We start from the raw sequence: 57,671 nt of genomic DNA on the forward strand, positions 1-57,671 counted from the left end.
TGGCTGACCCGCGGCCTGTCGATGCGCTACGAGACCCTGCTACGCGCCACCCGCGCCATCGTCGAGCGCCAGGCCGCCTTCCTGGCCCGCGGCGAGGAAGCCATGGCGCCGCTGACGCTGAAGGAAATCGCCGACGAGATCGGCATGCACGAGTCGACCATCTCGCGCATCACCACCGGCAAATACCTGCAGACCCCGCGCGGGACCCTCGAGCTCAAGCACTTCTTCGCCGTGCGCCTGGAAGGCGCCAGCGTGTCCGGCCAGGCCGTCAAGGCCATGGTTCGCCGCCTGATCGAGAACGAGCCCGCCGGTCGGCCGCTGGCAGACGAGGCCATCGCCGGGCTGCTGTCGCGCCAGGGCGTTAATATCGCGCGCCGGACCGTGGCCAAGTACCGCGAACAACTGGATATCGCCCCGGCTCGCGAGCGCCGACGCACCAACAAACCGCTGCTCGCACGGGCGGGATAAGGACTACTATGAGCAAACTCACTGTGCTGCTGGTCGACGACCACGAGGGCTTCATCAACGCTGCGATGCGTCATTTTCGCAAGGTCGACTGGCTGAACATCGTGGGCAGCGCCGCCAACGGCCTGGAAGCGATCGAACGCTCCGAAGCGCTGCGCCCGCGCGTTGTGCTGATGGACCTGGCCATGCCGGAAATGGGCGGGCTGCAAGCCACCCGTCTGATCAAGACGCAGGACGATCCGCCGTATATTGTGATTGCGAGCCACTTCGACGATGCCGAACATCGTGAACACGCTCTTCGCGCGGGTGCTGACAATTTTGTCAGCAAGCTGTCCTACATCCAGGAAGTCATGCCAATCCTGGAGGGCCTGACGGAGGGAGCCAGGAATGAGTGAGTCGCGCATTCTGCTGATCGACAGCGATGCGGTGCGTGCCGAACGCACGGTATCGTTGCTCGAATTCATGGACTTCAACCCTCGCTGGGTGACCGACGGTGCGGACATCAATCCGGGCCGGCATCGCCACGACGAGTGGATGGCGGTGATGGTGGGCTCGGCGCAGGACGCCGAGCAGGCCGATCGCTTCTTCGACTGGCTGGCCGACGCCAAGCTACCGCCGCCAGTGCTGCTGATGGAGGGCAGTCCCAGCGAATTCGCCCATGCCCACGGCCTGCATGAGGCCAACGTCTGGGCGCTGGACACTCCCCTTCGGCATGCGCAATTGGAGGCCCTGCTCCGCCGCGCCAGCCTCAAACGGCTGGACGCCGAGCATCAAGCCGGCGTGCAGCAGGACAGTGGCCCAACCGGCACCAGCGAGGCTGTCACCCGGCTGCGCCGGCTGATCGATCAGGTGGCCGCGTTCGATACCACCGTGCTGGTGCTGGGCGAATCCGGTACCGGCAAGGAGGTGGTGGCGCGCGCCATCCACCAACAGTCGCCACGCCGCGATGGGCCGTTCGTGGCGATCAACTGCGGCGCGATCCCGCCGGATCTGCTGGAAAGCGAGCTGTTCGGTCACGAAAAGGGCGCCTTTACGGGCGCCTTGAGTGCGCGCAAAGGCCGCTTCGAGATGGCCGAGGGCGGCACCCTGCTGCTGGACGAGATCGGCGACATGAGCCTGCCGATGCAGGTCAAGCTGCTGCGCGTGCTGCAGGAGCGCAGTTTCGAGCGGGTCGGTGGTGGGCAGACCATCCGCTGCAATGTCCGCGTGATCGCTGCGACCCACCGCAACCTGGAAGCGCGTATCAGCGACGGGCAGTTCCGCGAGGACCTGTTCTATCGCCTCAACGTCTTCCCGATCGAGATGCCAGCGCTGCGCGAGCGCGTGGACGATCTGCCCATGCTGGTGCAGACCATCGCCGGCCAATTGGCGCGCACCGGCCGTGGCGAAGTCCGCTTCGCCGAGGAGGCCCTGCAGGCGCTGCGCAGCTACGAATGGCCAGGCAATGTCCGCGAGCTGACCAACCTGGTCGAACGCCTGGCGGTGCTGCACCCCGGCGGCCTAGTGCGCGTGCAGGACCTGCCGGCGCGCTATCGCGGCGATTTTGCCAATGCGCTGGCCGCCGACTCACTGCCGCCGCCCAGCGCCGCCACGCCGCAAGCGGACGCGAGCGCACTGCCGACCAATGTGGTGCCGCTGCAACCCAGGCAAAGCGAGAGCGAACAAGCCGGTGCGTCCAGCTTGCCGGACGACGGCATCGACCTGCGCGGCCACATGGCCAACATCGAGCTGGCGCTGATCAACGAGGCGCTCGAACGCACCCAGGGCGTGGTTGCGCATGCGGCGCAACTGCTGGGCCTGCGTCGTACCACCCTGGTGGAGAAACTCCGCAAGTACGGCATCGATCGCGAGCAGACCGAGTTGGCCAACTGAGCGGGCGCGCGCTTGCGCTGCCCGCTGGCACACTGTTTGCTTCGGTACGAATGCACGTCCGCGCAGCCGTTGGGCGCGACGGAATTTCGACATCCACCAGCCGAGCGTGCTATGCATCTTGAAATGACAGGGCTTGGTCGTCAGCGGTCTGGAGCGGGAAAGCGAGCGAGCGGAGATCCGCAAGCGGCTGACGCGCGCGATGTCGACACCGGCGTGGCCGATGTCGCCGGCATCTCTCCATGCTTAGTCCGACAGTCCGCGCCATTCGCCGCATCGGCAATCCTTGCTTGCCCGGCGAACGACGCATGACCATTCCCGTCACCAGCCCCCTACTGCCGCCGCTCGAAGAATTCCTGCCTTACCTGGAGCAGATCTGGGCGAGCAAGATCGTCAGCAATGGCGGCCAGATGCATCAGGCGCTGGAGCGCGCGCTGTGCGACTATCTCGGCGTGCCGCACCTGGCGTTGTTGACCAACGGCACCACCGCCTTGGTCACCGCGTTGCAGGCGCTGCGCGTGACCGGTGAAGTGATCACTACCCCCTATTCGTTCGTCGCCACGGCCCATTCGCTATTGTGGAAGAGCATCACCCCGGTGTTCGTGGACATCGACCCGCTGACGCTCAACATGGATCCGTCCAAGATCGAGGCCGCCATCACCCCGCAGACCACCGCCATCATGCCGGTGCACTGCTATGGCACCGCCTGCGATATCGACGGCATCACCCGCATCGCCGACATCTACAACCTCAAGGTGATCTACGATGCTGCGCATGCCTTCGGCGTGCGCGATGGTGGCGGCTCGATCCTGCGCCATGGCGATCTGAGCGTACTGAGTTTCCATGCCACCAAGGTGTTCAACACCTTCGAGGGCGGCGCGATCGTCTGTCCGGACGAGAAGACCTATCAGCGCATCGGCCATCTGAAGAATTTCGGTTTCGTCGACGAAACCACGGTGGTGGCGCCCGGCATCAACGGCAAGATGAACGAGGTGAGCGCGGCCTTCGGCCTGTTGCAGCTCAAGCACATCGACCAGGCGATCGCCCAGCGTGCCGCGATCGACGCTCAGTACCGCGCCCGCTTGGCTGCGGTCGATGGCATCCACTGTGTCGCACGTGGCGCGCATTCCAGCCCCAATTACGCCTACTTTCCGATCCTCGTGCGCGAAGACTATCCGCTGTCGCGCGACGCACTCTACCAGCGCATGCGCGAGCATGACATCCTGGTGCGCCGGTACTTCTATCCGTTGATCAGCGATTTCCCGATGTATCGCGCCCTGCCCTCGGCCGCACCGGCCTGGTTGCCGGTGGCGCGTTCGGTGTCGGCGCAGGTGCTGTGCCTGCCGATCTTTCCCGGCCTCGGCAGCGACCAGGTCGACCGCATCGCCGAGCTGATCGCCAACCCACTTGCAGCCTGACTGCATCCCACCCGGCCGCAGGGCCGACCTTCTTCACTTTCCACCAGGCCAGACCGCATGACCCAGGCAACGTTCATCGAAAATTTCCTCGCCGCTACCGATTTTCAGGAGCCGGTCGAGGTCGACATGGAGACCGTCTTACGTGAGCTTCCCGAATGGGATTCGTTGGCGGCACTGGGCGTGATCGTGATGTTCGATATGGAATACGGCAAGACCATCACCGGCGAGGATCTTGCGACCGTGGTCACGCTGGGCGACCTCTACAAGCTGACCGAGGCATAAGATGCCGACTTCCACGCTGCATAACGTCCGCTTTGCCGGGATGGCGACCTGCGTGCCCAAGCGCGTGGTGTCCAATCTCACCGATTGCCGTCCGCAGATTCGCTCCGAGCGCGAGCGGCTGGTGCGCAACATCGGCATCGAGACGCGCCGCATGGCCAGCGAATGGCAATGCTTCTCGGACCTGGCGTTCGACGCCACCGAAGTGCTGCTGGAGCGTCTGCAATGGAAGCGCGAAGAGATCGACGCGCTGATCGTGGTGACGCAGTCGCCGGATTACCCGATCCCGGCCACCGCCATCATCCTGCAGGACAGGCTGGGACTGTCGCACGCCACCGTCGCCTTCGACGTCAATCTGGGCTGCTCCGCCTACCCCTTCGGCATCAACCTGCTCGGCTCGATGATCGCCGCCGGCGGCGTCAAGAAGGGCTTGCTGCTGGTCGGCGACCGCAGCGCGAACCTGGAGGATCCGATCTTTTCCGACTCCGGCACGGCCACGGCACTGGAATTCACCGCCGATGCGCCACCAATGCACTTCGACCTCAACAGTGATGGGAGTGGCTACAGGGCGATCATTCTGCCAGTCGGCGGCCAACGCGAGCCGGTTGCCGTGCAGCACCTGATTCCGTTCCGCGAGGAACCCAACGGCCCATGGCGACGCGGCGCGGATCTGATCCTGGACGGCGTAGCGGTATTGAGCTTCTCCACCCAGCGCATTCCGCCGGCGGTACAGAAACTGCTCGACTACACTGGTGTTTCCAAGGAGGAAATCGATTATTTCGTGTTCCACCAAGCCAATCGCATGATCAACGAGACCATTCGTAAGAAGCTCGGCCTACCGACGGAAAAAGTACCCTCCACGCTGCACGACTTCGGCAACTCTAGCGGTGCCTCGCTGCCAGTGACCATGACCGCGCGCATCAACAAGGAACTCGAAGCCGGGCCCAAGCGCGTGCTGCTGTGCGGGTTCGGCATCGGCTTGTCGTGGGGCAGCTGCCTGCTCGACATCGAAGGGGCTGTTTTTCCGGACCTTATCGAATCGTGAGCATTGCCCCCGACCCCTTCTCGCTAGCCGGCAAACGCATCCTCGTCACCGGCGCCTCCTCGGGTATTGGTCGCCAGATCGCCATTTCCTGCGCCGAGCTTGGTGCCCAACTTGCCATCAGCGGACGCGACCAAATGCGGCTGGCTTCGACCCTAGAGGCTTTGCAGGGCGCAGGACACTTGGCAATTGCGGCGGACCTTGACCGGCAGGAAGACATCGATCGCCTGGTCGCCGATGTCGGCGTGTTGGACGGGGTGGCGCACGCCGCCGGGATTTCTCGGCTCGTTCCGCTGCGCTTGATCAATCGGGCACATTTAGACGACATCTTCTCCAGTAACACATTCGCTCCGATGCTCCTGACTCGCGGCCTGTTAGCGAAGAAGCGCATCGCCGCGAACGGCTCGCTGGTCTTCGTCGCTTCAGTCGCCTCGCACATTGGGCCGATGGCGAGCAGCGCGTATGCGGCCAGCAAGAGCGCCCTGCTCGGCATGGTGAGATCGCTGGGGCAAGAAGTTGCAAAGAGTGGAATACGCGCCAATTGTATCGCCCCGGGTTACGTGCGAACGCCGCTGCTCGACGGCCTGCAGGGCAGCGGTGGAAATATGGAAGGGCTGTTCGAACTGACGCCGCTCGGCATGGGTGAGCCCGAGGACGTCGCCTACGCCGCTGCGTATCTGCTGGCAGACGCGAGTCGCTGGATCACGCGCAACTATTTTGTCGTGGACGGTGGGCTCACCGTGCCAATGGACATCTATGCATGAACACGCCGGCACGCAAAGCGTTTTCGCTCGACGGCAAGACAATCGTGGTGACGGGCGCGTCGTCGGGATTGGGGCGGCAGATCGCTATCGCCTGCGCGCAGCGAGGCGCCCGCATCGTTCTCGCCGGCCGCGACACAGACCGACTCGCGCAGACTAAGGCGCAGCTGCGGGGCACGGGCCATGTTGGCGTGCTCGGGGACCTGACCAGCGCCGCCGATCGTGAAGCACTGGCTGCTGCAGCTGGTACGACGGTACATGGTCTGGTGCACTCCGCTGGCATGCAGAAGCATTGCCCGATACGGCAGCTGACCGAGGCGGCGATGAACGAGATGTACACGATCAATTTTCTCGCTCCGGTGATGCTGACTCAGCGCCTGCTGCAGGCCAACGCCATCGCACCACAGGGCTCGATCGTATTCATGCTATCCACTGCTGCGCACCTCGGCACGCGCGGTGTAGGGCCGTATTCGGCGATGAAAGCCGGCCTTACCGGCGTCATCAAATGCCTGGCGCTCGAACAGGCCAAGCGCAGGATCCGAGTCAACGGCATTTCCCCCTCAGCCGTAGCCACCCCAATGTGGGCCGCGGACCAACTCGAGGCGCAGAAGGCACGTCATCCGCTAGGCCTGGGTGAACCGCACGACGTCGCCAACGCCGCAATCTACCTCCTTGCCGACGCCAGCCGCTGGGTCACTGGGACCAGCCTGGTGATGGACGGCGGCTCGATCCTATGACCCACCCTGTTTTGATTGTTGGCGCCGGCGGATGGGGACGCGAGGTCCTGGCGCAGATGCAGGGCGATCCGGCGTGCGGAACGAAGTGGCTTCCGGTGGGTTTCCTCGACACGCGCTCGCAGATACTTGACGGTCTGGGCTGCGACCTGACCATCGTCGGTAGCCCGCTCGCATACCAGCCGCAGGAAGAAGAACGCTTCGTCTGCGCGATCGGCGACCCGAATGCGCGTCAGGCCTATGCAAAGCCGCTTCTAGCGCGAGGCGCGCAGTTCATCCCCATTCTCACCGGCGCGTTCCTGAGCCCGCGGGTGCATATCGGCCAGGGCTGCCTGCTGTGCCATCGCGTGCAGCTCAGCCCCGATGTGTGGCTGGGCGACTTCGCCAACGTGCAAGCCAATTGCATGCTTGGGCACGACGTTCACGTCGGCGACTACGCGCAGATCGGGGCTATGACCTTCGTCGGCGGTGGCGCGCGGATCGGCGAGCGAGCCATCGTGCACCCCCACGCCACCATCCTGCCAGGAATCCACATCGGCGACGGCTCAGTGGTCGGCGCCGGCTCAGTCGTTGTGAAGAACGTGCCGGCCGGCGCGAGCGTCTTCGGCAACCCTGCCCGGGTCATTTACCACAAGGATTTCTGAGGAAGCCCGCCGATGCGATCGCGAATGCACCCCAACTACTATCTGTCGACGGACATCTTCGCACGTGAACAGCGCAAGATCTTTCGCAGGGTTTGGCTGTTCGCCGGCCTTAAGACGCTAGTGCCCGACAACAACTGCTTCATCACCCGTAGGCTTGCCGGCATTCCCGTGCTGATCCAAAACTTCCAGGGCCGCCTGCGCGCATTCGAAAACATCTGCCTGCACCGCAGCGCGCTGCTGCAGACCACTGAGGTGGGAAAGCGCCCGCTGGTCTGCCCATACCATGCATGGAAGTACGACGCCGACGGTCGGGTCGAGAACATCCCCGAATGCGATGCCCTGTATGGCTTTGGCGAGGAAGAAAGACGTGGCCTGAAATTGCGAGAGTTCGCCTTGCGTGAGTTGGGAAACCTTCTGTTCGTCAACCTCGATCCAGACCCAATGCCAATCGAGGATCAGTTTTCGGCAGACTTCATCGCCTTGCTGGAAAGTAGTTCCAACGCCTATGACACCGAGGTCATGGTGACCACGTGGCATGGTCGCTACAATTGGAAACTCGCTTACGAAAATCTTCGAGACGCCAATCACCCCCGCTTTGTCCACCCCAAGACCCTGGCGAAGAACGTCAGCTTCGTTCCCCAGATCAACGAGGAACAAGCCAAAGAGTCCTTGCGGGCATTGGAAGATAGCTCGCCCACTGCCCTGAGATACGAGATGCGCCGCTTCAGTTTCGGCGGCCCGGAAGCACCCATCCCCAATCTTCAGCATTTCGGCTGGCACGATAAAGTGGAACGCTGGGGCAATGAGGATGCCTATTTCAATTGGTTGGCCTTCCCGAACATGCATATCGCTAGTTCCAACGGTGGCTATTCTTTCACGTTGGAACACCACATTCCCATCGCTCCTGACCGGACCGATCTGGAAATCTATTGGTTTAGCGCACGCAAGAAACAACCTTACGGTTATTCCAGCCAAGTGCTGCTGGCTCAGATGCACGGCAGCAAGGTGGTGGTGGGCGAAGACGTGGACATCATGGAGCGGGTGCAGCAGGCGCTGCATCCAGACGCGCCTCTGCCCACCCAGGGTGCCTATGAATCCATGAATCGATTGGTCGAACGCTGGTACACGCTACTGATGGAGACCGACCATGAAATCTAGGTGGATCATCGGCGGCGGCGAATATCTCGACCTGGCCTTTCACGTCTGGAAGCAGGCGCGTGAGGACGAGATGGTCATCAGGATCGACGTACCACAAGATGCGGAACACGAATTCGATCTTGGCGTATTGGACGGACTGAATCCGAACGAAGGGGCCATGTTCGTAGCTTTCGACGAACGCTTCGGCAACTTCAAGCGCATGGAGCTGATGCAGCTGGCGATGGCGCGCGGTTTCAGCCTGGAGCCTTTCGTCAGCACTTCGGCCGTGATCGCTGACGATGCAGTGATCGGCCGCAACTGCTTCATCGGCGACGGCGCGGTGGTCGGCGCAGGCAGCCGTATCGACTACAACACCGTGCTGCATAGCGGAGTCAAGATCGGCGCTGGCGCACATCTGCGCCCCTCATGTTGGTGCGACATCGGCGTCATTATCGGCCAGAGCGCGGAGATCGGCGCGCACACCATCCTACGTATGGGAGGGGTGGTCGGCCCTGGCGTCCGGATCGGCCGCCACTGCGAACTGGGCTGGCCACAACGGTATGACCGGGATGTGCCCAGCCGCACGGTGTACGACATCCGCTATACCAAACCTATCCTGGTCTACGGACAGTAACGGAGGAACCGGGCCGCACGCCTGCCGCAAAATGAAAACCGACTATATATTCCTCTCCGGCATGGAGAAATGCGGGACCACGCCATTGGCCGGCTGGCTGACCGCAAACGGGATAGCACAGTATCTGGTCGAGGACATCAAGGAACCGCATGGGTACTTGATTCCCGGTCCGCAGCCGCAATTGCCCGCGCCTGCGCAGCTGCCGTGGCTGGATGCCAGCACCGGCTACTCCCTCAGCCCTTATGCGATCTCGCGGCTACCGGAACATGGCACCCGGATCGTGCTATGCCTGCGCAATCCCTTTGAGCGGACCTGGAGTGCCTACCGCATGAAGAAGATCAACGCCCTCCAGGACAGCGAGGCGCTGGCGCTTTCCAACAGATACCTAAAAACCTCTGGAACCACCACGGCCCGGGATGGGACACGACTGCCGAAGATCACCGCTTCCACTTCCTATCAGGAACAGAAGGACTTTCATGTACGCATGTTCCCTCGGGCTTCCTCTGGTTACGTCGAGCAGCATTTCGATGCAGAGAACGATAGACTCCGACAAGGAAACTTCGCAGCCCGGTTGGATTACGAAGCAGCATTCCTGATGACTCGCCGGAGCTTCCCCTTCATGTCGGTGCTGGCTGCGAGCTTCTACTACGCCGGCATCAGGAGCTTCCTCGATCGGTACCGCCCGGAAGACCTGATCTTGGTCTCACTCGACAAGCTAAAAGAAGATGCGAGCCGTGTGAAGTTCTTGTCGCGACTGATCGGAGAGGTACCTGAGACGGATGACCTAAAGTTTGGCTTCTCCAGCCGAGACTTGGCCTTCGATGAGCAGAAGCCCGACTTCGACGCACCGACGTTCGACTCGCTGCGAAATGCGTTGCTCTACGATTTAAAGCAGTACTCCGACCTAGTGACCGCGCGTGGTGTGGCCACCGACCTGTTGGACTGGGACGACCTCCGCCGGCACTTACGCTAGCCACTCGTACGTTCGGCAACGTCTTTTGACTGTACAACCATCATCTGGGCACGACCTGTTTGCACAGGCGTCAAGGTAGGACGAGGCTGACGACTTAGCTCGCCAAGTGCTACCCCGAGGACGCGACAGCCAACCTTATTTCGACTCCCGCTACGACACTCCCCTTTCATACCTACGGGACATGAAATTCATGAACTCAAGAAATGAGCAGCTTCGACAACAGATACTACGTATTGCGGAGCAGGAACGCCCTGCGCTTGAGGATCTCATTGCGCACCTACCCGCGATTGCCAATCGCCCTGTGTTTCTCGTCGCTCCCGAGTCCTATGTAGGCATGGCGCATGGCCCCAGAGTCGTTGCCGACCTGCGCAATGTGGTTGCCGCAATCGATGATCAAAGCATCCACCTGGAGCGCATACACGGCGCGCCGCGCTGGAGCAGTCAGGAGTTTCTTGCTAGGGCGGCGCAGTATGCCGATGCGATCGCTATCGATTTCTCTTGCAGCCAGCGTGGGAGGTCATTTGCAAATAACCTCTGCACCAGCGCAGGCATTGAGCAACTGAGTGTTGCGCCTTCCTTGGAACCACTGATCGCGCGTTTCGAGCAACGCCCCCTCTTTCTGCTCCAACCGCGTTCTGGCCTTGGTAACATCTACAGCCCACAGATCGTCCAACGCCACAGCCACGTCATTGCTGCCGTTGATGACCAGCCAAGCAACAGTGACATGATTCATGGGGTTCCGCGCTGGAGTTCTCGCCAGTTCGTCAAACAAGCGGGCCAGCATTCCGAGGCATTGGCGATTGATTTTTCTTACGGCCCAGGAGAATCGGGCTTGGCCCGCAAGCTGTGCGAGCGAGCAGGCATTGAAAGGGTAGATGCCTGCCTGGCCGTTGCGCACTGTGGGCTGCCTGCAGTATACGAGCCAGCCCAGGTCTACCGTCAGCGGACGCTTCTGCGCTTGGATGAATTTCTGCGTTTTGCGGATCGACTGGACGATGATTTAAGCGTTTTTACGCTCTACAGCAACCTGCTGTTCCGCCTGACGTACGACTCCAGCCTCCTGTTGGACTGCTGGGCCACTCCGATCAATGAGTACTTCTCGGAATATGCCGATAGCAGCACTTTCCAACTCGGCCAGCGTGAAAATTTCTGCGATGGTGGTGCCTTCCAGGGTCCCATTGTGCATAAGTTCCTAGAAGCATCCCGCCATCGCTACGAAAGCATTACCGCCTTTGAACCCGATAGCATCAACTTCCAGAAACTGGAGGGTATCGCAAGCGCCCTCCCCCTTCCGCCGCACAATTTCAAGGCCGTCAAAAAGGCCATCTCCAACGAACATACGACGCTGCGCTTCGAAGAGACAGGGACGGTTTCCAGCCATGTATCACCCAGTGGCGGAATCTCCGTAGTAACCACACGGCTGGACGATGAATTGGAAAAGCTGACGCTACTGAAGTTGGACATCGAAGGGTTTGAAGCCAGAGCACTCGAAGGTGCATCCAACCTCATCCGTAGCCAGCGCCCCCGCATGGCCATTTGTGTCTACCACTACGCCCAGGACCTTTTGGATATCGTGGAACAGCTGGACAAATTAGTGGAGGGCTATCACTTCCGTCTACGCCAGCACTCACCCGGCCACTACTACGACCTCGTTTTGTACGCATCGCCTGTCGCTGGAGCTGCGCCGCCGCCCTGGGCGGAGTAGGCCCAGAGAATTCACAACCTGATGCCGGACGCCCGCAAAATTTTAATTTTCGAACCGCCCCCGCCTGAATCCTAAACAATATTGGACCGCCTCAAGAGTACAGGGATGCGTGCATATTGCTTTGGTTTTCGGCCAGTTCGATACCTGCCGTCTATCGGCCTGACCAGAACACTTCGCGCCTGCACCGCGTCCAGCCTCGGATAAATCGTGAATGATCAACTCGGACAACCGCCAGTGAGCTCTTCCACCCTGGTCAGCATCGTCATGCCGACCTACAAGCCGCGCTACTTCGCGCAGGCGCTGGACAGCGTGCTGGCGCAGACCTATTCGGCACTGGAATTGGTGATCTGCGACGACAATGCCGATGGTGCCATCGAGGCTCTGCTGGCACCGCGTCTCGCTTCCGCCCCTTTCCCAATCCGTTATCAGCGTAATCCGACGCGGCTGGGCGAGCTCGGCAGCACCATTAGGGGCATCGCGCTGGCGCAAGGTGAGTACGTCAAATTCCTGCACGACGATGACGTGCTGGAGCCGGATTGCATCGCGCAGTTGGTCGCAGCGATCGAACGCACTCCGGGCACGGCGATGGCCTCTTCGCGCCGGCAGCGCATCGACGAGGCTGGGCAGCCGTTGCCGGACATTCTGGCTACCAGCTTTCCATTCGGCGAAGACGTGCTGATCGACGGTCCAGAGCTGGTGTCGTTCCTGTCCGACCACGCCATCAACTTTATCGGCGAGCCCAGCTGCGTGTTGTGCCGGCGCGCGGATCTGCTGGCGCTGGGCGACCGGTTGATGATGTTGAACGGCAAGCCAATCCATTGGGTCGGCGACCTGGCGATCTACGTGAAGCTGCTGCGGCACGGCAATCTGGCGTTTCTGGCCAGTCCGTTGACGCGCTTTCGCGTGTCCGATGCGCAGTTCAGTCAGACCGGTCGCGATCAGGTCGGGGTTGGCGACCAGGGGCATGAAGACCTGCGCCAGGGCATCCGCCAACTCGGCTGGCGACGCGAGACTGGCGACAATCGACAGGTGCGTGTGGCTCCGCTCAGTCTGCACAAGGCACGGGTGTTCAAGTCGGTGGATCTGGTCAACGCGCTGATGCGCAGCGCCGGCATGGCCGAGCAGGTCTCGCCGGCCACCTGGCTGGGCGTGCGTCATCCTTCGCCGACCCAGCGCGCGTTGATCGATGCGCGCCTGCAGGCGCATGCCGGCGGGCCACGGATTGCGGTGATGCTGATCGATCGCCACGGCGATGCCGCCGCGGTGGCCGCCAGCCAGGCCAGCCTGGCCGCCGTTGAGTGTTACCAACGTCAGCAGACCTGGGTCGTCAGCCGCTCGCCACAGCAGGCTGCCGCGCACGGCGCTTACGGCGCGCTGATCGACGCCCACGGGCTGGCGGCAACGCTCAATCGGGTGATCGCCGCACAAGATGCGGTGGACTGGATCATGCTGGCCGACGCCGGCAGCCGGTTCACTGCCAGCGGCCTGTTACTGCTGGCATTGGAGACGCTTTGCTTGCCGGACGAGTGCCAGGCCGTTTACGCCGACGAAGTGGTGGCGTTGGACAACGGCCAGCTGGGGCTGGCGATGCGGCCGGCGCTCTATCTGGACATGTTGCTGAGCGCGCCCTCCACGCTGTCGCGGCACTGGCTGTTCCGCCAGCGCACGCTGGTGGCCGATGGCGGCTTCCCGGTCGCATCGGGTCAGGCCTTCGAACTGGATTACCAGCTCGGCTTGGTCGAACGCTATGGCCTGGCCTGCATTCGCCATGTTGCCGAACCCGTGCTGATTGCGAGAGCCGACACGCAGCAGCGCGACGCGGACGAACGGCAGGCCATCGCACGTCATCTCGGCGCACGCGGGTATGCGGACGCGTTGGTCCATCACGCAGGCCCCGGCCGGCATGCGGTGGACTACCAACATCCGCAGCAGCCCCTGGTCAGTATCCTGGTGCTGGTCGATGGCCGACTGCCGCAGGTGCAGCGGTGTCTGGAATCCCTGCTGGCCAACACGGCCTACCCGCATTACGAAGTGCTGTTGCTGGATCGCTCCAGCCCGCAGCCAGCGCTGCGGGACTGGTTGGCCGGCATCGAGGCGCTGGGGATGCAACAGATCCGGGTCCTGCGCTTTTCCGCCGAGCCCTCGCGCGAAGCGGTCTGCAACGCGGCAGCCGAGCATGCGCGTGGAGACGTGGTGCTATGGCTGTCCGCAGGCGCAGCCGCGATCAAGGCCGATTGGCTTGCGCAGTTGCTCAACCACGCGCTGCGCCCAGAGGTCGGTGCGGTGGCCGGCAAGCTGCTGCGCAGCGATGGCACCGTGCACCACGCAGGTCTGCTGCTCGGGTTGGGGGCACCGGCGGCACGCGCTTTCGAAGGTGCCGCATTCGACGAGTCGGGTTATCTGCAGCGTCTGCAGCTGGATCAGAACTACAGCGCGTTGAGCGGCGAGTGCCTGATGCTGGCGCGGCAGCTGTTCTTGGACGCGGGTGGCTTCGTGGAAGAACCGGCATTGGCGCCGTGGAGCGATGTCGATCTGTGCCTGCGCTTGCAGCAGGCGGGCTTCCTCAATGTGTTTGCGGCGCGCGCGCAGTTGCTGATCGACCCTCCGGAGTCCACGCCGGCCAGCGCACTCGACGAAGAAGCGATGTACGCCCGCTGGCTACCGGTGATGGCCAACGACCCCGCCTATCACCCCGGTTTTTCGCTGGACCCGGGCGCCGGATTCACGCTGGCCGACCCGCGCGCCAGCTGGCGGCCGCTGCAGTCATGGCGGCCGCTGCCGCGTGCGCTCGCGCTGCCGGCCGATATCGAAGGCTGCGGCCACTATCGGGTGATCCAGCCGCTGCGCGCCTTGCGCGAGGCTGGTCTGGCCGAAGGCGTGCTGTTCAACGGCTATCTGGAAATCGCCGAGCTGACGCGCCAGGACCCGGACGTGGTGATCTTGCAGCGCCAGGTCGGCGAAGCACGCTTGGACGCGATGCGACGCATGAAGGCGTTGTCGCGCACGTTCAAGGTCTACGAGTTGGATGACTATCTGCCCAATCTGCCGCTAAAGAATGCCCACCGCGAGCACATGCCCAAGGACATTCTGAAGACGCTACGGCGCGGGCTGGGCATGGTGGATCGGTTCGTGGTGTCCACCCCTGCGCTGGCCGAGGCGTTCGCCGGACTGCACAGCGATATCCGGGTGGCCGAAAACCGCCTGCCGCCGCACTGGTGGGAACACCTGCCGACGCGCAGCGAACGCCGGGACGGCAAGCCCCGCATCGGCTGGGCCGGCGGCGCCAGCCATAGCGGCGACCTGGAACTGATCGCCGACGTGGTGCGCGAGCTGGCCGACGAGGTCGAATGGGTGTTCATGGGGATGTATCCGTTCGCGCTGCGCCAGCACATCCATCACTTCCAGCCGGGCGTGCCGATCGACCAGTACCCGGCCGCGCTGGCGGCCCTGGATCTGGATCTGGCCCTGGCCCCGGTGGAGCAGAACCTGTTCAACGAGTGCAAAAGCAACCTGCGCCTGCTCGAATACGGTGCCTGTGGGTATCCGGTGATCGCCAGCGACGTACGCTGCTACCAGGGCGACCTGCCGGTGACCTTGGTGAAGAACCGCTACCGCGACTGGATTGGCGCCATCCGCGAGCATCTGGCCGACCTGGACGCCGCGCGCGCGCGCGGGGCGGCCTTGCGCGAGGCGGTGCGGCGCGACTGGATGCTGAGCGGTAGCAACCTGGACCTCTGGCGTGCGGCCTGGTTGCCGGAGTAGCGCGCGACTCCGCTGCGTGTGACGGTGTGACCCTCATCCGGCGCTTCGCGCCACCTTCTCCCGCTTGCGGGAGAAGGGAAACCGGTCGCGCGTGGTCTGTCGGTTGCACTGCAACTGGTCGCCCACCGGCTCCCTTCCCCCGCTTGCGGGAGAAGGGAAATGGGTCGCGCGTGGTCCGTCGGTTGCATTGCAACTGGTCGCCCACCGGCTCCCTTCCCCCGCTGGCGGGGGAAGTGCCCGCAGGGAGGATGGGGGCGTGCGTTCGCCGGCAGCGGGCGTTGCCATGTCTGCTGCTGGGTGGCTATTGACGGGATTACCCTCATCCGGCGCTTCGCACCACCTTCTCCCGCTTGCGGGAGAAGGGAAATTGGGCGCGCGTGGTCCGTCGGTTGCACTGCAACTGGTCGCCCACCGGCTCCCTTCCCCCGCTGGCGGGGGAAGGTGCCCGCAGGGTGGATGGGGGCGTGCGTCCACACGCCGGCAGCGGGCGTTGCCATGTCTGCTGCTGGGTGGCTATTGACGGGATTGCCCTCATCCGGCGCTGCGCGCCACCTTCTCCCGCTTGCGGGATAAGGGAAATTGGGCGCGCGTGGTCTGTCGGTTGCACTGCAACTGGTCGCCTACCGGCTCCCTTCCCCCGCCCGCGGGGGAAGGTGCCCGCAGGGTGGATGGGGGAAATGACGCTATGACGCGACCACGGCAGGCGCGACAGGAACGGACCTGCGCCGGAATCTCGACACAATTTCGGCACGCCGCTTGCATCGCTGTGACTGCCTCCCTGGCAGACCGCAGACATGAGCGATTCCGTCACCTCCATCCTCTCGCAGATCCGCTCCTACCAGAGCCAGATGGGCCAAGGCTCGCTGAGCCAGGTGGGCGATGCTGCGCGCGGCAACCAGATCCAGGGGCTGGCCGGTACGCAGGGAACGCCGGCGACGCAGGCACCGAGCTTCAGCGAGACCCTGCGCGGTGCGCTGGGTGGCGTCAACGAGGCGCAGCAGAAGGCCGGCGAACTGGCCAAGGCCTTCGAAATGGGCGATCCCAGCGCCGACCTGGCGCGGGTGATGGTCGCCGCGCAACAGTCCCAGGTGGCGTTCCGCGCCACCGTGGAAGTCCGCAACCGTCTCGTCCAGGCTTATCAGGACGTCATGAACATGCCGCTGTAAGGGTTGACGACACATGGCACTCGCACTCAGCAAAGACTCCGTGAACCAGAACGCCGAGAAGGCGGGCCAGTGGTTCGACCGCATCCGTAGCCTGCAAATCACCCGCAAGCTGACGATGATGGGCATGATCGCGCTGGCGGTGGCGGCGGGGCTGGCAGTGTTCTTTTGGTCGCAGAAACCCGGCTATGCCGCGCTGTACACCGGCCTGGACGACAAGGGCAACGCCGAGGCGGCCGATCTGCTGCGCACCGCGCAGATCCCGTTCAAGATCGACCAGAGCACCGGCGCCATCTCGGTGCCGCAGGACCGTCTCTACGACGCCCGCCTGAAGCTGGCCGGCTCGGGCCTGACCGGTCAGGACACCGGTGGCGGCTTCGAGCTGATGCAGAAGGATCCGGGCTTCGGCGTGAGCCAGTTCGTCGAAAGCGCCCGCTACCAGCATGCGCTGGAGACCGAGCTGGCGCGCACCATTGGCACCTTGCGCCCGGTGCGTGAGGCCCGGGTGCACCTGGCCATCCCCAAGCCCAGCGCCTTCACCCGCCAGCGCGAAGCCGCCAGCGCCTCGGTGGTGCTGGAACTGCGCGGCGGCCAGGGCCTGGAGCGCAATCAGGTCGACGCCATCGTCAATCTGGTGGCCTCCAGCATCCCCGACATGACCCCCGAGCGTGTGACCGTGGTCGACCAGAGCGGTCGCATGCTGTCGATCGCCGATCCCAACAGCGACGCGGCGCTGCATGCCGCCCAGTTCGAACAGGTGCGCCGCCAGGAAAGCTCCTACAACCAACGCATCCGAGAACTGCTCGAGCCGATGACCGGCCCGGGCCGGGTCAATCCGGAAACCAGCGTGGACATGGACTTCTCGGTGGTCGAGGAAGCGCGCGAGCTCTACAACGGCGAGCCGGCCAAGCTGCGCAGCGAGCAGATCAGCGACAGCAGCACCAATGCCACCGGCCCGCAGGGCCCTCCGGGCGCCACCAGCAATAGCCCCGGCCAACCGCCGGCCGCTGCCGTCGCCGGTGCCCCGGGCGCGCCCGGCACCCCCGCTGCGGCCAACGGCCAGCAGGCTGCCCCTGCCACGCCGACCGAGACGTCCAAGAGCGCCACCCGCAATTACGAGCTGGATCGCACCCTGCAGCACACCCGCCAGCCGGCCGGCCGCATCAAGCGCGTCTCGGTGGCGGTGCTGCTGGACAACGTTCCGCGCCCCGGTGCCAAGGGCAAGATGGTCGAGCAGCCGCTGACCGCTGCCGAGCTCACCCGTATCGAAGGCCTGGTCAAGCAGGCAGTCGGCTTCGATGCCGCGCGTGGCGACACCGTGTCGGTGATGAATGCCCCGTTCGTGCGTGAAGCAGTGGCAGGCGAGGAAGGCCCCAAGTGGTGGGAAGATCCGCGTGTGCAGAACGGCCTGCGCCTGCTGGTCGGTGCGGTGGTGGTGCTGGCGCTGCTGTTCGGTGTGGTGCGCCCCACCCTGCGCCAACTCACTGGCGTGACCGCGGTCAAGGACAAGCAGCGCGCGGCTGGCAACGATGGCACTCCGCAGAGCGCGGACGTGCGGATGCTCGACGACGACGATGAGCTGGCGCCACGGCTGCAGGAAGACACCGCCCACATCGGGCTGGACAAGAAGTCCGCGATCGCTCTGCCAGATGCCTATGAAGACCGGCTGCGCCAGGCGCGCGAGGCGGTCAAGGCGGATTCCAAGCGTGTTGCACAGGTCGTGAAGGGATGGGTTGCCAGTGAAGCCTGATACGCAATCGATGAGCGGTGTGCAGCGCGCCGCTGTGCTCCTGCTGTCGCTCGGCGAGGCCGATGCGGCCGAGGTGCTCAAGCACATGGACCCCAAGGAGGTGCAGAAGATCGGCATCGCCATGGCCACCATGTCCGGCATCTCGCGCGAGCAGGTCGAGCGGGTGATGGACGAGTTCAACGGCGAGCTCGCCGCCAAGACCTCGCTGGGCGTGGGCGCCGACGACTACATCCGCAACGTGTTGATCCAGGCGCTGGGTGCCGACAAGGCCGGTGGTCTGATCGACCGCATCCTGCTGGGTCGCAACACCACCGGGCTGGACACGCTCAAGTGGATGGACCCACGCGCCGTGGCCGACCTGGTGCGCAACGAGCATCCGCAGATCATCGCCATCGTGATGGCGCACCTGGACAGCGACCAGGCGGCCGAATCGCTGAAGAACCTGCCCGAGCGCACCCGCGCCGACGTGCTGCTGCGCATCGCCACCCTGGACGGCATCCCACCGAACGCGCTGAGCGAACTCAACGACATCATGGAGCGCCAGTTCGCCGGCAACCAGAACCTGAAGTCCTCCAACGTGGGCGGCATCAAGGTGGCGGCCAACATCCTCAATTTCCTCGACACCGGTGCCGACCAGGGCGTGCTGGGCGAGATCAGCAAGATCGACGCCGACCTGGCCACCAAGATCCAGGACCTGATGTTCGTGTTCGACAACCTGGTGGACCTGGACGACCGCGGCCTGCAGACCCTGCTGCGCGAAGTGTCCGGCGAGCGCCTGGGTCTGGCGCTGCGCGGCGCCGACGTCAAGGTGCGCGAGAAGATCACCCGCAACATGTCCCAGCGCGCGGCCGAAATCCTGCTGGAAGACATGGAAGCGCGCGGTCCGGTGCGGCTGGCCGATGTCGAAGCGGCACAGAAGGAAATCCTCACCATCGTCCGCCGGCTGGCTGACGAAGGCGCCATCAGCCTCGGCGGTGCCGGCGCGGAGACCATGGTATGAACGAGGTGGTCACCCGCTGGCTGGCGCCCGACCTGCATATCGCCCCGGCCCTGCCGGAGCCGGAGTACGCCGAACCGGCCGTGCTCGAGCCAGTGCTGCGCCCACCGACCCTGGAGGAGATCCAGGCCATCGAGGACGCCGCCCAGCAGGAAGGCTTCGCCCGCGGCCACGCCGAGGGCTTTGCCCAGGGTCAGGCCGAGGTGCGCCGCTTGACCGCGCAGATCGACGGCATCCTGGACAACTTCAGCCGCCCGCTGGCGCGGCTGGAAAACGAAGTGGTCGGTGCGCTCGGCGAACTGGCGGTGCGCATTGCCGGCCAGTTGGTCGGCCGGGCCTACCAGGCCGATCCGCAGCTGCTCGCCGAGCTGGTCGAAGAAGCCGTCGGCGCGGTGGGGAGCGCCGGCCGCGAGGTCGAAGTGCGCTTGCACCCGGACGATATCACCGCGCTGACGCCGCACCTGGCCGCCAGCAGCAGCACCCGCCTGGCCGCGGACATGAGCCTGAGCCGCGGCGATCTGCGCGTGCATGCCGAGAGCGTGCGCGTGGACGGCACCCTGGAAGCGCGCCTGCGGGCCGCATTGGAGACGGTCATGCGTAAATCCGGAGCGGGCCTGTGAGCGCCCTGCTGGGAGCCACCCCGGCCGACTGGCTGGACGCGCGCAATCTGCGCCTGGCCACCCGCCTGGGCGCACTGGGCCTGGAACCGGCCGCTGGCCGCACCCTGATCCGCGAAGGCATCCTACGCCGCGCGGTCGGCCTGACCCTGGAAGCGACCGGCTGCGAAGCGCCGATGGGCGCCACCTGCAAGGTCGAGGTCGATGGCGGCTGGGTCGACGCCGAGGTCGTCGGCTTCGCCGGCGAGCGGACCTACCTGATGCCCAGCGCCGAACTGCATGGCCTGCTGCCGAATGCGCGCGTGGTGCCCTCGCGGCGCCGCGGCGGCGTGGAAGTGGGCGAAGGTCTGCTCGGCCGCGTCATCGACAGCGACGGCACCCCGCTGGACGGCAAGGGCCCGATTCGCGCCGAAGACAGCATCGGCATGGCTGGCGTATCGATCAACCCGCTGGCACGCGAACCCATCACCACCTCGCTGGATGTGGGCGTGCGCGCGATCAACGCCATGCTGCCGATCGGCCGTGGCCAGCGCGTGGGCCTGTTCGCCGGTTCCGGCGTCGGCAAGTCAACGCTGCTGGGCATGATGACCCGCTTCACCTCGGCCGACGTGATCGTGGTCGGGCTGATCGGCGAACGTGGCCGCGAAGTGCGCGACTTCGTCGAAACCACCCTGGGCGAAGAAGGCCTGCGCCGCGCCGTGGTCGTGGCCGCACCGGCCGACCGCCCGCCGCTGGCACGCCTGCATGGCGCCTACCGCGCCACCGCCATCGCCGAATGGTTCCGCGACCAGGGCTTGAACGTGCTGCTGCTGATGGATTCGCTGACCCGCTTCGCCCAGGCGCAGCGCGAGATCGGCCTGTCGGTCGGCGAGCCGCCGACCACCCGCGGCTACCCGCCGTCGGTGTTCGCCAAATTGCCGGCGCTGGTGGAACGCGCCGGCAACGGCGCCAAGGGCCGCGGTTCGATCACCGCCTTCTACACCGTGCTGACCGAAGGCGACGACCCGCAGGACCCGATCGCCGACGCCGCCCGCGCGATTCTCGACGGCCACATCCTGCTGTCGCGTCGGGTCGCCGACAGCGGCCTGTATCCGGCCATCGACCTGGAATCCTCGGTCAGCCGCGTGGTGCAGGACATCGCCGACGACACCTGGCGCCTGCGCATCCGCAAGCTCAAGCGACTGCTGTCGGCCTACACCGCCAACCGCGACCTGATCGCCATCGGCGCCTACCAGCGCGGCAGCGACCCGGCCACCGACGAAGCGCTGGCGCGCTGGCCGGAGATCGTCGAATTCCTCGGACAGGACGTCCACAGAGCGTCTGATCTGATCGACAGCCTGTCCGCGCTGCAGCGGCTGGTGGAACCTGAGAACTAATCCATGATGCAGTCCAAACGGATCGATCCCCTGCTGCGGCGGGCCCAGGAACAGGAAGACAAGGTCGCCCGCGACCTGGCCGAGCGCCAGCGCATGCTGGAAACGCATCAGTCGCGCCTGGAAGAACTGCGCCGTTACGCCGAGGAATACGCCAGCAGCCAGATGGCCGGCACCAGCGCAGTGGCGCTGAGCAACCGCCGCGCCTTCCTGGACCGGCTCGACAGCGCCGTGCAGCAACAGACCCAGACAGTGGAAAACAATCGCGCCAAGGTGGAGGCCGAGCGCACCCGCCTGCTGCTGGCCAGCCGCGAAAAGCAGGTGCTCGAGCAGCTGGCCGCCAGCTATCGCGCGCAGGAAAACAAGGTGGTCGAGCGCCGCGACCAGCGCGAGATGGACGATCTCGGCGCCCGCCGCGTGCGCCTGGCGCGCGTCGAAGACTCTCACGGAGATGCCCCATGAACCCCTTGTCCGCTTTCGTCACCGGCCTCAACGCGCTGGCCAGCACCGGCAAGAAGTCCAGCTACAGCGACCCGGCCCCCGAGCAGGATCCGGGCCAGGACCAGTTCGCCCGCATGCTGCAACCGGGCAACAACGGCAACCAGGCGGCGCCTGCGCCGGAGCGTGCAAGCGCCAAGCCGGCACCCAAGCCGGCCCCCTCGGACAAGCAGCGCAGCGACGACGACAACGGCGATGAGAGCGCCGGCACCGGCGACGCCGCTGCCCGCCCGCGCGGCCAGGACAGCGACAGCAAGCCCTCGCCCGCCAGCAAGGAGAGCACGACCAAGGAATCCAGTGCGGCAGCCGGCAGCGACAAGAGCAAGCCCAAGACGGCCGCCAGCGACGGGCAGGACCACGCCGAGGACAGCACCACCCCGGCGGCCGCCAGCTGGCCGCCGCCGGGTCTGGGCGGCTTCGGCATGAGCCTGCTGGCGCAGGCCGTTCCGGGGGGCGATGCCCTGGCCGCGGCGGCCGCTGCACTGACCGCTGCCACCGCCAGCACCACCGCCACTACAGCGACCGCGCTTCCCGCCGAGACCACGCCGACCGCAGGCGCAGGGGCCGCCCCCAGCCTGCCGGCATTGGGCGCGCTGACCCCGGCAGCCAATGCCGGCGCCAAGGGCGCGACGCCGACGCTACCTACCGGTGAGGTCCAGGCCGCCACCGTGATGCCGTTGATGACCAATGCCCTGACGGCGTCTGCCGACGATGCCACTGCCGCGAAGGCGCCGGACGCACCGGCATTCGTGCTGCCGACCACGCCGACCACTGCCTTGGCGCGCCCGCAGGACGCCGCACCGATCTTCACTGCTTCGCCGACGCCCACTCCGGAACTGGGCAGCGACGGCTTCGACGACGCCATCGGCGCACGCCTGAGTTGGCTGGCCGACCAGAAGATCGGCCATGCGCACATCAAGCTCACGCCCAACGAGATGGGCCCGGTGGAAGTCCGCCTGCATCTCGAGGGCGACAAGGTCAACGCCAGCTTCACCGCGGCCCAGGCCGATACGCGCCAGGCGTTGGAACAGAGCCTGCCGCGCTTGCGCGAATTGCTCGGCCAGAGCGGCTTCCAGCTCGGCCAGGCCGATGTCGGCCAGCAGCAACAGGGGCAGACCGGCGGGCGCAATGGCAGCGAGCCGGGCAGCGGCCTGGTGCTGGAAGACAGCCCTCCCGTCGGAATTCCGTCGGTGGTGTTACGCCAGCGTGGATTGCTGGACGCCTACGCCTGATCGGCGGGCATGAAATCGCGGCAGCGACCGCGTGAGCGGGGCCAACCGGGAGGCGGCAGCATGCCAGCCTCCCTTGCCGCAGTAGGGTTTGCACGCGTCGGCGCTGTGCCGGCGTGCTGCCGGGAAACCGGCGCGGTTTTGGCACGGCGGTTGCATTCCTTGGGTGAGCCTTCCCCCTGGAGCAGACCGTGGCAGCCGCTGAGAAACCGAAAAAGACCGACGAGAAGGACGAGAAGAAGAAGGGTGGCAAGAAGCCCATCCTGCTGATCGCCATCGGCGTGGTCGTGCTCGCGGCCGCTGGCGGCGGTGCCTGGTTCTTCCTCGGCCACAAGAGCGAGGACAAGGGCGGCCAGCATGCACCGCCCAAGACCGCCGAGGTCCCCAAGCCGGCCCAGTACTTCCCGATGGACCCGGCCATCGTGGTCAACCTCTCCGACCCCGGCGACGGCCCACAGTACCTGCAGGTCGAGGTGCAACTGGTGACCCGCGACCCGGAAGAACTGAAGCTGATCACCGAAAACGCGCCAGCCATCCGCGCGCACCTGCTGATGCTGTTGTCGCAGGTCAAGGCCACCGACGTGGCCGACCTGGCCGGCAAGCAGAAATTGCAGAAGGCCGCGCTGGCCGAGGCGCAGAAGGTGATGACCAGCGAGACCGGCAAGAAGTGCGTCGAAGAATTGCTGTTCACCAGTTTCGTGACCCAGTAAGGCCTGTCCGATGAGCGTCAGTGATCTGCTTTCCCAAGACGAGATCGATGCCCTGCTGCATGGCGTGGATTCGGGCGCGGTCAATACCGAGCCGGAACCGCTGCCCGGCGAGGCGCGCCAGTACGACCTGTCCAGCCAGGACCGCATCATCCGCGGGCGCATGCCGACCCTGGAGATGGTCAACGAGCGCTTCGCGCGGTTGTGGCGTATCGGCCTGTTCAACCTGATCCGACGCTCGGCCGACCTGTCGGTGCGTGGCATCGACCTGGTCAAGTTCAATGAGTACATGCACTCGCTGTACGTGCCGACCAACCTCAACCTGATCCGCTTCAAGCCGCTGCGTGGCACCGGTCTGATCGTGTTCGAACCCACGCTGGTGTTCACCGTGGTGGACAACTTCTTCGGCGGCGACGGCCGTTTCCACACCCGCATCGAAGGTCGCGAGTTCACCGCCACCGAGATGCGGGTGATCCAGCTGATGCTCAAGCAGACCTTCGCCGACCTGAAGGAAGCCTGGGCGCCGGTGATGGACGTGGACTTCGAATACATCAACTCGGAGATCAACCCGCACTTCGCCAATATCGTCACCCCGCGCGAATACGTCGTGGTGTGCCGCTTCCATGTGGAACTGGAAGGCGGCGGCGGCGAGATCCACGTGACCCTGCCCTACTCCATGCTCGAGCCGATCCGCGAACTGCTCGATGCCGGCATCCAGAGCGACCGCAACGACCGCGACGAAAGCTGGAACATCATGCTGCGCGAGCAGCTCAACACCGCCGAGGTCACGCTCTCCAGCGTCCTGGCCAGCAAGCGTATGAGCCTGCGTCAGCTCACCGGTCTGAAGGTCGGCGACATCCTCCCGATCGAACTGCCCGCCAAGGTGCCGCTGTGCGTGGAGGACATTCCCATGTTCACCGGCGAGTTCGGCATCGCCAACGGCAACAACGCCGTCAAGATCACCGCCGTGCATCCGCCCGGCAACCAGACCCCGCGCACCGTTACCGCCCAGGACACACCCCGATGAGCCACTCCGACCTTCTCGACGCCGCCCCCGCGCAGTTCGACAACCTGCAGGCCGAGCACGACCAGAATGCCACCGACCTGAACCTGGACGTCATCCTCGACGTGCCGGTCACCCTGTCGCTGGAAGTCGGGCGCGCCCGCATTCCGATCCGCAACCTGCTGCAGCTCAACCAGGGCTCGGTGGTGGAACTGGAACGCGGCGCCGGCGAACCGCTGGATGTCTACGTCAACGGCACCCTGATCGCGCACGGCGAAGTGGTGGTGATCAACGACCGCTTCGGTATTCGCTTGACCGACGTGGTCAGCCCCAGCGAACGCATCCGGAGGCTGCGGTGATCGGCCTGCTGGCCACCGCCGCGCCGGCCGCGGCCAAGGCCAGCCAGGTGGGCGCACAGGCGCCCTCCTCGCCCGGATTGTTCGGCGCGGTCCTTGCATTGTTGTTGGTGCTCGGCTTGATCGTCGGTCTGGGCTGGTTGCTCAAGCGCATGCCCGGCAGCGGTTTTCGCAGCAGCGAAGGTCTGCGCGTGGTGACCAGCCTGGCGGTCGGGGCAAAGGAGCGTGTGGTGGTGGTGGAGGTCAATGGCCAGCAGTTGCTGCTGGGCGTGACCGCCGGTGGCATCAGCACCCTGCACACCCTGGCCGAACCGCTGCCGCCGACCGCCCCGCCGAGCCTGCCCAACCTCAAGCAACTTCCCAATTTCGCTCAGCTGCTCGCTCAGAAGCTGCGCAAGGACCCGTGACATGTTCAGTCGTTGGAATCGCTGGGGGCGCAGCCTCCGCCTGGTACTGATCCTGCTGGCGCTGAGCTGCCCATTGCTGGCCGCCGCCGCCCCGGCGGCCTTGCCGACCATGGCACAGGCTGCCGCGCCCGCCGCGGCGCCGAGCGCGGCACCGGCCGCCGGCAATCAACTGCCGGCGCTGCCCAATGTCAGCGTCGGCCGCATCGGCGACCAACCGGTGAGCCTGCCGCTGCAGACCTTGCTGCTGATGACGGCGATCACCCTGCTGCCGTCGATGCTGCTGGTCCTGACCGCCTTCACCCGCATCACCATCGTGCTGGGCCTGCTGCGGCAGGCACTGGGCACTGGCCAGACCCCGTCCAACCAGGTGTTGCTGGGCCTGTCGATGTTTCTCACCGCGCTGGTCATGATGCCGGTGTGGCAGAAGATGTGGAACAGCGGCCTGTCGCCCTACCTCAACAACCAGATCGACTTCCAGACCGCCTGGACGCTGACCACCCAACCGCTGCGCGCCTTCATGCTGGCGCAGATCCGCGAAACCGACCTGATGACCTTCGCCGGCATGGCCGGCGACGGCAAGTACGCCGGCCCGGACGCGGTGCCGTTCCCGGTGTTGGTGGCCTCGTTCGTCACCAGCGAGCTGAAGACGGCCTTCGAAATCGGCTTCCTGATCTTTATCCCGTTCGTGATCATCGACCTGGTGGTCGCCAGCGTGCTGATGTCGATGGGCATGATGATGCTGTCGCCGATGTTGATCTCCGCACCGTTCAAGATTCTGCTCTTCATCCTGGTCGACGGATGGGTCCTGGTCGTCGGCACGCTGGCAGCCAGCTTCAACGCCGCCTAGCCAACAGGATCCAGGCTTCGGCCTTTGAACTTGCCTTTGAACTTGCCTTTGAACTTGCCTTTGAGCTCTTGCCTTCGAGCTTCGGCCTTATGGTTTTGGCTGTTGAGCTTTCGCTTGTGTCTCTGGCTCGCGCTATTGGCTTTCCGTCCCCCATACCGCAGCGGCAAGCCGGATGGATACAACCCGCAGGGCGTCGCGCAAGGATGCGCGGCGTTTTTGTAAGGGACATGGATGTCCCTTACAAAAATTTCCATCTGGCTTGCGTACCCGGAGCGCGTAGCGCGGAGGGGCGCGAGGACGGGGGTGTGTTTCTTTGGTTACTTTCTTTGCACAAGCAAAGAAAGTGACTCGCCCCCCGGAGGGGGCGAAAGCTCTGCCTCGGCCCCCGCAGGGGGGCGAAAGCTCTGCCTCGGCCCCCGCAGGGGGGCGAAAGCTCTGCACTTGAATTTGCGTTTGCGTTTGAAGTTGCTTCGACTGCTAAAAAAGGAAATCAGGAGCTTTCACGCCCTTCGGGCGCGAGTCACTTTTCTTTGCTTGTGCAAAGAAAAGTAACCAAAAGAAAGCACCCCCCGTCCTCGCGCCCTCCGCGCCTGCGGCGCTCCAGGTCCGCAAGTCCGGCAGAAATTTTTGTAAGGGACATCCATGTCCCTTACAAAAACGCCGCGCATCCTTGCGCGACGCCCTGCGGGTTGTATCTGCCAGCCTTGCCGCTGCGGTATGGGGACCCTAAAAGCAAAACAGCCAGAGCCAGAGCCAGAGCAAAAGCAAGAGTCAAGAGCAAAAGCAAGAGACAGGAACAAGGGCAAAGCGGAAGCACCGGCTGAAAAATCGCGTACAACCGGCCGCAACGACAGATTTCCAGCGCTGCGGCCTCGACCAAAGACCATGCAGGCCTGCCTTGCCTACCCCGCAACCACCGCAAGGATGTACGAATCGGCCGTGAGCCAGTCAGGCCCCGAATCAGGAAGCGAACACCGATGCGTCATAGCGCAATGCGCTTAGCTTCCCTGTGCACCCATGCACAGACACCCCTCCCTTTGGCACCCCACTTGCATCTAACCCAGCATGAGCCCTGAAATCGCCCTGACTGAATTGCGTGGTGGCCTGGTCACCGTCCTGTGGGTCGCCGGCCCGATGCTCCTGGCCGTGTTGGTCGTTGGCGTGGTGATCGGCGTGGTACAAGCCGCGACCCAATTGAACGAACCGACCATCGGCTTCATCGCCAAGGCGGTCGCCCTGACGGCGACCTTGTTCGCCACCGGCAGCATGCTGCTGGGCCATCTGGTGGAATACACCACCATGCTGTTCCAGCGCATTCCGCACATCATCGGCTAGCGGAGCGCTCCGGATGGATGCCGCCACCCAGATGGTGATCGATGGCCAGCGCGCCTTCGCGATGGTCGGTGCGATCCTGTGGACCATGCTGCGGACCGGTGCATTGCTCACCGCCATGCCGCTGATCGGGACCCGCGCGGTGCCGGCACGGGTCCGCGTGGTGCTGGCTGGCACCCTGTCGATGGCGTTGGCACCGATGCTGCCGCCAGTCCCGGACTGGGACGGCTTCACCGCCCAGGCCGTTCTGAGCGTGGCGCGCGAGCTGGCGCTGGGGGCCAGCATGGGATTCATGCTGCGGTTGATCTTCGAAGCCGGCGCGATGGCCGGCGAACTGGTGTCGCAATCGACCGGCCTGTCGTTCGCGCAGATGTCCGATCCCTTGCGTGGGGTGACCTCCGGAGTGATCGCCCAGTGGTTCTATCTGGGCTTTGGCTTGCTGTTCTTCGCCGCCAATGGCCACCTGGCGGTCATCGCACTGCTGGTGGACAGCTACAAGGCACTACCGATCGGCAGCGCGCTCCCGGATGCGGCGGCTTTTGCCGAGGTGGCGCCGACCTTGTTCATGCAGGTGCTGCGCGGCGGCCTGGGGTTGGCCCTGCCGATGATGGTGGCCATGCTGGCGGTCAACCTGGCCTTCGGTGCCTTGTCCAAGGCCGCGCCGGCACTCAATCCGATGCAGTTGGGCCTGCCGCTGACCGTGCTGCTGGGCTTGTTCCTGCTGTCCAGCTTCACCAGCGAATTCGCCCCGCCGATCCAGCACCTGTTCGATACCGCCTTCGACGCAGCGCGTGCGCTGACCGCATGATGTGATGCGACTCAAGTTTTACCCCAGTGCGCCGCCAATGCGGCTATGAGGAGTCAGGTCGCCACCGACCGACTCCGCCTCTCAATTCTGCAACGGAATCGATGCCCTTCGTGCCCGCACCGTCCGCTCCAGTCCTGCTGCGTTGCGTACTCTCCTGGCTCTGGCTAGGGGCGTTGGTGGCGTCTGGGTGGGTCGCTAGCGGGACGGCCGCGGCGCAGAGCTATAGCTTTCGCAGCTATACCCAGGCCGATGGCCTGCAAGGCATGTCCATCACCGGCCTATTGGAAGATCGGCAAGGCGTGGTCTGGGTCTCCACCGAACTGGCCCTGCATCGCTTCGAACGCGATCGCTTCATTGCCGTCGGCCAGGACGACGGACTGGATGCCCGCTACAGCCGTGGAATGACCCTGGATACGCAGGGCCGGCTCTGGGTGGCCACCGCCAATGGGGTCTTCGTGCGCAGCGGCGAACGCTTCGTGCAGGTGCTGCGAAACGGCCAGCGCATCCGCGCCGATGCCGGCAATGTGATCGCCGCCTATCGCAGCGGTGTGGCGGTGCTCAGCGAAGGACAACTGCTTGCAGTGGTGGAACAGGCTGGCGGCTGGGCGGTGCAGCCGGTGCCATTGCGCATGCCCGATGGTCAGTCGGCACCGATCGGACCGTCGCTGTTGGCCGACGCAGGGTTCCTGTGGCTGCCCTGCGGGCCGGGCGTCTGTCGCCTGGATGCGCGCGGCCGCGTGGTCGAAGCCTTGTCCGAGCGCGACGGCGTCCCGGAACGCCGCTGGCGGGCGATCTATCGTCAACGTGACGGGCGGTTGTGGCTGCGCGGCGGCGGCATGATCCTGTCGCGGGCACCGGGCGCGTCGCGCTTCGAAGCGCATCTGCCCGCCACTCAGGGCGACTTCACCACGCTGTCCGGGGTCACCACGATGGTGGAGGATCTCCAAGGTCGCTTGATCACCCGCGGCGACCATGGGCTGGTGCGCTGGGAGGGCGATCGCTGGGAGGAAATCGGCGACGACCAGGGCCTGCACCTGGATGCGATGATCGGCCCGCTGCTGCCGCAGAGCAACGGCACGTTGTGGATCGGAACGCGTGGCCAGGGCGTGCAGCGCTGGCTGGGCTACGGCAGCATCGAACACCTGGGACAACCGCAGGGCATCCCGAACGGGGCGACCTGGGCGATCCAGCGCCTGCCCGACGGCCTGCTCGCGGTCGGTGGCGACGGCGGCGCCAGCCTGCTGGAGCGACGCAGCGCGCATGCCCGTGAGTGGCGACTGGCCAATGGCAACCCGCTGCCGCAAGTACTCAGCATTGCGGTCGCGCCGGACGGCGCGACCTGGGTGTCCTACTTCACTGGCGCCATCGCCCGCCGCGATCCGCACGATGGCGTGACCCGCGAGGTGATGGAGCTGCCCAATCCGATCTACAAGCTGGTCTTCGATCACGGCGGCATGCTGTGGATCGCCAGCCCGCGCGGCCTGTATGTCGCCAGCAGCAGCCCGCCCTACAACCTTCGCCACGTGGACGAGCTGCCCGCCAAGTTCATCGGCGATATCGAGCTGGACCAGCACGGACAGCTGTGGGTCGCCAGCGATCGCGGACTGTATCGGCATCAGGGCGGGCAATGGATTCACGTGCCCTTGCGCGGCACGCTGCCCAGCCAGGATGTGTTCCAGATCGACTTCGCTCCGGATGGCGAGCTCTGGCTGTCGCTGCGCGACATCGGGCTGTGGCATGGCCGCTCACGCGCCGACGGCAGTCTGGTGCTGCAGGCCGTCAGCGACCCGTTGGTGTCCAAGGTCATGCCCTTCATCCTGCGCCACGACCGTGAGGGCCGGCTGTGGGTCGGCAGCAGCCAGGGCCTGGACCTGTATTCCAACGGCCGCTGGGCCCGCATCACCCGCGACGAAGGCCTGCTGTGGGACGACCTGTCGGCCAACGCCTTTTTCGAAGACGACGACGGCAGCGTGTGGATTGGCAGCAGCCGTGGCCTCAGCCACCTGCTCGCGCCAACGCGGCTGTTCGCCGCACCGCCGCTGTTGGTGCAGATCGCGCACGTACATCGCGGTCAGCAGCAGTTGCACGCCGGCGAGGAGGTCGACTGGTCCGAGCTGCCGTTGGACATCGAGCTGCGCACACCGGGCATGGAAGGCGGTGCCGACCGCATCAGCTTCCGCTATCGGGTGGAGGGGCATCAGGCGCGCTGGACCACCACCTCGCTCGCCCGTATCACCTATCCGTTGCTGCCGCCGGGGCGCTATGTGATGGAAGTGCAGGCACAGGACGCGCGCCAGCGCAGCGTCAGCCCACTGGCGCGCTTCGCCTTCGTGCTGCGCCCACCGTGGTGGCGCAGCAACCCCGCCATCGCGGTCTATGTGCTACTGGCGGTCGGCGGCGTGATCGGCCTGCTGCGCTGGCGCACGCAGAAGTTGCTGCGACGCAAGCAGGAACTGGAGCAGATGATCGCCGAACGCACCGCCGAGCTGGAGCAGGACAAACGCGATCTGGAATGCGCACGCGCCGCGCTTGCCTTCAAGGCCACCCATGACGAATTGACCGGCCTGCTCAACCGCGCCGGCATCCTGGAGGTGTCGCGGCGACTGCTGGCTGCTGCGTTGGCCAATGGCACGCCGCTGGCAGTCGCGTTGATCGACCTGGACCACTTCAAGCAGGTCAACGACCAGCACGGCCATCTGGCCGGCGATGCGGTGCTGGCCGGCGTCGGCAAGCGCCTGAGCGATTGCCTGCGTGGCGACGACCGCATCGGCCGCTACGGTGGCGAAGAGCTGCTGGCACTGTTGCCTGGGCTGGGCGTGGAGGCCAAGGCCCGGCTGCAGGCACTGCATGGACGGATTTGCGGCGACTATCCGATCGACGGCGGCCAATTGCAGGTGACCTGTTCGATCGGGGTGGCGTGGGCGCAAGCGGGAGACACCGTCGAGTACCTGCTGGCCCGCGCCGATGAAGCGCTGTACGGCGCCAAGCACGCAGGCCGCAATCGCATCGCCTACGCGTCCACACTTCCTCACAGTGCGGCGGAGGATAGTGGTGCGCAGACGACCGGCAGGTTAAAGAAAGTGCCGTGAACAGCCGCTAGTTCGGACAAGGCGGCCAGTCACCGGCGCCGTCGATGGCAGGTGTGAATGAACGGCGCGAGGGGCGCCCTTCGACTGCCTGCCACTGCGTGGGAGAGCGCAAGGCCTGTGAGGTTTCAGTACCGCCAATGGAAGGGGGCGCGTTGCCGCACGTGGGCGGTGGCGTTGCTGCTCGCGTTGCTGTCGCTGGCCGGAACCGCCAATGCGCAAGTCGCGAGCCTTCGCCGCTACGCCCATGACCAGGGCCTGTTGGGACTGGCGGGCACCTGTCTGCTGCAGACCCGGGCCACCCGCCTGTGGGTCTGCACCGAAAGCGGCCTGTATCGCTTCGACGGCCGCGGCTTCCAGCAAGTGACCCTGGACGGCCTGCACAACGAACCGGTCTTCTCCATGAGCGAGGACCCGCAGGGTCGCCTGTGGGTCGCCGGCTTCCAGAGCCTGTTCGTCGGCGACGAGCATGGTTTCCGCCGGCTGGCCCGCGACGAGGCGCAGCATCTGCAGAACGGATTGCTACTGGCCAGCCTACCCTGGGGCACGGTGGTGGCAAACGGCGGCAACCTGGAACTGTTGCGCGAGCGGGCCGACGGCGGCTGGCGCGTCGAGCCGCTGCTCGACGCGGCCACCCGGAAACGTGTGCCGGACGCGTCCAAGGTCCTGAGCGTATCGGTAGACGGTGCCACGCTGTGGATCGGATGCGATCGCCGTCTGTGCGCGATCGATGCGCAGCACCGACTGCAGGTGTTCGGCCCCGACCAAGGCGTACCGAACGAACGGTGGTATAGCGTGTTGCGCGACCGCGACGGTGCACTGTGGGTCCGCGGCAGCAGCACCCTGCTGTACCGCCCTGCCGGCGCAGCGCATTTCAGCGTCCATCCATCTCCCCTGCACGCGCAGCATGCCGTCGGCCATCAGCCGTCCTTGGTGCTGGACCGCGAAGGTCGCGTGCTGGTGCGGACTAGCGATGCTTTGTTGCGTTGGGAAGGCCATCGTTGGCGCAGCTTCGGCGTCGACAACGGGCTGCCTGCCGGCCTCAGCGATTCCTTGCTGGTCGACAGCGATGGCGAAATCTGGATGACCATGTCCGGCGAAGGCGTGATCCGCTGGGCCGGCTACGATTGGATCGAGAACTGGGACGCCGACCAGGGCATGCCGCCGGCACCGACCTGGTCGATCACCCGCGACGCCCAGGGCGCGCTGCTGGTCGGCAACGAAAGTGGGATCGGCCGACAAACCTCCGCCGACGGCCGCTTCGCGCCGGCCCTGCCGCAATCGGGCATCCAGATCGTCGGCATGCAGCGCGGCGACGACGGCATTCTGTGGACGCTGAACTCCTCCGGCCTGCTGCGTCGCTACGCACCCGACGGCAGCAACGCGGAGCTGGGGAAACTGCCTCGCACTGGCCGCCGTCTCCTGCTGGATCGGCAGGGACGGCTGTGGATCCTCAGCGCCGGCGGCATGTTCGTCGTCGAGCACGCACGCACGGACGCGTCGCTGAAGCCGGTCAGCGATTTGCCCGCCATCGCCTACAACGATATCCAGCAAACCGCAGACGGCAGCGTGTGGGTCTCCAGTGCCAATGGCCTGTTTCGCCTGCAAGGCGACCACTGGTCGAAGATCACCGTGCGCGTCAACGGCGCCGCGAGCGATCCATGGATCAGCAAGTTCGACATCAGCGCCAACGGCGAGACCTGGCTGTCGTTCTATCGGCCCGGGCTCTGGCATGGCGTGCTGCGCGGCCAGTTGCTCGACCTGCAGGCGGCCAGCGACCCGGCGATGGCGGACGTTGGCGTGTACCTGTTGCGCAAGGACAGCCGCGGCCGTCTGTGGGTGGGGCATGCCCGCGGCGTGGATGTCTACGATGGAAAGCGCTGGTCGCATCTGTCGCAGTCGCAGGGCCTGATCTGGGACGACGTGTCCGAAGCCGCCTTCTACGAAGACCAAGACGGCTCGGTGTGGATCGGCACCTCGCGCGGGGTTTCCCATGTGCGCGATCCCGCGCATTTGTTCGAACAGCGCAAGCCCAATGTACGGATCGACAGCATCAGCCGCGGCGGCATTCCGCTGCAGCGCGGACAGTTGGTGGGCTGGAGCGATCGGCCGCTGCACATCGCCTTGTCCAGCGTGGACGTCTACGACGATCCCAGCCGGGTGACGGTGCGCTATCGCATCCTGGGCCTGCACGACGAATGGATCCAGAGCGAAACGCTGTCGATCGATCAACCGCCCCTGCCGGCCGGCCACTTTCGCCTGCAGGTGCAATTGCTCGACCACTACCGGCGCCAGGCCTCGCCGGTGGTGGACCTGCCGTTCGCGATCGCGCCGTTGTGGTGGCAGAGCCCGCCGGCGCTGGCGCTGTATGTGTTGATCGGCCTTGGCCTGCTGGCCGGGCTGTGGCGCTGGCGACACCGTCACCTGGTTGCCCGCGAGCGCATGCTGGCCGAGCTGGTCGCCGAGCGCACCTACCAGTTGGAACGCGAGAAGCGCGACCTGGAGACGGCGCGTGCGGCACTGGCGCTGAAGGCTAGCCATGACGCCCTGACCGGCCTGCTCAATCGCGCCGGCGTACTGGACGCCATGGGCGACAGCTTGCAGACCTGCGCCGCCACCGGGCAGCCGCTGGCGGTACTGCTGATCGACCTGGACCACTTCAAGCTGATCAACGACGAGCACGGCCATCTGATCGGCGATGCCGTGCTGACCAAGGTCGGCGCCCGGCTGACCGCCTGCCTGCGCGATTCGGACAAGGTGGGCCGCTACGGCGGCGAAGAGCTGCTGCTGTTGCTGCCCGGGATGAACGCAAGTGGCCATCACCGCCTGCGGGCGATCCACGACGCCATCGGTTTGCCGCCTTACGACGTGGGCTGCGCGGCGCCGTTGCGGGTCACCTGCTCGATCGGCGTGGCCTGGTATCGGCCCGGCGACACCATCGCAACGATGCTGGCGCGCGCCGACGAGGCGCTGTACCGGGCCAAGCGCCTGGGCCGCAACCGCATCGAATCGGAAGAGGAAGCGGATGCCGATCTGCCGGCGCCGCCCGAGATCGCTGACAGCGCCGATACAGCGACCGCCGCGGCCACGGCCAATAGCAGCACGGTGCAGCAAGCCAACCGCGGCGTACCGTCGCCGCCCTAGCCACATTTGGAACGCCGCTTGCATGGAGCTGGGCTGATCCCCCATCCGGCAGCCCCATGTCCGAGTCCGAAGACGGCGGCGAACGCACAGAACTTCCCACCGAAAAGCGCCTGCGCGAGGCGCGCGAACAGGGCAACATCCCGCAATCGCGCGAGCTGTCGACCGCGGCGGTGTTCGGTGCCGGCGTGTTCGCGCTGATGCTGCTGGCACGCGGCATCGGCGATGGCGCCAGCGTCTGGATGAAGACCGCGCTGAGCCCGGATCCGAAGATGCGCGAGACCCCGATGGCGTTGTTCGGCCACTTCGGCGACCTGCTGCTGCAGCTGCTGTGGGTGATGCTGCCGCTGGCCGGTATCTGCCTGGCTGCCGGCCTGGCCGGCCCGCTGTTCATGAGCGGACTGCGCTTTTCGACCAAGGCGATCATGCCCGACCTCACCAAGCTCAACCCCATGAACGGCTTGCAGCGCATGTGGGGCAGCCACAGTCTGGCCGAACTGACCAAGTCGATCCTGCGCTTGCTGTTCGTCGGCCTGGCGGCCGGCTTGTGCATTTCCGGCGGGCTGCAGGGCCTGCGCGCACTGGTCAACCAGCCACTGGAACAGGCGATCGGCCATGGCCTGGACTTCACCAAGAGCCTGCTGCTCTACACCGCCGGCGCCCTGGTGCTGCTGGCGGCCCTCGATGCGCCCTACCAGAAGTGGAACTGGCTGCGGAAGCTGAAGATGACCCGCGAAGAGGTCAAGCGGGAAATGAAGGAAAGCGAGGGCAGTCCCGAGGTCAAGGGCCGGATCCGGCAGATGCAGATGCAATTGTCGCAGCGCCGGATGATGGAGGCCGTGCCCACCGCCGACGTGGTGCTGATGAACCCCACCCACTACGCGGTGGCGCTGAAGTACGAGGGCGGCAAGATGCGCGCGCCGGTCGTGATCGCCAAGGGCGTGGACGAAATGGCGTTCCGGATCCGCGAAGCGGGCGAACAGCACCGGGTGCCGGTGGTGACCGCCCCGCCTTTGGCACGCGCCTTGTATCGGGAAGGTCAGCTCGGCAAGGAAATCCCCGTGAGACTCTATTCGGTCGTGGCCCAGGTCCTGTCCTACGTCTACCAGCTGCGCGGGTGGCGCGGCGGCCCGATGCCGGAACTGCCGGCGCTGGATGTGGATGAGTTCGGCAAGGGGGCCAGCGCATGAGCGCCCAGCCCGCCCCGATGAACGTCCGCCGCATCATGGAGTTGCTCCGCAACGGCCTGGGCGCGCCACTGGCCTTGTTGGCCATGCTCGCCATGCTGATGGTGCCGCTGGCCGCACCGGTGCTGGACGCGCTGTTCACCTTCAACATCGCCATCTCGCTGATGGTGCTGCTGGCGGTGGTGTACGTGCAGCGCCCGCTGGAGTTCACTATCTTCCCGATCGTGCTGTTGATGACCACGATGCTGCGATTGGCGCTCAATGTCGCCTCCAGCCGCGTCATCCTGATCAACGGCCAGGACGGCCACGCCGCTGCCGGCAAGGTCATCGAGGCCTTCGGCCAGTTCGTGATCGGCGGCAATTACGCGGTCGGCATCGTGGTGTTCGCGATCCTGACCATCATCAACTTCGTGGTGATCACCAAGGGTGCCGGTCGCGTGTCGGAAGTGACCGCGCGCTTCATCCTGGATGCGATGCCCGGCAAGCAGATGGCCATCGACGCCGATCTCAACGCCGGCTTGTTGACGCGCGAAGAAGCCAAGGCCCGTCGCGAGGAGGTCCGCGAGGAAGCCGACTTCTACGGCGCGATGGACGGCGCCAACAAGTTCATCCGCGGCGACGCCATCGCCGCCATCCTGATCCTGTTCATCAACCTGGTCGGCGGCATGGCCGTAGGCATGCTCCAGCACGGCATGTCCTTCGTCGATGCAGCCTCGACCTATACCCTGTTGTCGATCGGCGACGGTCTGGTCGCGCAGTTGCCGGCCTTGCTGGTGTCGTCTTCGGTCGCCTTGCTGGTCACCCGCGCCTCGCGTGCGCAGGACATGCGCGGGGCGATGATCGGCCAGGTCTTCGGTCAGCACCGTGCGCTGGCCGTGGCCGCCTCCATCCTGGGCCTGGTCGGCCTGGTCCCGGGCATGCCCAATGTCGCCTTTCTGACGCTGGGCCTGGTGCTGGGCCTGATCGCCTGGAAGATGTACAAGCGCAGTATCGCCAAGCCCACCGCCGGCGACCCGGCCAGTGACCCGCAGGCCGCTGCCGCGGCGACTGCCGCCCAGGCCAGCGCCGAGCTGAGCTGGGACGAGCTGCGGCCGATCGACCCGCTGGGCCTGGAAGTCGGCTACCGATTGATCCCGCTGGTGGACAAGAACCAGGGCGGCGAGCTGATGGCGCGGATCAAGGGCGTGCGCCGCAAGCTCACCCAGGACATCGGCTTCCTGGTGCCGCCGGTACACATCCGCGACAACCTCGAACTGTCGGCCAATGCCTACCGCCTGCTGGTGCACGGGGTACCGGTGGCGACGGCGGAAATCTATCCCGACCGTGAACTGGCGCTGGACCCGGGCGGTGCGCTCGGCCAACTCGACGGCATTCCCGGCAAGGATCCGGCATTCGGCCTGGAGGCCACCTGGATCCAGCCGCATCAGCGCGCCTACGCCGAATCGATGGGCTATACCGTGGTCGACCCGGCCACCGTGGTGGCCACCCACCTGTCGCACCTGATTCGCGAGCACGCCCCGGAACTGCTCGGCCACGAGGAAGTGCAGCAACTGCTGGCGACCCTGGCCAAGACGGCGCCGAAGATGGTCGAGGACCTCACGCCCAAGGCGCTGCCGATGTCGGTGGTGGTGCGGGTGCTGCAGAACCTGCTGGTGGAGAAGATTCCGGTGCGGCAGCTGCGCAAGATCGTCGAAGCATTGGTGGAGCACGCCCCGCACAGCCAGGACCCGGCCGCGCTCACCGCCGCGGTGCGCACCTCGCTGGGCCGCTTCATCGTGCAGGAGATCGCCGGCATGTCGGCCGAACTGCCGGTGTTCACCCTGGCCCCGCAACTGGAGCGGGTGCTGCAGGAATCCACTCATGGCAATGGCGTGGCACTGGAGCCCGGCCTGGCCGAGCGGCTACACCAGAGCCTGGCCGATTGCGTCGGCAAGCAGGAAGCGCGCAACGAACCGGCGGTGGTGCTGGTGCCCGGCCCGGTCCGCGCCGCATTGGCCCGCCTGGTCCGCCACAGCGTGCCCAGCCTGTCGGTACTTGCCTATAGCGAGGTCCCCGAAGACAAGCGCCTGAAGCTGGTCGGCACGATCAGCTAACAACGCCCCCGTAGGAGCGCCCCTGGGCGCGACCAGCTTTACCGACAAGCTCGTCGCGCCCAGGGGCGCTCCTACAAACGATTCCCGCGCCCGGACGGCGATCAGCCAAAAACCGCCAACGCCCCCCCCGTAGGAGCGCACCCGGGCGCGACCCGCTTTACCGACACGCCCGTCGCGCCCAGGGGCGCTCCTACAAAGATTCCCGTGCCCTGCCGGCAACCGACCGCCATACCCGGCGTCGGAAAGCCGCCACCGGCCCGGACCTCGAATCGATTGCAGTGCGCAGGCCACTTCGGGGCGTTCCAAGTGCGCCTGGCTCGACCCGGGCCCCGCGATCGCACCCGTCCGCAGCAAGACACAACCGCCTCGCCACGCGCGAAAAAGTCAATCGATCCAGTGGCTTGAAGCCTTCGGAATGGACCAGCGGCATAGCGCCCACGCTGCCCGATGCTCCAGCTCCACGCGCCGGAACCCTGGCACCACGTTTTGGCACACCGCATGCATTAGCACTGGCGAGCCCGCAACCCTTCGATGCGCTGCGTGGCCCAGGACTCGGCACGAACCAATCGGACAGGCACCCATGACGCAGGCAACACACCTTTCTTCATCGCGCACCCGCCCGGCGTCCGGCGCGTGCTTGTCCCGGGAGCAGCTGGCATGAAAATCAAACGCTTCGTCGCTCCGGACATGCGCACCGCCTTCCGCATGGTGCGGGACGAACACGGTCCGGACGCGGTCATCCTGTCCAACCGTCGCACTGCCGAAGGTATCGAGATCGTCGCTGCCAGCAATTACGACGAGGAGTTGGTACAGCGGGCGCTGGAAACCGCCCGCAACGAATCGCAGGTACCTGCGCCCGCCCCGGCACCGGCAGCTCCTGCCGCGCCGGCACGGGCGGCGCAGGCCGCCGCCAGCGACGCCGGCATCAGCCAGCGCCAGCGCGTGGCCAACGCCGCTGAAGACATGATCGCCGCGATGGCCCTGCGGCAACCGCTGCATGTGCCGCGCGCCGCCCCCGCACCGACCCCGATCCGCACTGCGGCACCGCCGCCGGTGCAGGCGCCGGTGCAGACCCTGCCCACGCCCGCCCCCCGCCAGGAGCACGCGCTCTCGGCAGTGCCGGAACAATTGTTCGCCGACTTCCTGACCACCCCGCCGGTGGCGCGCAACGACGCGCCGAAGGCCGTCGAGGCCCCGGCCCCGGTCCAGGCGCCGATCCAGGCCGTCGCCGCACCGCTGCCGCTGGAGCTGGACACCGACGTCCTGCCGGCCGATGCCGACTTCGACCTGCCCGAGGCGCTGCCGCAGATCCTGCCGCCGGCCGCGTTGCCGCCGCTGGCCGTCGCCGCGCCGGTACTGGCCGCGGTGCCCGTCGCCGCCCCGGTGGCGATGCAGAACGACGAGGAACTCAAGCACCTGCGCGGCGAGCTGGCGCTGATGCGGCAGATGATCGAGCGCGAGATGAACCGCCTCACCGACGAGCGCCTGCGCGGCTCGCCGGTGCGCGCCCAGGCGCTGGAACTGATGGACGACTACGGCTTCGATGCCGGCCTGACCCGCGATATCGCCCTGCAGATCCCCGCCGACACCGAACTGCATCGCGGCCGCGGCCTGATGCTGGGCCTGCTGTCCAAGCGGTTGCCGGTCTCGCCGGCCGACCCGCTGGAGCGTGGCGGCGTGATCGCCCTGGTCGGCCCGACCGGCGCCGGCAAGACCACCACCATCGCCAAGCTGGCGCAGCGCTTCGCCGCCCAGCACGCACCGCGCGACGTGGCCCTGGTCACCACCGACACCCAGCGCGTGGGTGGCCGCGAGCAGCTGCACAGCTACGGCCGCCAGCTCGGGATCGCGGTGCACGAGGCCGACAGCGCCGAAAGCCTGCTGGACCTGCTCGAGCGCCTGCGCGACTACAAGCTGGTGCTGATCGATACCGCCGGCATGGGCCAGCGCGACCGCGCCCTGGCCGCGCAGCTGAACTGGCTGCGCGCCGCGCGCCAGGTCACCTCGCTGCTGGTGCTGCCGGCCAACGCACATTTCGCCGACCTCGACGAGGTCGTGCGGCGGTTCGCCCATGCCAAGCCCCAAGGCGTGGTGCTGACCAAACTCGACGAGACCGGACGCTTCGGCAGCGCCCTGTCGGTGGTCGTCGATCACCAGATGCCGATCACCTGGGTCACCGACGGACAACGGGTCCCGGACGACCTCCACCGTGCCAATGCCGCCAGTCTCGTTCTTCGCCTTGAAGATTTGCGGCGCGCTGCCGATAAGCCCTGTACTCCGGAGCACAACCATGCCGTCGCGTGAATACGCAAAGCTGACCAACGCCTTCCCCCTGTCGGCAACCCGTCCTGAGCCCCTGGGCCCGGTGCGCACCATTGCCGTGACCGGCGGCAAGGGTGGCGTAGGCAAGACCAACCTCTCGGCCAACCTGGCGGTGGCCCTGGCCGACATGGGCAAGCGCACCCTGCTGCTCGATGCCGACCTTGGCCTGGCCAATCTGGACGTGGTGCTGGGGCTGTCGCCCAAGTACACGCTGGCCGACCTGATCGCCGGCCGCTGCACGCTGGACGAGGTGATCATCGAAGGCCCGGGCGGCGTGCTGGTGGTGCCGGCGGCGTCCGGTCGCCGCCACATGGCCGAACTGGCCCCGGCCCAGCACATCGGCCTGGTCAACGTGTTCTCCGAACTGGAGCGCGACCTGGACGTAATGGTCATCGACACCGCTGCCGGCATCACCGACAGCGTGCTGACCTTCTGCCAGGCCGCCCAGGACACCGTGGTGGTGGTCTGCGACGAGCCGGCCTCGATCACCGACGCCTACGCGCTGATCAAGGTGCTCTCGCGCGAACGCGGCGTGGACCGTCTGCAGATCGTCGCCAACATGGTGCGCGACCCCAACGAAGGCCGCCTGCTGTACGACAAGCTGTCGCGGGTGTGCGAGAAGTTCCTCGGCGACGTCTCGCTGAACTACCTCGGCCACGTGCCGCAGGACGACTGGCTGCGCCTGTCGGTGCAGCGCCAGCAACCGGTCATCAAGGCCTACCCGGCCAGCCCCTCGGCGCAGGCCATTGCCGAGATCGCCCGTCGCACCTCGCGCTGGCAGGCCCCTACCGTGCCGCGCGGCAATGTCGAGTTCTTCGTCGAACGCATCATCCAACGGGGGGTTGCCGCATGAACACCGCCGCCGCAGCGCAGTACCGTGCCGTCCAGCGCAACAACGCCAACGACGTGGTCACCCAGCACGCCGACCTGGTGCGTCGCATCGCCCACCACCTGGCCGCGCGTCTTCCGGCCAGCGTGGAAGTGGACGATCTGATCCAGGCCGGCATGATCGGCCTGATCGAGGCCTCGCGCAGCTATGACTCCGAACAGGGCGCGTCATTCGAAACCTACGCCTCGATCCGCATCCGCGGTTCGATGATCGACGAAATCCGCCGCGGCGACTGGGTGCCGCGCTCGGTCCATCGTCGCGCCCGCGACGCCGCCGCGGCGGTGCGCAAGATCGAACAGAACACCGGCCGTGCCGCCGCTGCCACCGAGGTGGCGGCCGCGATGGAGATGCCGCTGCCGGAATACCTGCGCTTGATGGAAGACGCCGCACGCGGCCAGGTGCTGAGCCTGGAATCGCGCATCGAGGACCACGGCGAGCTGGATACCACCGCCAAGGGCGGGCCCAATCCGCAACAGATGATGGAGCGCGGCGAATTCGGCCGCGAACTCGGCAAGGCCATTGGCCAACTGCCCGAACGCGAACAGCTGGTGCTGTCGCTGTATTACGAGCAGGAATTGAACCTGAAGGAAATCGGCGCCGTGCTCGGTGTGAGCGAGTCACGGGTGTGCCAGATCCATGGCCAGGCGGTGGTCCGTTTGCGCGGCCGTCTCAAGGTATTCGAGCTGGCCGATGCCGGCGTCGACAACGACGAATGACTTTTCGTGTTAGGAGCTTGATGTGAACAAGAACATGCGGATCCTGATCGTGGACGATTTCTCGACGATGCGACGCATCGTCAAGAATCTGTTGGCCGATCTTGGCTTTACCAATACCGCAGAAGCCGAAGACGGCAACAGCGCGCTGGCCGCGCTGCGGGCCAGCACCTTCGATTTCGTGGTCACCGACTGGAACATGCCCGGCATGACCGGCATCGACCTGCTGCGCAACATCCGCGCCGACGCCAAGCTCAAGCACCTGCCGGTGATGATGGTGACCGCCGAAGCCAAGCGCGAGCAGATCATCGAAGCGGCCCAGTGCGGCGTGAACGGCTACATCATCAAGCCGTTCACCGCACAGACACTGGAAGAGAAGCTCGGCAAGGTGTTCGAGCGCCTGGCGGCGACCGCCTGATGGACGCCATCCTCGACACCGATGCCGAGCGCGCTGCGCTGATCGAACGCCTGCAAGGCGCGTTGGATGCGCTGGAAAGCGGTGACGAGCTGGCGTGGCGACGCGAAGTCGACACCCTGGCCGCGCTGCGCACCCGCCCGATGATGCAGCGTCTGAGCCGGCTCGCCCGCGAGCTGGGCCAGGCGCTGGGCGAATTGCCCACCCTGCCGGAAGAAGCCGGCGAGCTGGACGACGCCTGCTCGCGCCTGGACCACGTGGTGGAAATGACCGAGAAGGCCAGCCACCGCACCCTGGACCTGGCCGAAGAGTGCCGCACGCTGGCCGAGCAACTGCGCTCGGGCGGGCTCAACGTCGACCAGGGCGTGCTGCTGGACAAGATCCGCCACAACCTGACCGAACTGGCCTTGGCGCAGAGCTACCAGGACCTGAGCGGACAGATCATCCGTCGCGTCGCCGGCATCGTGCGGCGTGTCCATGAAGGTTTCGGAGCGCTCGGCCTGCCGCCGAAGGATCCGCAGCCGAAGAACGACGGCGGCCTGGCCGGTCCTGCGATCAAGGGCCTGGATCGTCACGCGGTGTCGCAGGACGACGCCGACGACCTGCTGTCCGGACTGGGGTTGTAACCATGAGTGCCGTTCCAGACGATATTGCCGCCGATTTCATCGTCGAGGCCCAGGAAATCCTGGACCGCCTCGGCGAACAGCTGGTGTCGCTGGAACAGGCGCCGGACGAAGCAGACCAGCTCAATGCGGTCTTCCGTGGCTTCCATACGCTCAAGGGCGGCGCCGGCTTTCTGGCGATCAAGCCGATGGTCGAGCTGTGCCACGCCGCCGAGGAAACCCTGGGCATGGCGCGCTCGGGCGAAGCAGTGCTGCAAGCGCATCATTTCGATGCCGCCCAGCAGTCGCTGGACTACCTGCAGGCCATGCTGGATGCGATGTCCTCCGGCGAAACCGTGCCGCACGCACCTGCCACCCTGATCGCTCAGTTCGATGCCAAGGGCGCGCCGCCGGCCGTCAAGGCCGCGCCGAAGAGTGCCGCACCGAAGGCTGTCGCCGCCGCTGCACACGATGACGGCCATGCCCCGGCCGCGGGCAAGGCGGGCGGCAAGACCGCCGCCAAGGCCGGTGCCGAGGCCGAACAGACCGTGCGCGTGGATACCAAGCGCCTGGATGCGATCGTCAACCTGATCGGCGAACTGGTGCTCTCGCGCAATCGCCTGAAGACCTTGCGCACCCGCCTGCGCGATGAAGAGCTGGATCGCGCGGTCAGTACGCTGGATATCGCCACCGCCCGCCTGCAGACCGCGGTCATGCGCACCCGCATGCAGCCGGTCAGCAAGGTGTTCTCGCGTTTCCCCAAGGTGGCGCGCGACGTCGCCCGTACCTTGTCCAAGGAAGTGGAACTGGAACTGATCGGCGCCGAGACCGAGCTGGACCGCAACCTGGTCGAGGCGCTGGCCGATCCGCTGGTGCACCTGGTGCGCAATGCGATCGACCACGGCATCGAGGCGCCCACCCTGCGCGAGGCCACCGGCAAGCCGCGTAGCGGCCATGTGCGGCTGTCCGCCCAGCAGGAAGGCGACTACGTCAGCATCGAAATCCAGGACGACGGTGCCGGCATCGACCCCGAGCGTCTGCGCGAAAAGGCCCGCGAAAAAGGCCTGATCGACGCCGAGGCCGCCGCCCGCCTGAGCACGGACGAGTGCTTGCACCTGATCTTCCTGCCCGGCTTTTCGACCAAGGCCGAGGTCACCGACATCTCCGGCCGCGGCGTCGGCATGGACGTGGTGCAGTCGCGCATCCGCGAATTGAGCGGGCAGATCCAGATCCAGTCCGAACTGGGTCGCGGCAGCCGCTTCATGATCCGCGTGCCGCTGACGCTGGCGATCCTGCCGACCCTGCTGGTGCAGGCCGGCGAAGCCGTCTATGCCTTGCCGCTGGCGCGCGTGGTCGAAGTGCTGCATGCCCCGCAAACCTCGCTGGGCTGGTTCGACGGCCGCGCGGTCCTCGACCGTCGCTCGCATACGCTGCCGCTGATCGATCTGCGCCGCTGGCTGGGCGTACCGGCCGAACAACCGCCGCTGCTGACCGTGGTGCTGCTGCAGGCCGGCGAAACCCGCTTCGGCCTGGTCGTGGACCAGGTCCGCGGCCGCGAGGAAGTGGTGATCAAACCGCTGCCGCGCGCCCTGCGCGGCCTGCCCGGCTACGCCGGCGCCACCCTGATCGGCGACGGCCGCATGGCGCTGATCCTGGACGTGGACGGACTGCGCGCCAGCGATCATTGAGGGCGCGTCAGCGCCCCTTATTGGGCGGCGCTGCGTTAAGAACGGCGCCTTCGCCCTGGTGCCGCAGGTCACGCATGCGGCGGTGCGCACGCAAGGCGTCTCATACCGAGACGCTCCGCGCCAATCCACAGACAGTCGATTCCCTGATCGGCAAAAAGACGTACGCGCCGTTGGCCACGCGCGGCTGCCAGCGTCGGCTCGATCACGCTCTGCGGGCAAACATCAACGCGTGTGCGGCGCCGCGCTGGGGCAATCGCCACCTCGATTGATCGACGCTGCGCACTCAAGCGCGGCATCGCGACCGTTGCGGATGTCGGCCAGGGAACTGGCGATGGCCACATCGGGGAACACCCCCCGCCCTTCGAGCGAGAGACCACCGGCATCCTTGAAGGCGGCGATCGGGATATGGATCCTCGCTCCCTGATCGAGCGAAAAGACTTGCGCAATCAGCACCTGCCCGGAGGTGGGCTGGCCAATCACCCGGGCGCGGCGATAGTGTTGCAGCGTCGCCGAAAGCACCTCGGCAGCGCTGGCGGTGGCTTCGCTGACAAGCACCGTGACCGGAACATCCGTCGCGTTCATTCCCCCCATGCCCGCCCAGGACTGCCGCGCCGTCCTCGAGGCTGGAACGGCAGCAGGTTGATCGCCGCAAGGCGGAGTCGGCAGCAGTCCTGAGGCGTTCTCCCGTTACGTTGCGGTCACGGGCTGCATGGCCAGCCTCCGTTGCAATCGGCCGCAGCAGCGTGTCGACGGCAAGGCCGCGACATCGCTCGCCGGCCGGTCCGTCGTTGACCTAACCGCTGATCGCCGCTGCCATTGCGCTGCTGGCCGCGAGCGCGATGGCTCGGGTCCGCTCAAGGCCTTGCGCATCGACAGGGAGCATCCTCCAGGGGATTGGGCGGCCTTCCTGGGAATCCTTGATGAGGCGATAAGGCTGGCTAAGAGCGGCTAACAAAACGTAGCGAGCAGCCGTCAGGTGGGCGCGGACGGCGCGCAGGAACCGCAGTGTACGCGTGGTACATGAGGATTCCGAGCACCGTCCGCGCCCGCCTGACGGCTGCGCAGTCGTTTTATTAGCTGCTCTAAGACCTAGGCGTTGGCGAAGCTCAGGCTTCTGCCACCGGTCGCAGCACATTGGCCGCGACCGTAATGCCTGGCGCCGAAAACCGCACCATCTCCACGCTCGCTACCTCGCCCATCGGCAGATCGGCCAGTCCATTGACGATATGGCAGATGGTGGGCAGTTGCTCGAAGCTGGCGCGATGCCAGCGTACGCCGCCGCCGGTGCCTGTCCAGCGCTGAAACTCGCTGTCGCCGAACTTGATCGCCGAGACGTCGGTTCCCGCACCGGGCAGCGGTGCCGAGGTGGTGACGTAGGTGACGTAGGCGACGTCGTCACCGCGGCATATGGCGTGCGACCAGCGTGGTGGGCCAGGGATGGCGTCGATGGGCGACCGCCCCCGCCGCCGGTAACGGAACGACCCACCGCCCAGAACGACAACTTTCTGGCGCGCCAGCCACTGGCCTCTATCAAGTCCGCCGCACCTGGGCCGATACCGCTTGCATGGACAGATTGAGCCTCATTGGGTTGGTGTTGGCGATCGTGGCGATCGTCGGCGGCAGCGTGTTGAAAGGTGCCGGCATTTCGTCGCTGTGGTCGCCGGCGGCCTTCGTGATCGTCATCGTCGGCACGGTGGCGGCGATCCTGCTGCATACCTCGCCGGCGGTTTTCCGGCGCGCCTTCAAGATCGTGCGCTGGGTGATCCGCCCGCCGACCAGCGACCGGCCGCAGTTGCTGGCGCGGATCGTCGAGTGGAGCAACATCGCCCGCCGCCAGGGCCTGCTTGGCCTGGAAGACCAGCTTGGCCGCCAGGACGATGCCTTTCTGCGCAAGGGCTTGCAGATGCTGGTCGACGGCGTCGAGCCGGAAGCCATGCGGCATATGCTCGAGATCGAGGTCGACAACCAAGAGCGTCAGGATCTTGCCGCGGCCAAGGTGTTCGAGGGGATGGGCATCTATGCGCCAACGCTGGGCATCATCGGTGCGGTGCTCGGCCTGATGGCGGTGATGAAGAACCTGGCCGACCCGGCCATGCTCGGCCATGGCATCGCCGCCGCCTTCACCGCCACCATCTACGGCATCGCCTCGGCCAATCTGCTGTTCCTGCCGGTGGCCGCCAAGCTCAAGAGCGTCATCCACTGCAGCAGCAACGAGCGTGAAATGGCCATCGAGGGGCTGATCGCCATCGCTCAGGGCGAGAACCCACGCAACATCGAGGCCAAATTGGCAGGCTACTTGCATTGACCCTGCCATGGCACGCCGTCGCAACCACCACGAAGACCATGGCAACCACGAGGCGTGGGCGATTCCCTATGCCGATCTGATGACCTTGCTGCTGGCCTTCTTCGTGGTGATGTACGCCATCTCCTCGGTCAACGAAGGCAAGTACAAGGTGATGGCGCAGGCCCTGACCACCGCCTTCGGCGGCTCGTCCAAGAGCAGCGCACCGGTGCAGATCGGCAATACCCAGAGCCTGGGCGCCGATTACGACCGCCCGTCGGTGATCAAGGCCGGCGCGCCGATGACGGCCTCCAACGGCCCGACCGATCCGACCCTGCTGCCGTCGATGGCCGCACAGATGCGCATGCCGGTCTCCTTGCGCAACCAGGCCCAGCTGGCGCGCGCGCAGAAGCAGCTGGACACGGTGGCCGCGCAGCTGAGCAAGACGCTTTCGCCGCTGATCGACAAACAACTGATCACCGTCCGCCGCCGCGACCTGTGGATCGAGGTGGAGATCAATAGCGACATCCTGTTCGGTACCGGCTCGGCCGTCCTGGCCAGCAACGCCCGCGGCACCCTGGCCACCCTGGCCTCGGTGCTGCGCGACGCGCCCAATGGCGTGCGCGTGGAGGGCTATACCGACAACAAACCCATCGCCACCGCCCAGTTCCCGTCCAATTGGGAACTGTCGGCGGCGCGCGCCGCCAGCGTGGTGCATTTGTTCGCTGACGAAGGCATGGACCCGCAGCGACTGGCGATGGTGGGGTATGGAGAATTCCGCGCACGTGCCGATAACAGCACCGAGGCGGGACGGAATGCGAACCGGCGTGTGGTGTTGATCATCCTCGCTGACTCGGCTGGCTCACTCGTGCCCGATCCGCCGTCGCAGATCCAAGCGACCGCCGCCGGGGCGCCGAAGCTTCCCAAGTCTGACGGCGGCCAAACGGCCGTCACCACCGAAAGCGGCACAAGTTCCGTTCCCGCCGTAATTGAAGGAGTGCACTGAGATGCGAATCTGGGCAATCGCCAACCAAAAGGGCGGCGTGGGCAAGACCACCACCACCCTGGCACTGGGACGCGGCCTGGCCGCGCTCGGACACCGGGTGCTGTTGATCGACCTGGACCCGCACTCGTCGCTGACCCGCGCCTTCGGCGTGGCCAGCGAGCCTCCGCCGCGCGGCGTGCTCGACCTGTTCGGCACGCCGCCGAGCGATCTGGCCAGTCTCCAGCACGAGAGCGATGTCCCCGGCCTGTCCTATGTCTGCGCGCAGGCCGCGCTGGCCACGCTGGAGCGCCGCAGCGCCAACCAGCCTGGCCTTGGCCTGGCCCTGCAGAACGCCATGACCCGCCACGCCGGACAGCACGACTACATCCTGCTGGACTGCCCGCCGACGTTGGGCCTGTTGATGATCAACGCGCTGGCCGCCTGCGACCGCGTGGTGGTCCCGACCCAGGCCGAACCGCTGGCACTGCATGGCCTGGCCAGCATGGTACGCACCACCGACATGGTGCAGCGCTCGCGTCGGCGTCCGTTGCCGATGTCGATCCTGCCCACCCTGTTCGACCGTCGCACCCGCGCCGGCACCGAGACACTCAAGCAGATGCAGGCCACCTATGGCGACGCCGTCTGGGAAGACGCCATCCCGGTGGACACCCGCATCTGCAACGCGGCCGCCCTGACCCAACCGACGTTGAACGGTGAATACCAGGGCCGCGGCCTGTCGGCCTATCGGCGTGCGCTGGAATGGGTGCTGGCCGACGACGTCCTTCGCATGGAGCAGGCCGCATGAGCAGCCCCAGCTCCAACGGTGAATTGGACGACTATCTGGAAGGGCTGCTGCACGACGGCGACGTCGCTGCGCCAGCGATGACCGCCACCGTGGCCGTCGCTGTCGCCGAACCGGAAGCCTCGCCGGCCGACACCGTTGCCGCGGCCCTCGCCGAGGTTGCCCTGGAGGCAACGCCGGCCGTGGCCGCGCCCGTGGTCGCGCCCAGCCCCGAGCAGATCGCCGCCAGCCTGTTGGCGGAAATGGACGCCGACCCGGCCTTCGGCGCGCCCGCCGCGCCGGCCGCACCGACGCCCGAACAGATCGCCGCCAGCCTGTTGGCGGAAATGGATTCCGACCCGGCCTTTGGCGCCCCTGCCGCGCCGGCCGCGCCGACGCCCGAACAGATCGCCGCCAGCCTGCTGGCGGAAATGGACTCCGACCCGGCCTTCGGCGCCCCCGCCGCGCCCACGCCCGAACAGGTTGCGGCCAGCCTGTTGGCTGAAATGGACGCCGATCCGGCCTTTGGCGCCCCCGCCGCGCCCACGCCCGAAGCGATCGCGGCGAGCCTGCTGGCGGAAATGGACGCCGATCCCGCCTTCGGCGCCAGCGCACCCGCGGCCGACCTGCTCGCCAACGATTTGTTGGCCGAGATGGATGCCGATCCGGCATTCGCCGCTGCGCCAGCACCGGCTGCCAAGCCGGCCAGCAAACCGGCCGCTGCAGCACCCGCCGCCCGCCCTGCGCCGGCGGCACGCCCGGCACCGGCCCGGCCTGGCCCGGTCTATCCGCCGGCCTTGCAGGCGCTGCTGGCACCGGACCAGGCCTCGCAGATCAATGCCGAACGCCGTGCCAGCGAGCGCAGCTCGCGCTGGCTGCGCCTGCGCTGCGGCGAACAGACCTATGCGCTGGAATTGCTGAAGGTTCAGGAAGTGGTGCTGCCGGTGCCGCTGCTGCCCCTGCGCGGCACAGCCAACGCGATGCTCGGCATCATGAACCTGCGCGGCCAGGTGGTGCCGGTGATCGACCTGGGCCTGCACCTGGGCTCGTCGGCGGTCGACATGGACGTGCAGACCCGCGTGGTGGTGCTGGAAGAGAACGGCGAGACCATGGGCCTGCGCGTGTCGGCGGTCGAGGACGTCACCAGCCTCACCGACCAGCAGATCGAGGCGCCGGACAACGCCCGCCTGTGCCGCATCTATAACAACCTGTTCCGAGGCGTCGCCCGCGTGGGGACGCATCCGATGATCCTGCTCGATGCCAGCCAGCTGCTGCACTGAGCCCCCGCCTGCGGTGCGGCGCCGATCCGGCGTTAAAGCTTTTCCTCCCCGCGCCGTTAGTACGCATAGAACCATCCGTTCGGAGCAACGATGAGCACCGTGACATTGGGCGAGGACCTCGGCATCGAGGCCAGCGCCGACCTCAAACAGAAGTTGGCCGCCGTCCTCAACCAGGATGCCGACCTGGTGCTCGACGCTAGCGCGGTCCGGCGCATCCATACCGCCAGCGTGCAGTTGCTGTGCGCGTTCGTGCAAAGCCGCCGCCAGGCCGGCCTGCAAACCGAATTCGATGGCTGCAACGATACCTTTAGGGATGCGGCCCGTCTGCTCGGCGTTGCCGACGCGCTCGGGCTTTCTGCATCCAATGACAACCTGAAATCTGTGGAGAACGCCGCATGAGCGCACGTATCTTGGTGGTGGACGATTCGGCGTCGATGCGCCAGATGGTCTCTTTCGCCCTCACCTCTGCCGGCTTTGCCGTCGAAGAAGCCGAAGACGGCGCCGTGGCCCTGGGCCGCGCCAAGGGCCAACGCTTCAATGCGGTGGTGACCGACGTGAACATGCCGAACATGGACGGCATTTCGCTGATCCGCGAGCTGCGCCAGCTGCCGGACTACAAGTTCACTCCGATGCTGATGCTGACCACCGAGTCGGCAGCCGACAAGAAGTCCGAAGGCAAGGCCGCCGGCGCGACCGGCTGGCTGGTCAAGCCGTTCAATCCAGAACAGCTGATCGCCACCGTTCAGAAAGTTCTGGGCTAATCCTTCCTCGCGTCACCATCGGACTTCACGCCCATGAGCATGGACCTGCAACGTTTCCACGCCACCTTCTTCGAGGAGAGCCGCGAAGGGCTCGACGCGATGGAGGCCGGGCTACTCTCTCTCGAAGAGGGCAACCGCGATCCGGAAATCATCAATTCGGTGTTCCGCGCCGCCCACTCGATCAAAGGTGGCGCGGCCACCTTCGGTTTCGAGGCCGTGGCCGGCCTGACCCACGTGCTGGAGACCTTGCTGGACGAGTTGCGCTCCAACAAGCGCCAGCTCGAAGCCAATGCGGTCGACGCCATGCTCGGCTCGGTCGACGTGCTGCGCGCGCTGCTGCGTGAAGCCGAACATGGCACCCCGGCCGATCCGGCGGCAGTCAAGGCGGTGCATACCCGCCTCAATGCCGTGCTGGCCGGCGAAGCGCCGGCTGCCGCGGCCGCCGCCAAGCCGAAGGAAGAAGAGCCGGAAGCCTGGCACATCGGCTTCACTCCGGCACCGTCGCTGTTCATGAGCGGCAACGATCCGCTGCGCATCATCCGCGAGCTGGAACATCTGGGCCCGCTGCAGGTCGCCGCGCGGCTCGAGCGCATGCCGGGCTTCGAGAACATCGACCCGCTGGAAGCCTATCTGGCGTGGGATCTGGGCCTGATCGGCAAGATCCCGCGCAGCAAGATCGAAGACACCTTCGCCTGGGTGGTGGACGACTGCGAGCTGGACATCCGCCCGATGGCGGTGCCTGCCCCGCCGCCGAGCCTGGCCGTCGCCACCGTGGCGACCGTCGCCGCGCCCGTGCCTGCTGCTGCCGCGCCAAGCGCCAGCGAGCCGACGGCCGCAGCGCCGGCGGCTGCCGGCACGCCCGCCAAGACCGCCGCCGCCGAAGCCGAGACCTCCATCCGCGTCAGCGTGGACAAGGTCGACGCCTTGATCAACCTGGTCGGCGAACTGGTCATTACCCAAGCCATGCTCAAGCAGGTCTCCACCGGGCTGGATCCGGCGGTGGCCGAGCGTTTGTTCGCCGGCCTGGATCTGCTCGAACGCAATACCCGCGACCTGCAGGAAGCGGTGATCGGCGTGCGCATGCTGCCGGTCGATGCGGTGTTCCGCCGCTTCCCGCGCCTGGTGCGCGATCTCTCCAGCCGTCTGGGCAAGCAGGTGCGCCTGCGCACCATCGGCGAAGGCACCGAGCTGGACAAGGGCCTGATCGAGAAGATTGCCGATCCGCTCGTGCACCTGGTGCGCAATTCGATCGACCATGGCCTGGAAATGCCGGACGTGCGCCGCGCTACCGGCAAGGACGAGACCGGCACGATCACGCTGGCGGCATCGCATCAGGGCGGCCATATCGTCATCGAAGTCAGCGACGACGGCCGCGGCCTGAATCGCGCCAAGATTCTGGAAAAGGCACTGGAACGCGGCATCGCCGTGCCCGACAACCCGACCGATGCGCAGGTATGGGACCTGATCTTCGCGCCGGGCTTCTCGACCGCCGATGCAGTGACCGACCTGTCCGGCCGTGGAGTCGGCATGGACGTGGTCCGTCGCAACATCCAGGGTCTGGGTGGCGAAGTGCAGCTGGAAAGCAGTGCTGGTCATGGCACCCGCGTGCTGATCCGGTTGCCGCTGACCTTGGCCATTCTCGATGGCATGACGGTGTCGGTCGCCGGCGAAACGCTGATCCTGCCGCTGGCCTACGTGCTGGAGGCGCTGCAACCGCAACCGGAAGACATCCGCTCGATGGCCGGGGATGGTCGCGTGCTGCGGGTGCGTGGCGAATACCTGCCGATTCTCTCGCTCACCAACTACTACGGCTTCGGTGGCCAGCAATCCAGCCAGGAACCGCTGGTGGTGGTGGTCGAGGGCGACGGCCAGAAGATCGCACTGGAAGTGGACGAATTGCTCGGCCAGCAACAAGTGGTCGTGAAGAATATCGAGAACAACTATCGTCGGATCCCTGGCGTCTCCGGCGCCACCATCCTGGGCGATGGCCGGGTGTCGCTGATCGTGGATATCGGCGGGCTGGTGCGCTCACTGCGGATTCCGCAGGCGGCCTGACCGCAGCGTTAGGGCGGCCCGATGCCGTCAATACCGTTGTATGCGTGATGCATGCCGACAGTAAGGGGACTGTCGGCAGCAGCGGTATCCGCCGGCCTGCAGGCCGGCGGGATTCTGGCCCTTGTCCGAATCGATGATTCGAGCGCCGTCTCGGCGCCTGCCGCACTGACAGGTGCCCCACGGACCGATCGATCTCAGCACCATGAGATGACGTCCATGAACTGGTTCCGTAACCTCGCCGTCGCGCGCAAGCTCGCCGTGGCGTTTTCCTTTACCGCATTGATCACCCTGTGCCTGGGCGTGTTCGCCCTGTTGCGCCTGCAATCCGACGCACATCTGCTGCGCCAGATCGGCTATACCTGGGCGCCTGCCGTGCAGCAACTGAGCGAAATGCGCGCCACGCTCGGCGAATTCCGCACCTACGAGCTGGCACAGTTGGCCCACACCGACGACCCCAAGGCGATACAGAACTATTTCGAGCGCATGGACAAGGCGCGTGGGGAAGTGGCTGCTCACCAAGCCGCGTATGCCAAGAGCGTGTCGCCCGGCAAGGAGGCAGAATTGTACGCCGGCGTGGAAGCCGCGCTGGCCGCTTACTACGACGCCAATGCCGCGCTCGGCCAGGCGATCCGCGCGGGCGATTTCGCCGCTGCCAACAAGATCTCCGACGATCGCTCGCGGCCGACGCGCCGCGACCTGTTCGCAAAACTGGTGGAGCTGACCAAGTTCAACACCGACCAGATGAATACCGAGATTGCCTTCGCCGAAGCGGCCTATGTCAGCTCGGTGCGGGTGATGATCGCAGCGATGAGTTTGGCAGTGCTCCTGGCGGGATTCGCCGGCTGGTTCATCGCCCGCAGCATTGCCGGGCCGCTCGGCCGCGCGACGCGCGTCGCCAGCGCCATCGCCCAGGGCAAGCTGGACAACAGCATCGTGGTGGACCGCCGCGACGAGACCGGCCAGCTACTGGAAAGCATGCAGCGCATGCAGGAGCAATTGCAGGCGGTGCTGGCCGCGCAGTCGGAGATGGCACAGCGCCATGACGCTGGCGAGATCAGCTATCGCATGGATCGCAGCGTCTTCCCGGGCGACTACGGCACCATGGTGGACGACACCAACGGCCTGGTCGGCGCACATGTCGACGTGCAGAAGGCATTGGCACGGATCATGTCGCGTTATGCCATCGGCGACCTACAACCGGACATGGAGCGGCTGCCGGGCGAAAAGGCCGTGCTCAGCGACACCATGGAAACGGCCAAGCGCAACCTGTCGGCGATGAACAGCGAGATCAAGCTGCTGGCGCAGGCCGCCGCCAACGGCGACTTCGGCGTGCGCGGCGACGCCGAGCGCTTCCAGCACGAGTTCCGCGCCATGGTCGATGGCCTCAACCAACTGATGGCCACCGCCGATGCCAACCTGGCATCGCTGTCCAAGGTGCTGCAGGCCATTGCAGCTGGCGATCTGACCAGCCGCATGCAAGGCGACTTCAGCGGCGTGTTCGCGCAGATGCGCGACGACGCCAACGCCACCACCGAGCAGCTATCGATGATCGTCGGACGCATCCAGCAAGCCACCTCGTCGATCAACTCGGCCGCCAGCGAGATCGCGGCCGGCAACCAGGATCTGTCCCAGCGCACCGAACAGCAGGCGGCGAGCCTGGAAGAAACCGCCGCCTCGATGGAGGAGCTCACCTCCACCGTCAAGCAGAATGCCGAAAGCGCGCGTCAGGCCAATCAACTGGCCATCGGCGCAGCCTCGGTCGCCTCGCAAGGCGGTGCGGTGGTCGCCCGCGTGGTCACCACCATGTCCGGCATCGAAACCTCGTCCAAGAAGATCGGCGAGATCATCAGCGTCATCGACGGCATCGCGTTCCAGACCAATATCCTGGCCTTGAATGCCGCGGTGGAAGCCGCGCGTGCCGGCGAGCAGGGTCGCGGCTTTGCGGTGGTCGCCTCGGAAGTGCGGACGCTGGCGCAGCGCTCGGCCAATGCCGCCAAGGAGATCAAGAGCCTGATCGACGATTCGGTCGGCAAGGTCGCCGAAGGCTCCGCCCTGGTCGATCAAGCTGGAAAGACCATGGCCGACATCGTGTCCTCGGTGCAACGCGTCACCGACATCATGGGCGAGATCTCTGCTGCCTCGCAGGAGCAATCCAGCGGCATCGAGCAGGTGAACCAGACGGTCACGCAGATGGACGAGGCCACCCAGCAGAATGCGGCGTTGGTGGAAGAAGCCACGGCCGCTGCGCGCGCGATGGAAGACCAGGCCAGCCAGTTGAGCGAGGCGGTCTCGATCTTCCGGCTGCAGCAGACCGGTCCAGCGCCTGCAATCGCCCTGCCCGCCTTGCTGGCACCTGCCCGCATCGTGGCCGCGATCGGCAAGCGTCCGACCAGCCAGGCCAGCCGCAAGCCGGCAAAGGCAACCACGACGGAAAACCGGTCGCGGGGGACAGCCACCCCTAGCGAAACGAGCTGGGAAGAATTCTAGCGCGCGCCTGCCACTAGCCTCGATCTGCAAGCACAGCCCGCCCCGGCCTTGCGCCGGGGCGTTGCGTTTGCGCTTCCCCGATGAGCGATCACCTATCGGTGTTCCGCCCTGCCCTGCGATGTCCGTCATGAGCGGTGCGCAGTCTGCTGGCGCGTGCAACCTGCGGATCGCGCGATCGCTTGTCGATCGCTCTCTGTGCGAAGGCATTGGCGCATGGCAACCATCGGCGCAACGCGAGAGCCAACCGCGTGGGCGGCCTTCCCCACGCGCCGCAAGTTCCGTCTCTGCGCGAACCAGCCGATAACCGCGCCATCGCGGCCGTCCAGGCGCCTCATTGCCGCGCGCCGACGCGCGCCATTCCATCGATGAAGCAAGCCGCCAGACGGGGCGCGTGCTCCCGTATCGCGACCAACAGGCTGAACCGCGCCCCGCCGTCCATCCCCTGCGTGCTCAAGAAATCGCCAGAGCGAACGCTACCGGTGTACTTATTTTCCTCCCACTCCTACATATCTCATGAAATTTCTGCACTCACTCACAGTCGGGCCACGCCTGGCTGTGGCTTTCCTGTTGCTGATCGTTTTACTGGCCGGCTCGACCAGCCTGGCGCTGTACGAATTCCACACGGTCAAGAACCAAGTCTCGATCATCATCGAAATCAATAATCGCAAGGCCCGCCTGCTGGGGCAGATGCGTGAAAGCAACATGCTCGGCGAACGCTATCTGCGCGACTTCCTGCTCGCCACGCCCGCGCAACGGCCCGACGTCGATGCACTGCTCAAGGCCAATCGCACCCACTACGCGAGCTTGTGGGAGCAACTGAAAGGCCTCCCCGCAAACGCCGAAGGCCTGCGCGCGCGCAAGGCCATCGAAGACAGCCTCAGCATCACCCGCGCCACCAATGGTCGCTTGCTCGACCTGGCCCGCAATGGCGATGTCGAGGGCGCCAAGCGCTTGTTGAACGGCGAAGCACAACCGCTGCTGGAACGACGCTCGCATACGATCGAGGCGGCAGTCGCATTGCAGGACAAGCAGAACGCCGAAGGCGCCAACACCATCCTGGCCAGCGTGGCACTGGCCAACCGGGCGTTGATCGCCTTCGGCCTGATTTCGGCTTGCCTGGCGGCCGCCCTGGCCTGGCTGATCTCGCGTAGCCTGGTGCGGCCCCTGACCGAAGCGACGCGCGTCGCCGAGGCGATCGCACGCGGACACCTGGACAACCGCATCGGACCACAGCCGCGCGACGAGCCTGGCCAATTGCTGACCAGCATGCGTGGCATGCAGGATCAGCTGAAGGCGGTCTCGGTCGCACAGCAGGACATGGCGCGTCGCCATGATCGCGGCGAAATCAGCTTTCGGATGGATCAAGCCGCGTTTCCCGGCGAATACGGCACGATGGTGCGCGATACCAATGCCCTGGTCGGCTCGCATATCGCGGTCAAGATGCAGTTGGCGCAGATCATGTCCCGTTATGCCATCGGCGATCTGAGTCCGGACATGGACGCCTTGCCGGGCGAAAAAGCCGTGCTCAGCGACACCATGCAAACGGTCAAGCGCAACCTGTCGGCGATGAATAGCGAGATCAAGCTGCTGGTCAATGCCGCCGCCAATGGCGATTTCAGCGTGCGCGGCGATGCACAGCGTTTCCAGTATGACTTCCACGCCATGGTCGATGGCCTCAACCAGCTGATGGCGACCGCCGATGGCAATCTCGCTGCCTTGTCGACGCTGCTGCAGGCGATTGCAGCCGGCGATCTGACCAGCCGCATGGAGGGCGACTTCCACGGCGTGTTCGCACAAATGCGCGACGATGCCAACGCCACCACCGAGCAGTTGTCCGGCATCGTGGGGCGCATCCAGCACGCGACCGCATCGATCAACTCCGCTGCCAGCGAGATCGCGTCCGGCAACCAGGACCTGTCCCAACGCACCGAACAGCAGGCGGCCAGCCTGGAAGAAACGGCCGCCTCGATGGAGGAACTCACCTCCACCGTCAAGCAAAACGCCGAGCATGCACGCCAGGCCAATCAGCTGGCCATCGGCGCCGCCGCGGTCGCCGCGCAAGGTGGCCAAGTGGTTGGCCGCGTGGTCGCCACCATGGCCGGCATCGATCACGCATCACGCAAGATCGCCGACATCATCACCGTCATCGACGGCATCTCGTTCCAGACCAACATCCTGGCCTTGAATGCCGCGGTGGAAGCCGCACGCGCCGGCGATCAGGGCCGCGGCTTTGCGGTCGTCGCCTCGGAAGTACGCACATTGGCACAACGCTCGGCCACCGCTGCCAAGGAGATCAAGAGTCTGATCGACGATTCGGTCGGCAAGGTGGCCGAGGGCTCCGCCCTGGTGGACCAGGCCGGCACGACCATGGCCGAGATCGTGTCCTCGGTGCAGC

General features: G+C 66.0%; 48 protein-coding genes, 1 other RNA gene and 1 pseudogene (2 of these 50 cut by a window edge). 47 read left to right on the forward strand and 3 right to left on the reverse strand.

All coding sequences use genetic code 11. The features are described 5' to 3' along the window. The 26 genes from rpoN to fliP all read left to right on the forward strand — a co-directional run. Positions 1 to 468: the final stretch of an RNA polymerase factor sigma-54 gene (gene rpoN / locus CKY51_RS02290; RefSeq protein WP_022973127.1), read on the forward strand. 939 nt of this gene lie to the left of the window's left edge; only the last 468 of its 1,407 coding nucleotides appear in the window; the start codon falls outside the window, past its left edge; the stop codon is at positions 466 to 468. Between the two features lie 8 nt (positions 469 to 476). After that, positions 477 to 860 carry a response regulator gene (locus tag CKY51_RS02295; RefSeq protein WP_152248809.1) on the forward strand — a complete coding sequence of 128 codons (384 nt, stop codon included), beginning with the start codon at positions 477 to 479 and terminating at the stop codon, positions 858 to 860. After that, positions 853 to 2,337, forward strand: coding sequence for a sigma-54 dependent transcriptional regulator (locus CKY51_RS02300; protein ID WP_152248810.1), 1,485 nt, complete (start codon positions 853 to 855; stop codon positions 2,335 to 2,337). Before CKY51_RS02295 ends, CKY51_RS02300 begins: the two co-directional genes overlap by 8 nt. Positions 2,338 to 2,642: 305 nt before the next feature. After that, positions 2,643 to 3,752, forward strand: coding sequence for a DegT/DnrJ/EryC1/StrS family aminotransferase (locus CKY51_RS02305; RefSeq protein WP_022973130.1), 1,110 nt, complete (start codon positions 2,643 to 2,645; stop codon positions 3,750 to 3,752). A gap of 57 nt (positions 3,753 to 3,809) precedes the next feature. Then, on the forward strand, positions 3,810 to 4,034 hold the full coding sequence (locus CKY51_RS02310; protein WP_022973131.1) for an acyl carrier protein: 225 nt from the start codon (positions 3,810 to 3,812) through the stop codon (positions 4,032 to 4,034). 1 nt (position 4,035) lies between these two features. After that, entirely contained in the window at positions 4,036 to 5,076 is a 1,041-nt protein-coding gene (locus tag CKY51_RS02315; RefSeq protein WP_152248811.1) for a ketoacyl-ACP synthase III, read from the forward strand. Next, complete coding sequence (locus tag CKY51_RS02320; RefSeq protein WP_152248812.1) at positions 5,073 to 5,837, forward strand: SDR family NAD(P)-dependent oxidoreductase; 765 nt, start codon at positions 5,073 to 5,075, stop codon at positions 5,835 to 5,837. Before CKY51_RS02315 ends, CKY51_RS02320 begins: the two co-directional genes overlap by 4 nt. Continuing rightward, a complete protein-coding gene (locus tag CKY51_RS02325; protein ID WP_022973134.1) occupies positions 5,834 to 6,571 on the forward strand; it encodes an SDR family NAD(P)-dependent oxidoreductase in 738 nt (245 codons plus the stop codon). The genes CKY51_RS02320 and CKY51_RS02325 overlap by 4 nt, the downstream gene beginning before the upstream one ends. Beyond that, entirely contained in the window at positions 6,568 to 7,212 is a 645-nt protein-coding gene (locus tag CKY51_RS02330; RefSeq protein ID WP_022973135.1) for a NeuD/PglB/VioB family sugar acetyltransferase, read from the forward strand. Before CKY51_RS02325 ends, CKY51_RS02330 begins: the two co-directional genes overlap by 4 nt. A gap of 12 nt (positions 7,213 to 7,224) precedes the next feature. After that, positions 7,225 to 8,370 carry an aromatic ring-hydroxylating oxygenase subunit alpha gene (locus CKY51_RS02335; RefSeq protein WP_152248813.1) on the forward strand — a complete coding sequence of 382 codons (1,146 nt, stop codon included), beginning with the start codon at positions 7,225 to 7,227 and terminating at the stop codon, positions 8,368 to 8,370. Further along, complete coding sequence (locus CKY51_RS02340) at positions 8,360 to 8,983, forward strand: LbetaH domain-containing protein (RefSeq protein WP_152248814.1); 624 nt, start codon at positions 8,360 to 8,362, stop codon at positions 8,981 to 8,983. The genes CKY51_RS02335 and CKY51_RS02340 overlap by 11 nt, the downstream gene beginning before the upstream one ends. A gap of 31 nt (positions 8,984 to 9,014) precedes the next feature. Beyond that, positions 9,015 to 9,956: a hypothetical protein gene (locus tag CKY51_RS02350; protein ID WP_244952501.1), complete on the forward strand. Its 942-nt coding sequence runs from the start codon at positions 9,015 to 9,017 to the stop codon at positions 9,954 to 9,956. A gap of 181 nt (positions 9,957 to 10,137) precedes the next feature. After that, positions 10,138 to 11,661: an FkbM family methyltransferase gene (locus CKY51_RS02355; protein ID WP_152248815.1), complete on the forward strand. Its 1,524-nt coding sequence runs from the start codon at positions 10,138 to 10,140 to the stop codon at positions 11,659 to 11,661. Between the two features lie 264 nt (positions 11,662 to 11,925). Continuing rightward, entirely contained in the window at positions 11,926 to 15,423 is a 3,498-nt protein-coding gene (locus CKY51_RS02360) for a glycosyltransferase (protein WP_152248837.1), read from the forward strand. Between the two features lie 794 nt (positions 15,424 to 16,217). Further along, a complete protein-coding gene (gene fliE / locus CKY51_RS02365) occupies positions 16,218 to 16,589 on the forward strand; it encodes a flagellar hook-basal body complex protein FliE (protein WP_022972638.1) in 372 nt (123 codons plus the stop codon). A gap of 13 nt (positions 16,590 to 16,602) precedes the next feature. Continuing rightward, the gene (gene fliF / locus CKY51_RS02370; RefSeq protein ID WP_022972637.1) at positions 16,603 to 18,336 is read left to right on the forward strand and encodes a flagellar basal-body MS-ring/collar protein FliF; all 1,734 of its coding nucleotides are present in this window, start codon (positions 16,603 to 16,605) and stop codon (positions 18,334 to 18,336) included. Between the two features lie 10 nt (positions 18,337 to 18,346). Beyond that, on the forward strand, positions 18,347 to 19,336 hold the full coding sequence (gene fliG, locus CKY51_RS02375; RefSeq protein WP_022972636.1) for a flagellar motor switch protein FliG: 990 nt from the start codon (positions 18,347 to 18,349) through the stop codon (positions 19,334 to 19,336). Next, positions 19,333 to 19,953 (forward strand): FliH/SctL family protein, encoded by a 621-nt coding sequence (locus CKY51_RS02380; protein WP_022972635.1) that lies wholly within the window; start codon positions 19,333 to 19,335, stop codon positions 19,951 to 19,953. Before fliG ends, CKY51_RS02380 begins: the two co-directional genes overlap by 4 nt. Continuing rightward, the gene (locus CKY51_RS02385) at positions 19,950 to 21,326 is read left to right on the forward strand and encodes a FliI/YscN family ATPase (protein ID WP_022972634.1); all 1,377 of its coding nucleotides are present in this window, start codon (positions 19,950 to 19,952) and stop codon (positions 21,324 to 21,326) included. The genes CKY51_RS02380 and CKY51_RS02385 overlap by 4 nt, the downstream gene beginning before the upstream one ends. Positions 21,327 to 21,329: 3 nt before the next feature. After that, positions 21,330 to 21,785, forward strand: a complete 456-nt coding sequence (fliJ, locus tag CKY51_RS02390) for a flagellar export protein FliJ (protein ID WP_022972633.1) — start codon at positions 21,330 to 21,332, stop codon at positions 21,783 to 21,785. After that, positions 21,782 to 23,053 (forward strand): flagellar hook-length control protein FliK, encoded by a 1,272-nt coding sequence (locus CKY51_RS02395; protein WP_022972632.1) that lies wholly within the window; start codon positions 21,782 to 21,784, stop codon positions 23,051 to 23,053. Before fliJ ends, CKY51_RS02395 begins: the two co-directional genes overlap by 4 nt. A gap of 188 nt (positions 23,054 to 23,241) precedes the next feature. Next, entirely contained in the window at positions 23,242 to 23,760 is a 519-nt protein-coding gene (locus CKY51_RS02400) for a flagellar basal body-associated FliL family protein (protein ID WP_152248816.1), read from the forward strand. Between the two features lie 10 nt (positions 23,761 to 23,770). Then, positions 23,771 to 24,784 (forward strand): flagellar motor switch protein FliM, encoded by a 1,014-nt coding sequence (gene fliM / locus CKY51_RS02405; protein ID WP_152248817.1) that lies wholly within the window; start codon positions 23,771 to 23,773, stop codon positions 24,782 to 24,784. Then, a complete protein-coding gene (gene fliN, locus CKY51_RS02410) occupies positions 24,781 to 25,119 on the forward strand; it encodes a flagellar motor switch protein FliN (protein ID WP_022972628.1) in 339 nt (112 codons plus the stop codon). The genes fliM and fliN overlap by 4 nt, the downstream gene beginning before the upstream one ends. Beyond that, the gene (gene fliO / locus CKY51_RS02415; RefSeq protein WP_022972627.1) at positions 25,116 to 25,523 is read left to right on the forward strand and encodes a flagellar biosynthetic protein FliO; all 408 of its coding nucleotides are present in this window, start codon (positions 25,116 to 25,118) and stop codon (positions 25,521 to 25,523) included. Before fliN ends, fliO begins: the two co-directional genes overlap by 4 nt. Before the next feature lies 1 nt (position 25,524). After that, complete coding sequence (fliP, locus tag CKY51_RS02420) at positions 25,525 to 26,370, forward strand: flagellar type III secretion system pore protein FliP (RefSeq protein ID WP_152248818.1); 846 nt, start codon at positions 25,525 to 25,527, stop codon at positions 26,368 to 26,370. A 649-nt stretch (positions 26,371 to 27,019) separates the two neighbouring features. Here the strand turns inward: fliP and cas5 are convergent. Then, a pseudogene (gene cas5 / locus CKY51_RS22915) lies at positions 27,020 to 27,138 on the reverse strand (CRISPR-associated protein Cas5). 297 nt (positions 27,139 to 27,435) lie between these two features. Here cas5 and CKY51_RS02435 point away from each other — a divergent pair. The 12 genes from CKY51_RS02435 (at position 27,436) to CKY51_RS02490 (ending at position 44,646) form a co-directional block, all read left to right on the forward strand. Beyond that, positions 27,436 to 27,705 carry a flagellar biosynthetic protein FliQ gene (locus CKY51_RS02435; RefSeq protein WP_152248821.1) on the forward strand — a complete coding sequence of 90 codons (270 nt, stop codon included), beginning with the start codon at positions 27,436 to 27,438 and terminating at the stop codon, positions 27,703 to 27,705. Positions 27,706 to 27,718: 13 nt separating this feature from the next. Next, the gene (gene fliR / locus CKY51_RS02440; protein ID WP_022972425.1) at positions 27,719 to 28,510 is read left to right on the forward strand and encodes a flagellar biosynthetic protein FliR; all 792 of its coding nucleotides are present in this window, start codon (positions 27,719 to 27,721) and stop codon (positions 28,508 to 28,510) included. A 101-nt stretch (positions 28,511 to 28,611) separates the two neighbouring features. After that, positions 28,612 to 31,599, forward strand: a complete 2,988-nt coding sequence (locus CKY51_RS02445) for a ligand-binding sensor domain-containing diguanylate cyclase (RefSeq protein WP_022972426.1) — start codon at positions 28,612 to 28,614, stop codon at positions 31,597 to 31,599. Between the two features lie 117 nt (positions 31,600 to 31,716). Beyond that, on the forward strand, positions 31,717 to 34,740 hold the full coding sequence (locus CKY51_RS02450; RefSeq protein ID WP_170292284.1) for a ligand-binding sensor domain-containing diguanylate cyclase: 3,024 nt from the start codon (positions 31,717 to 31,719) through the stop codon (positions 34,738 to 34,740). Positions 34,741 to 34,796: 56 nt separating this feature from the next. Continuing rightward, complete coding sequence (gene flhB / locus CKY51_RS02455) at positions 34,797 to 35,927, forward strand: flagellar biosynthesis protein FlhB (protein ID WP_022972428.1); 1,131 nt, start codon at positions 34,797 to 34,799, stop codon at positions 35,925 to 35,927. A gap of 17 nt (positions 35,928 to 35,944) precedes the next feature. After that, entirely contained in the window at positions 35,945 to 38,017 is a 2,073-nt protein-coding gene (gene flhA / locus CKY51_RS02460; protein WP_031339812.1) for a flagellar biosynthesis protein FlhA, read from the forward strand. Between the two features lie 657 nt (positions 38,018 to 38,674). Further along, entirely contained in the window at positions 38,675 to 40,321 is a 1,647-nt protein-coding gene (gene flhF, locus CKY51_RS02465; protein ID WP_152248823.1) for a flagellar biosynthesis GTPase FlhF, read from the forward strand. Next, positions 40,308 to 41,192, forward strand: a complete 885-nt coding sequence (locus CKY51_RS02470) for a MinD/ParA family protein (protein ID WP_022971126.1) — start codon at positions 40,308 to 40,310, stop codon at positions 41,190 to 41,192. Before flhF ends, CKY51_RS02470 begins: the two co-directional genes overlap by 14 nt. After that, the gene (locus tag CKY51_RS02475) at positions 41,189 to 41,944 is read left to right on the forward strand and encodes an RNA polymerase sigma factor FliA (protein WP_022971127.1); all 756 of its coding nucleotides are present in this window, start codon (positions 41,189 to 41,191) and stop codon (positions 41,942 to 41,944) included. Before CKY51_RS02470 ends, CKY51_RS02475 begins: the two co-directional genes overlap by 4 nt. Before the next feature lie 22 nt (positions 41,945 to 41,966). After that, positions 41,967 to 42,359 carry a chemotaxis response regulator CheY gene (cheY, locus tag CKY51_RS02480; RefSeq protein WP_022971128.1) on the forward strand — a complete coding sequence of 131 codons (393 nt, stop codon included), beginning with the start codon at positions 41,967 to 41,969 and terminating at the stop codon, positions 42,357 to 42,359. Next, positions 42,359 to 42,982: a protein phosphatase CheZ gene (locus tag CKY51_RS02485; RefSeq protein ID WP_022971129.1), complete on the forward strand. Its 624-nt coding sequence runs from the start codon at positions 42,359 to 42,361 to the stop codon at positions 42,980 to 42,982. The genes cheY and CKY51_RS02485 overlap by 1 nt, the downstream gene beginning before the upstream one ends. A gap of 2 nt (positions 42,983 to 42,984) precedes the next feature. After that, on the forward strand, positions 42,985 to 44,646 hold the full coding sequence (locus tag CKY51_RS02490; RefSeq protein WP_022971130.1) for a chemotaxis protein CheA: 1,662 nt from the start codon (positions 42,985 to 42,987) through the stop codon (positions 44,644 to 44,646). Between the two features lie 222 nt (positions 44,647 to 44,868). Here CKY51_RS02490 and CKY51_RS02495 read toward each other — a convergent pair whose 3' ends face one another. Together CKY51_RS02495 and CKY51_RS02500 are read right to left on the reverse strand one after the other, a co-directional pair. After that, positions 44,869 to 45,228, reverse strand: coding sequence for a S41 family peptidase (locus CKY51_RS02495; protein ID WP_022971131.1), 360 nt, complete (start codon positions 45,226 to 45,228; stop codon positions 44,869 to 44,871). 364 nt (positions 45,229 to 45,592) lie between these two features. Further along, positions 45,593 to 45,668: non-coding RNA, sX9 sRNA (locus tag CKY51_RS02500), on the reverse strand. A 542-nt stretch (positions 45,669 to 46,210) separates the two neighbouring features. Between CKY51_RS02500 and CKY51_RS02505 the strand changes: the two genes are divergently transcribed. From CKY51_RS02505 to CKY51_RS02545, 9 genes are all read left to right on the forward strand, one after another. Beyond that, positions 46,211 to 46,951, forward strand: coding sequence for a flagellar motor protein (locus tag CKY51_RS02505; RefSeq protein WP_022971132.1), 741 nt, complete (start codon positions 46,211 to 46,213; stop codon positions 46,949 to 46,951). 7 nt (positions 46,952 to 46,958) lie between these two features. Beyond that, positions 46,959 to 47,933: a flagellar motor protein MotD gene (gene motD / locus CKY51_RS02510; RefSeq protein WP_152248824.1), complete on the forward strand. Its 975-nt coding sequence runs from the start codon at positions 46,959 to 46,961 to the stop codon at positions 47,931 to 47,933. A 1-nt stretch (position 47,934) separates the two neighbouring features. Then, the gene (locus CKY51_RS02515; RefSeq protein WP_022971134.1) at positions 47,935 to 48,717 is read left to right on the forward strand and encodes a ParA family protein; all 783 of its coding nucleotides are present in this window, start codon (positions 47,935 to 47,937) and stop codon (positions 48,715 to 48,717) included. Next, entirely contained in the window at positions 48,714 to 49,973 is a 1,260-nt protein-coding gene (locus CKY51_RS02520; RefSeq protein WP_152248825.1) for a chemotaxis protein CheW, read from the forward strand. Before CKY51_RS02515 ends, CKY51_RS02520 begins: the two co-directional genes overlap by 4 nt. Before the next feature lie 90 nt (positions 49,974 to 50,063). Then, positions 50,064 to 50,372 (forward strand): STAS domain-containing protein, encoded by a 309-nt coding sequence (locus tag CKY51_RS02525; RefSeq protein ID WP_022971208.1) that lies wholly within the window; start codon positions 50,064 to 50,066, stop codon positions 50,370 to 50,372. Further along, positions 50,369 to 50,734 (forward strand): response regulator, encoded by a 366-nt coding sequence (locus CKY51_RS02530; RefSeq protein ID WP_002806565.1) that lies wholly within the window; start codon positions 50,369 to 50,371, stop codon positions 50,732 to 50,734. The genes CKY51_RS02525 and CKY51_RS02530 overlap by 4 nt, the downstream gene beginning before the upstream one ends. A gap of 33 nt (positions 50,735 to 50,767) precedes the next feature. After that, positions 50,768 to 52,789, forward strand: a complete 2,022-nt coding sequence (locus CKY51_RS02535) for a chemotaxis protein CheA (RefSeq protein WP_022971207.1) — start codon at positions 50,768 to 50,770, stop codon at positions 52,787 to 52,789. A gap of 216 nt (positions 52,790 to 53,005) precedes the next feature. Continuing rightward, entirely contained in the window at positions 53,006 to 55,276 is a 2,271-nt protein-coding gene (locus tag CKY51_RS02540) for a methyl-accepting chemotaxis protein (protein WP_152248826.1), read from the forward strand. Positions 55,277 to 55,789: 513 nt separating this feature from the next. After that, positions 55,790 to 57,671, forward strand: partial view of a methyl-accepting chemotaxis protein gene (locus tag CKY51_RS02545; RefSeq protein ID WP_152248827.1) — the 5' portion only. It continues 377 nt past the right edge of the window; only the first 1,882 of its 2,259 coding nucleotides appear in the window; the start codon lies at positions 55,790 to 55,792; its stop codon lies off the right edge, out of view.

The sequence above is a fragment of the Xanthomonas maliensis genome (genome assembly GCF_009192945.1).
Taxonomy (GTDB): Bacteria; Pseudomonadota; Gammaproteobacteria; order Xanthomonadales; family Xanthomonadaceae; genus Xanthomonas; species Xanthomonas maliensis.

Coding starts and splice junctions, on each gene's coding strand:
- CKY51_RS02295 (WP_152248809.1), top strand. CDS start 477: ATGAGCAAACTCACTGTGCTGCTGGTCGACGACCACGAGGGCTTCATC.
- CKY51_RS02300 (WP_152248810.1), top strand. CDS start 853: ATGAGTGAGTCGCGCATTCTGCTGATCGACAGCGATGCGGTGCGTGCC.
- CKY51_RS02305 (WP_022973130.1), top strand. CDS start 2,643: ATGACCATTCCCGTCACCAGCCCCCTACTGCCGCCGCTCGAAGAATTC.
- CKY51_RS02310 (WP_022973131.1), top strand. CDS start 3,810: ATGACCCAGGCAACGTTCATCGAAAATTTCCTCGCCGCTACCGATTTT.
- CKY51_RS02315 (WP_152248811.1), top strand. CDS start 4,036: ATGCCGACTTCCACGCTGCATAACGTCCGCTTTGCCGGGATGGCGACC.
- CKY51_RS02325 (WP_022973134.1), top strand. CDS start 5,834: ATGAACACGCCGGCACGCAAAGCGTTTTCGCTCGACGGCAAGACAATC.
- CKY51_RS02330 (WP_022973135.1), top strand. CDS start 6,568: ATGACCCACCCTGTTTTGATTGTTGGCGCCGGCGGATGGGGACGCGAG.
- CKY51_RS02335 (WP_152248813.1), top strand. CDS start 7,225: ATGCGATCGCGAATGCACCCCAACTACTATCTGTCGACGGACATCTTC.
- CKY51_RS02340 (WP_152248814.1), top strand. CDS start 8,360: ATGAAATCTAGGTGGATCATCGGCGGCGGCGAATATCTCGACCTGGCC.
- CKY51_RS02350 (WP_244952501.1), top strand. CDS start 9,015: ATGAAAACCGACTATATATTCCTCTCCGGCATGGAGAAATGCGGGACC.
- CKY51_RS02355 (WP_152248815.1), top strand. CDS start 10,138: ATGAAATTCATGAACTCAAGAAATGAGCAGCTTCGACAACAGATACTA.
- CKY51_RS02360 (WP_152248837.1), top strand. CDS start 11,926: ATGCCGACCTACAAGCCGCGCTACTTCGCGCAGGCGCTGGACAGCGTG.
- fliE (WP_022972638.1), top strand. CDS start 16,218: ATGAGCGATTCCGTCACCTCCATCCTCTCGCAGATCCGCTCCTACCAG.
- fliF (WP_022972637.1), top strand. CDS start 16,603: ATGGCACTCGCACTCAGCAAAGACTCCGTGAACCAGAACGCCGAGAAG.
- fliG (WP_022972636.1), top strand. CDS start 18,347: ATGAGCGGTGTGCAGCGCGCCGCTGTGCTCCTGCTGTCGCTCGGCGAG.
- CKY51_RS02380 (WP_022972635.1), top strand. CDS start 19,333: ATGAACGAGGTGGTCACCCGCTGGCTGGCGCCCGACCTGCATATCGCC.
- fliJ (WP_022972633.1), top strand. CDS start 21,330: ATGATGCAGTCCAAACGGATCGATCCCCTGCTGCGGCGGGCCCAGGAA.
- CKY51_RS02395 (WP_022972632.1), top strand. CDS start 21,782: ATGAACCCCTTGTCCGCTTTCGTCACCGGCCTCAACGCGCTGGCCAGC.
- fliM (WP_152248817.1), top strand. CDS start 23,771: ATGAGCGTCAGTGATCTGCTTTCCCAAGACGAGATCGATGCCCTGCTG.
- fliN (WP_022972628.1), top strand. CDS start 24,781: ATGAGCCACTCCGACCTTCTCGACGCCGCCCCCGCGCAGTTCGACAAC.
- fliP (WP_152248818.1), top strand. CDS start 25,525: ATGTTCAGTCGTTGGAATCGCTGGGGGCGCAGCCTCCGCCTGGTACTG.
- CKY51_RS02435 (WP_152248821.1), top strand. CDS start 27,436: ATGAGCCCTGAAATCGCCCTGACTGAATTGCGTGGTGGCCTGGTCACC.
- fliR (WP_022972425.1), top strand. CDS start 27,719: ATGGATGCCGCCACCCAGATGGTGATCGATGGCCAGCGCGCCTTCGCG.
- CKY51_RS02445 (WP_022972426.1), top strand. CDS start 28,612: ATGCCCTTCGTGCCCGCACCGTCCGCTCCAGTCCTGCTGCGTTGCGTA.
- flhB (WP_022972428.1), top strand. CDS start 34,797: ATGTCCGAGTCCGAAGACGGCGGCGAACGCACAGAACTTCCCACCGAA.
- flhA (WP_031339812.1), top strand. CDS start 35,945: ATGAACGTCCGCCGCATCATGGAGTTGCTCCGCAACGGCCTGGGCGCG.
- flhF (WP_152248823.1), top strand. CDS start 38,675: ATGAAAATCAAACGCTTCGTCGCTCCGGACATGCGCACCGCCTTCCGC.
- CKY51_RS02470 (WP_022971126.1), top strand. CDS start 40,308: ATGCCGTCGCGTGAATACGCAAAGCTGACCAACGCCTTCCCCCTGTCG.
- CKY51_RS02475 (WP_022971127.1), top strand. CDS start 41,189: ATGAACACCGCCGCCGCAGCGCAGTACCGTGCCGTCCAGCGCAACAAC.
- CKY51_RS02485 (WP_022971129.1), top strand. CDS start 42,359: ATGGACGCCATCCTCGACACCGATGCCGAGCGCGCTGCGCTGATCGAA.
- CKY51_RS02490 (WP_022971130.1), top strand. CDS start 42,985: ATGAGTGCCGTTCCAGACGATATTGCCGCCGATTTCATCGTCGAGGCC.
- CKY51_RS02495 (WP_022971131.1), bottom strand. CDS start 45,228: ATGAACGCGACGGATGTTCCGGTCACGGTGCTTGTCAGCGAAGCCACC.
- CKY51_RS02505 (WP_022971132.1), top strand. CDS start 46,211: ATGGACAGATTGAGCCTCATTGGGTTGGTGTTGGCGATCGTGGCGATC.
- motD (WP_152248824.1), top strand. CDS start 46,959: ATGGCACGCCGTCGCAACCACCACGAAGACCATGGCAACCACGAGGCG.
- CKY51_RS02515 (WP_022971134.1), top strand. CDS start 47,935: ATGCGAATCTGGGCAATCGCCAACCAAAAGGGCGGCGTGGGCAAGACC.
- CKY51_RS02520 (WP_152248825.1), top strand. CDS start 48,714: ATGAGCAGCCCCAGCTCCAACGGTGAATTGGACGACTATCTGGAAGGG.
- CKY51_RS02525 (WP_022971208.1), top strand. CDS start 50,064: ATGAGCACCGTGACATTGGGCGAGGACCTCGGCATCGAGGCCAGCGCC.
- CKY51_RS02530 (WP_002806565.1), top strand. CDS start 50,369: ATGAGCGCACGTATCTTGGTGGTGGACGATTCGGCGTCGATGCGCCAG.
- CKY51_RS02535 (WP_022971207.1), top strand. CDS start 50,768: ATGAGCATGGACCTGCAACGTTTCCACGCCACCTTCTTCGAGGAGAGC.
- CKY51_RS02540 (WP_152248826.1), top strand. CDS start 53,006: ATGAACTGGTTCCGTAACCTCGCCGTCGCGCGCAAGCTCGCCGTGGCG.